We start from the raw sequence: 57671 nt of genomic DNA on the forward strand, positions 1-57671 counted from the left end.
AACGCTATCCGAACGGCTACACCTGCCATTTCCCGCGACCGAACTGGAAGCTGCCACGGCGCGAGGAAAGCCGCCGCATTTGAGAGATAGAACAGGCTTTTCTCACTATCTGCTGCACCGCTTTATTACTTTCAAGGTGTGTCAGTTCGTCTTGATTACCGTGCAGATATATTCTCATTATCTGCGAACCTGACCAATAGCCAGCATAGCCGCATCAGCCGGATCGGCCATACCGGGCCGGGCCGGCAGGACGTCAAACTGCAAGGAACGGCGCTGAATCAAACCGGCGCTCGGGGGCGATCTGTATCCATGGTCTCGAAGGTGGCCGGGAACTGTGTCTGTTCCGCATGCACTTCTGGGCGTAGGATGATGCCGACAAGGTCGTCGAGGCTGCGTCCAGCGTTCGATCACGGGAGGGCTGCCAAGGCCGGACCGATGAAGCGCACCTTCCTGATTATGGTAAGCGTCATTGCGGCGCTCACGATTACAGTCGGGGCCCTGGCTGAGCAGGCCGCCCACTCCGTTCCTCTGCAACTGGTGGCGAAGATTCCGCTCGGTGACGTGAAGGGCCGCATCGATCATATGGCGGTTGACGTCGCCGGGCGGCGACTTTTTGTAGCCGAACTCGGCAATGGCAGCATTGGAGTCGTCGATCTGAGTACCTTGCAGGTATCGGGGCGGATCCGCGGGCTCAACGAGCCGCAGGGCGTCGGCTATCTCCCTTCAACCGACACCGTTTACGTCGCCAGCGCCGGTGATGGATCGGTGCGGACGTACCGCGGGCGGGCCCTCGAGGAAGCCGCTCATATTCAGCTCGGCGAAGATGCGGACAACATCAGGGTCGACAGTGCGGGCAACCGGGTGTTCGTGGGATACGGGCAGGGCTGGCTGGCGGTCATCGACGCTGGGCAAGCGCGAAAGCTCTCGGACATTCCCTTGCATGGTCATCCTGAGGGCTTCCAGCTTGGAAACGACGGAGACCGGATCTTCGTGAACGTACCCGATGCGAATGTTGTTGAGGTCGTCGACCGTCAGGGCGGTGAGGTGGTCGCCCGGTGGAAGACGGGCCAAGCGGGCGAGAACTTTCCGATGGCTTTGGCCGAGGCCTACGGCAAGGTCCTTGTGGCATTCCGCGCTCCGGCGATGTTGAGCGCGTTTTCCATGGTTGACGGAGCGCGCGTCAAAGATGCGAGAACGTGCGGCGACGCCGATGACATGTTCGTCGATGCGAAGCGGCACCGGGTCTACGTAAGCTGCGGCGACGCCCATCTGGACGTCTTTGAACTGGAAGACGGCAGCTTCCGCCGAATGGCCAGTCTTCCGACTGCCCCCGGCGCACGCACATCGCTGTTCGTTCCCGAGCTTGACCGGCTGTTCCTCGCCGTGCGGGCGAGAGCTGGGGAACAAGCGGCGATCTGGGTCTATCGGCCCGCGCGATGAACCCATAAGAGGTGCACGCCGGAAGCTTGCTCCTGCTCGAGCTCTCACGGCCCAAGCGATGGCTGAGATCGCCAGCTTTGTCGCGGACGTGTTCTGAACTCTTGCCGTTACCAAATTGGAAATCCAGGTTTTGCCGGCGCTTCGTCGGGCAAGATGACGCAGCGTGAGTTTGCGGATTCGCAGCCGGCCGCCAGTATGCTAGGACTGCTTGAGATGGACTGAGAGGGATCGCCGGTGGCGGCACCACGCATGGGATGGAGGGTCTGGATCGCGCTCGTCGCGGCCGTGCTCCTGATCGCGCAAGGCTTCACGCCCGTATCGGCCAACGCTGCCGGGCCGACTGCAGTTGTTTTGGACGCATTCGGCAACCCCATTTGCCTTGCCGGCTATATCGCGGAAGGGCTCGATGATAGCCAACGCGGTGCCCCGCCGGATTGCTGCGCAATTCACTGCTGTGCGTCGACCTTCTCTGCGGGCGTGCTTCCGAAATCCGCGGAATTGATCGTCGGTCCATTCCTGGAGCTGCCGAAGCAAGATCTGCCGGTTTCGCCTTTCCTTCTCGCGGCCGACGGATATTTGCCTGGGAACCCGCGCGCACCGCCTTTCAGCGCCTAACATCTCTGTCGAGGATCTGCCTCGACCCTGACAGTCAACTTTTCTCCCACGCTTCCACGCGCGTCCGGAAAGGCGCGCTTCATGGAGAGATTCCATATGACTATGACGGCCTTCTATCGCACCCGTGCGTCTATCCGAACAATTCGACGTTCATTCCCCCGATTCAGCAGCATCGAGGAGCGTATTGGCATTCTTATCTTCACGCTGATGCTGATCCTCGCGCTTTCGCATCCGCTCTGGGCGCACGAGTTCGAGATCGGAAGCATCGAGATCGACCATCCGATCGCGAGCGCGCCGCCGGAGGGCGCCAAGGTCGCCGCCGGCTACATGACCCTCAAGAATAGCGGGGCGGCGACGGATCGCCTCGTCTCAATCTCATCGGAGATTGCCGGCCGCACCGAGTTGCACGACATGTCCGTGGACGCTCAGGGCGTGATGACCATGCGGCCCGTCACCGGCGGGCTGGAGATCCCTGCCGGCTCCGAAGTGGCGCTCAAGCGCGGTTCCTATCATGTGATGTTCATGGACCTGAAGCGGCCGATCAACGAAGGCGAAAGTTTCAACGGCACGCTTACCTTCGAGAAGGCCGGCACCGTCGACATTACCTTCAAGGTGGAAGGCAGGCCCGGCACCGAGCATCACGACCACGGCAGCTAAGCTGCCGGCCGGCAGACCAGACCAACGGCCTTCTGCTCTTGGGGAACGCGATCCGAATGCGCGTTCCCCGGCAAGGCCGTTGACAGCGGACAAGGCAACGAACTAGCCCCCTGAGGAACGGAAGCTCGCGCGACGCGAGCAGCGCTTCCAGAACGGGACCGAGCAAATGGCTGAGGCTTTCATCTGCGACTACGTCCGCACGCCGATCGGCCGCTTCGGCGGCCAGCTTTCCTCCGTACGGACTGACGATCTCGCCGCCATTCCCCTCAAGGCGCTGATGGAGCGCAATGCCGCGGTCGACTGGAACCTGGTCGACGACGTCATCCTGGGCTGCGCCAATCAGGCGGGCGAGGACAACCGCAACGTCGCGCGCATGGCTCTGCTGCTCGCCGGCTTTCCCACCGACGTGCCTGGCGCCACGGTCAATCGCCTTTGCGGATCCGGCATGGACGCGATCATCATGGCGGCCCGCGCGATCAAGGCGGGCGACGCCGAGCTGATGGTGGCGGGCGGCGTGGAATCCATGAGCCGGGCGCCCTTCGTGATGCCGAAGGCGGCGGAAGCCTTTTCACGAAACGCCGAGATCTACGACACCACGATCGGCTGGCGCTTCATCAACCCCCTCCTGAAGAAGCAGTATGGCGTCGAGTCCATGCCGGAGACGGGCGAGAACGTCGCGGAGGATTTTTCCGTGTCGCGCGCGGACCAGGATTCCTTCTCGGTGCGCAGCCAGGAAAGGGCTGTCGCCGCCCAGGCGAATGGCCGGCTCGCCAAGGAGATCGTTGCGGTCACAATTCCGCAGCGAAAGGAAGAGCCGCTTGTCGTCTCGAAGGACGAACACCCCCGTGCGGGTACGACGATCGAATCTTTGGCAAAGCTGCCGACGCCCTTTCGTCAGGGCGGGACGGTGACGGCCGGCAATGCCTCCGGCGTCAACGATGGTGCCGCGGCACTGATCATCGCCTCCGAGGCCGCTGCCGAGAAGCACGGGCTCAACCCGATCGCGCGCGTTGTCGCTGGTGCGGCGGCCGGCGTTCCGCCCCGGATCATGGGCATTGGACCAGTGCCGGCGACCAGGAAGCTCACGGCGCGCCTGGGCATCTCGCCCAGCAATTTCGATCTGGTGGAGCTCAACGAGGCCTTTGCATCGCAGGGTATTGCGGTGCTGCGCGAGCTTGGCATTCCAGAAGACGCTCCGCACGTGAACCCGAATGGCGGCGCCATCGCGCTCGGCCATCCGCTCGGCATGTCCGGCGCGCGCATCACCGGCACGGCAGCTCTGGAATTGCGGGAACGCGGTGCGCGGCTGGCGCTGGCAACGATGTGCATCGGCGTCGGCCAAGGCATCGCGATTGCGCTGGAGCGGGTGTAGCGCTCCCAGTGCGATCTGCATCCGCTTCGACCACTCGCAACTTCGTGGCTCGCGCTAAGGGTCGCTCCTCAGATCGAGCGATGTTGGTAATGCGACCCGCCGATATTCGCCTTGTCGAAGGTGACGGCTTTTACCACGGCGAAAACCTTTCTCCCCGGCGCCAGCCCGAGCAACTCGACCGAACGCCTCGTGACCCGCGACACCAGGCGGTCTCCGCCGCTATCGAGTGAGACAAGTGCCTCCGGCCCCGCGTTGGCCGATATGTCGACGACAGTCACCGAAAGCGTGTTCAGGGCGCTGATGCCGACCGGCCGCTCCAGCGCGAGCATCACATCGCGCGCCCTGACCCGCACCCGGAGCACGGTTCCGGCCGGTGCATCGATGCTGGGAAGGCGCCATTCCCCGCCGGCGGACCGCAGGACCGTCAGCCCGAAGCTCTCTTCGTGGCCTACCAGAGCCAGTTCGATCAGTGCCCCGACTTCTCCGCGCTCCTCCTCGGGCAGAAGCTCGAACCGCGAGAAGATGTCGCCCGTCGCCCCGCTCGCGACGACCTTTCCGTGATCGAGCACCACGACGTCGGTAGCGAGCCGGGCTACCTCGGCCACCGAATGGCTGACATAGACGATCGGAATCCTGCTCTCGTCCCGCAGTTTCTCCAGGTAGGGCATGATCTCGGCCTTGCGCGCCTCGTCGAGGGAGGCGAGCGGCTCGTCCATGAGGATGAGTTTGGGGCTGGCGATCAAGGCACGGCCGATGGCCACCCGCTGCTTCTCCCCGCCGGAAAGCGAGGCGGGCCGCCGATCCAGAAGATGCCCGATACCAAGCAGGTCCACTACGTCGGAAAAGTCGGCGTAGCGCTCCGCGGCCGGCGTGAAGAAGCGCCCGTAGGCAAGGTTCTGCCTGACCGTGAGATGCGGGAACAGGCGTGCGTCCTGGAACACATAGCCGATGCGCCGTTTGTGCATGGGGACGAAGGTGCGTGCGGCAGTGTCCACCAGCACCCGCCCGTCGGCGGTGACGCGGCCCTGCTGCGGTCGGATCAATCCCCCGATGATGTTGACCAGCGACGTCTTGCCCGACCCCGACGGACCGAAGAGCGCCGTCAGCCGCCCGCCGCTGTCGAAGCTGGCATCGAGCAGGAAATCGCCCTGATGGTGGCGTACATCGACGGACAGCGTCATTCCGGCTCGAACCGGCTGCTGATGCGCCGCGCCAGGATCTCGGAAGCAAGCAGCGCTAGCATGGAGATGGCGATCGAGATCAGGGTCAGCCGAATGGCTCCGGCGTCTCCCCCCGGCACCTGGGTATAGGTGTAGATCGCCGAGGGGAGCGTCTGCGTCTCGCCGGGGATGTTGGAGACGAAGGTGATGGTGGCGCCGAATTCGCCCATCGCCTTGGCGAAGGCGAGGATCATGCCGGCGATGATGCCGGGCAGGATCAGCGGCAGCGTGATGGTGACGAAGACCCAGGCCCGGTTGGCGCCGAGGGTGCCGGCTGCCGACTCCAGCCGCCGATCGACTGTCTCGATCGATAGCCGGATCGCGCGCACCATCAGCGGAAACGCCATCACCCCGCAGGCGAGGGCCGCTCCTGTCCAGCGGAACGAGAAAACAATCCCGAACGTCTCGGCCAGGAACGAGCCGACCGGCGCCCGCCGTCCGAAGGTGAGGAGCAGCAGATAGCCGGTGACGACCGGCGGCATGATGAGAGGAAGGTGGACAAGCCCATTTATGAGCGTCTTGCCCCAGAATTCCTTGCGGGCGAGCGTATAGGCAACCGCAATCCCGAATGGCAGGCTGACGACCATCGCCCAGGTCGAGACCTTTATCGACAGCCTGACCGCGTTCCATTCATCCGGACTGAGATCCAGCCACTGCATGTTCCGTTCCGGGACCTGTCGGTTGATTGGCGTCCTGGTAGGTCCCTGCCGGGAGCACAGACCGCCAAGTGGATCGCAGCACGCTAGCATGGCCATCGCTTCTCGGTCGAGGCGGAAGCGAGGCTTGCCGTTTCGGCTGTGCCGGGCAAGATGCTGGTTCCAAAGCCATTCTCAACGTCGGCACGGCAGCAGCATGAACGATCCATTGAAACAAACTCCCGGCGGCAAGCCCCGCGCCCGGTTCTATGGCATCCCTTTCCAGGGCGAGCCCGGCCCTTGTAACGCGATCACTGATGTGCCTGGCGTTTCCGTTGGCTATGTCACGCTGATTGCGGGAGACGGGCCGCTTGTCGTTGGCAAAGGTCCGGTACGTACCGGCGTCACCGCTATCTTGCCCCGCCCCCGGCCGGAACTGCCCACGCCTGTCTATGCCGGCGTTTTCAGCGGCAATGGAAATGGCGAGCTTACGGGATCGCATCTGATCGAGGAGATTGGCGCGTTCAATCTCCCCATCACCATCACCAACACGCATTCCTGCGGCGTCACCCGAGACGGCACCTTGCGATGGCTGGGCGACGTCCTCCCTGGCGCTCTCGACAGTTGGGGCCTGCCGGTCGCCGCCGAGACCTATGACGGCTTCTTGAACGACATCAACGGTCATCATGTCGGCTTCGACGACGTCGCACGTGCGCTGGAGACGGCTGCCGCCGGCCGGATCGAGGAGGGTAGTGTCGGCGGCGGAACGGGCATGATTGCCTTCGGCTTCAAGGCGGGCTCGGGTACCGCCTCCCGCCAGGTGGTTTGGCGGGACCGGCGCTACACGGTCGGCACCTTCGTCCAGGCGAATTTCGGCAAGCGAGCAAACCTGACGATCCGCGGCCGACTGGTGGGCCCGGATCTTGCCGAGCCAGCCTTGGTGGAAAACACACCGCGCGCCGAGAAGGGATCGATCATCGCCATCGTGGCGACTGATGCTCCCTTCCTACCGCATCAGCTCAAGAGGCTCGCGCGGCGCGTACCGCTCGGAATAGCCTTGACCGGAGGCTATGGGTATCACAGCTCCGGGGATATTTTTCTTGCCTTTTCCACGGCGAACGCCCAGGCGGCCGCCGCCGCTCCGGGATCGCTCGCGCGCGCGGAATTCATTCCCGATCCCGACATCGATCCCTTTTTCGACGCAGTGGTGCAGTCGACAGAGGAGGCCATCCTCAACAGCATGATCGCCAATGAGGACATGACCGGGCGCGACGGCAACTTCGTGCCTGCACTGCCGCGACCGTGGCTCTCCGCTGCATTCCCGCCAGCGTGAGAAGACCCAAAGGCTGGATCAGGATCGGTGGCCGATCAGCCAGCAGCGGTCTTGCGCCGTCCGCGCTTTGCCGCAGCCTCAGCCGCCTTTTCTCTGCGTCCAAGCCCCATGGTCTTGGCGAGTTCCGAGCGGCGCGCGGCGTAGTTCGGAGCGACCATGGGATAGTCGGAAGGGAGACCCCACTTCTTGCGATATTCGTCCGGCGACATCCCATGTACGCTGGAAAGGTGCCGCTTCAGCGACTTGAACTTCTTTCCGTCCTCAAGGCAGATGATGTAATCCGGATTGACCGACTTCTTGACCGGAACAGCCGGCGTCAGTGCCACTTCAACCGCCGGCACTTCGTTTGGTGAAAGTCTCTTCAGCGAGCCGTGCACGTCCCCTATCAGGTTGGGCAGTTGGGACAGCGGAACCGCGTTTCTGGACACGTAGGCCGAGACGATCTCGGCCGTCACAGCAACCATGTAGTCAGTCTCAAACTTCTCGTTCATTCAGAAAACCCTCAACTAGGCGTGCGCAGCCCCATTACGCGCACCTGAGTGCCGATAATGCGTTGCAAAGTCCTACGCAATACAATTTTCAGAAAAAGTTCAGATTGGTCGCAACCATCCCTTGCATTAGGAGGCCATGACAAGTGAGACTGCCTGGTGCGGGCCGGAAAACATGAGGCAAGGCCGAGCGTCAACGAAGGCGCTTAGTGAAGTTCGACTTCGAGTCCTCGCCTCAAAACCTACATCTCTTCAATCGTCTTGATTCAAAATCTTCTCAAATTCTTAACTGAGTTCGAATCGTGCCACTGAATAGGCGTGCAGTTCGATAGCGCCACCCCATTCGCGCATGGCCGACGTCACGAAGTCCGAATTGGTTACGATACGTTCAAATTGGTCAGCGGAGAGCATGGTGATTCGACCGTTGTACGGTCGGTCACTAGACAGGAACTCGATTGTCTTCGCCTGAGCTTGCAGATTGGCGACCCAAAGGATCACTCGGCCGTCTTTCCACACTGCAATCGATTTCACACCGTGGCAAGACCTGACTGCAAGCAGTTCGGCCCCGCTCGATGCGGCAAGGTCACTCATCACATGGTATGAAGGATAAACCAACGATCCGTTCTGTTCGTCATACCAGGGCTGTTCGAAATCGGCCATGCGGTATATGTGCCCGAACGGTCCAGTAGAGGCGCCGAGCGCCACCGCGTCTATGCCTTCCTCGGCACACGCGGCGATGTAGCCGATCGTCCACGCGGCGGTGAACAGTCCGCGCTGACGCGGATCGACACGGCTCAGACAGACGCGACCGTTGTGTTCATTCGGCGCAGTTGAGTTGCCGTAAGGATTCTCGCGACACCCCAACTGGCTCGGCCCAATGCGATAGCCTACCCCCTCGCCCATGAAAGCCCGCGCCGAGCGGATGAGATGCGGGACGCTCTCGAGCGTCTCCATGACGGAAATGTCATCTGCGGCATGCACATTCGGACAGGTCGTGAAGCTGACGTAATCCAGCCGATCGGCGGGCGGGCGCTTGCGATTTAGCTCGGTGAAATAGGCCGCCATGCCCCCGCCCAGCTTGACGCCCGGAAATGCTCTCCGGGCGGCCGCGTAGGTTTCCTCGAACGTGGGCATCTCCGGCCAGGGCGCATCCGGCTGCACCGACTTCATGTCCTGGGCCGGAAAAACCGCGACGGCTTGCGGCGCCAGCCCGACCTCCTGCACAGCATGCGCAAGTGGCTGCAGTTCGCCAAAGGGATCCATACTGCCCTTGGTGATGATCTCCAGCGTCACCTCGGCGCCGGTGAGGTCCGCCAGCTTGCGATATTTCTCAAGCTCGGAGCGGCCGTGACCGCGGCGCAGATCGATCTCACAGACCAACCAGCGCGGCACCAGGCGCTTTATCAGTTCCGGCCTTTCGAGCGCAGGTGCCGCCTCCTCCGCCGGAACGCCGATGCCGATCATCGGCATCTTGCCGATGACCTCGCCCAATTCGAGAACGACGGGCTCATTCCCCTGGTCCTTGCCGCCCTCGGGAATTGGGCCGTTGATCTCGAGCCGTACTGCCTGCGTGAATTTCACCCCCTTCGGCAAAGTATATGGCCACGGGCGTCGCAGCGGCCGAACATAGGTCTTGTAGGAGGCGTCGGACCAGTTGCGCTGATCCTCCATCTCGAAGGCATCGCCCTCCATGGTGCAGGTCGCCCATGTGCCCGGCGCGATCTCGTGAGAGAGGGCACGGATGTCGGTGAACGGGCAGCGCGGGTTGATCTTCTCCGGAAATTGCGAGACCTGCTCACGCCCGTCCTCGTGCAGAACCTTTACCGGCTGGCCCGCGACGCCCTCGATCGGATGGAGCACGATGAAGCCAGTGCGGTTGGTCAGCAGATCGGTCAACGGCTCGGCCTCTGCCACGAAGGACAGCGAACCGTCCGCCCTCCCCTCGATGCGCGCATCATAGACGATCCGGCGTGAGGCATCGCCGCAGGTCGCACGGTAAGTCACGGTGAACCCGTCAGCATCCTCCTGGAAACGAAGGTTCTCGACGTCCGGCGTGAACGTGCCCCAGTTCTCCTTGCGGACAAGAAAGGCGATGCCGCGCAGAACCTCGATCCCAGCAACTCTGACATAGCGAAGTGCGCCATTGTCGAACTCGACCGTAAGCGGTCCTGCACGAAGCGTTCGTAATGGCGGATCGACCTGTTCGGTGCCGTAGAGCCTGATTGCGCGAGAAGGCTCGGTTCCCATCATCTCCATTCCCATCAAAGTGCCCGCTGCGTTTGCGCATCGAAGATCGAGGCGCGGTTCATGTTGATGTCTATGGCAAGCCGCTCGCCTGGGCGGCTGACATCGTGGGCCTGCAACTCCGCCATGGCCGGAGCGCCGGCGAGCCGTAACGTGGCATAGCTGCGCGATCCAGTGGGCTGAATGAGATCGACCACGGCCTCCTGCCGGATGTGGCCAGGCACGGGCGCCGGTCCTTCCGCCCGGCTCAGATGTTCCGGTCTCAGCCCGAGAAGGATCAGTTGGCCATCCGCCGCAGCGATCGAGGCCCTTGCCGGCGGCAGAGGCATCAGGACGTCCCCCAAGCTGATGGCCGCCGCAGAGCCGTCGCGCAAAAATTTGCCGGGCAGGAAACTCATCTTGGGCGAGCCGAGGAAGCCGGCCACGAATGTCGTCGCCGGCCGCTCGAACAGGTCCAGCGGCGCGCCCTGCTGCTCGATCACACCGTCGCGCATCAGCACGATCCGGTCAGCGAGCGTCATCGCCTCGATCTGGTCGTGCGTGACGTAGATGATCGTGGTCGCGATCTCCTGGTGAAGCCGCTTGATCTCTCCGCGCATCTCGTCGCGCAACTGCGCATCGAGGTTGCTGAGCGGCTCGTCGAACAGGAAGACGCGCGGATTGCGCACGATGGCGCGCCCGATCGCCACGCGCTGGCGCTGTCCGCCCGAAAGCTGGCGCGGCAAGCGGTCGAGAAGCTGGGTGATGCCCAGCATGCGCGCAGCTTCCGTGACGCGCTTCTCCACTTCGGCCCTCGGCATTTTCCGCGCCTTAAGCCCGAAGCCGATATTGTTTGCGACCGTCATGTGCGGATAGAGCGCATAATCTTGGAAGACCATGGCCACGTCGCGGTCGCGCGGGCGATGATCATTGACAACTTGCCCGCCGATCTCAATCGTTCCGCCCGAGGCCTCCTCCAGCCCGGCTATGGTGCGCAGCAGCGTGCTCTTGCCGCAGCCTGATGGCCCGACAAGGACGGTGAACTCCCCGTCCGGAATGTGCAGGTCGATCCCTTTCACCGCATGGAACGCACCGTAGCGCTTGTGCAGGCCGGTGATCTTCACTTCCGCCATTTCTGCTGCTTCCCTATCCGCGCACGGCGCCGAGCGTCAGTCCGCGCACCAGGTGTTTCTGGGCGAGCACGCCGAGCACGATCGAGGGCCCGAGCGACACGATGGCCAGCGCCGCCGCTTCGCCATACTGGGCACCCTGGAACCCGATGAAGGCCCGGAAGACCGTGGGAAGCGTGAAGGCGTTGCGGCTTGTCAGCACCAGCGCGAAGAAGAACTCGGTCCAGCAGGCAATGAAGGCGAACACCGCTGCCGCCACGATCCCCGGCGCGGCCAGCGGGACGGCGACCCGCCAGAACGCCTGCCAGCGCGTCCAGCCGTCCACCAGCGCCGCTTCCTCCATCGATTTCGGCATCTGCCGGAAATAGGCGAACATCATCCACACAGAGACCGGCAGCGTGAACATGGTGTAGGCCAGGATCAGCCCGAAACGCGTGTCGTGGATCCCGAGGTTTCGGTAGATGAGAAAGAGCGGCAGCACGATCCCGACCGGGGGCAGGAAGCGCTGCGACAGCACCCAGAAGGACAGGTGCTGGCCGCCTGTATTGTAGCGCGCCAGGCTGTAGGCCATCAGCGTGCCGAGCAAGGCCGAAAGCACCGTCGCCGAGAGCGAGATGATCAGGCTGTTGATGAGCCCTTCCAGTCCGCGGTAAGCGAAGAGCGCCGCTTCATAGTGCACCAGCGTCGGAGCGTCCGGGAACCAGACGGGAGGAATCGCGAGATAGTCGTCGCTGGGCTTTATGGACGTGTTGAACATCCAGTAGATCGGCACCAGCACGAACAGCAGGAAGAAAGCCAGATACGCAAAGCGCAGGATCGGGGCGAGCCGCCAGCGCCTGGAGAAAGATTTCGGTCTGCTGGGCATCACACGGCCTCCGGCTTGAGCAGCCGCCGCACGAGCAGCGTCACCACGATCGCCGTGAAGATCAGGAACAGCCAGCTTCCGGCCGTCGCCTGCGACAGGTGAAACTGAGTGAAGCCGACCGTGTAGAGATAGTAGGAGGCGGTATAGCTCTGCGTGCCCGGTCCGCCTCCCGTCATGATGAAGATCGTGTCGAACATTCGGATCGCGTCGAGCAGCCGGAAGGTCAGCGCCAGCAGGATCATCGGCATGAGGTACGGAAGCGTGATCGCGCGGAACGCGAGCCAGGCGCTCACTCCATCGAGTTCGGCCGCCTCGTAGAGGTTCTGCGGTATCGAGGTCAGCCCGGCCAGCAGAATGACGAACATGAACGGCGTCCACTGCCAGACGTCCGCCGCGATCAGCGAGATATAGAGCCATGGCGCCTGCGTCAGCCAACTGATCGTCACCTCATGCCCGAGAAGCTGGCTGAGCACGTAGTTCGTCGGCCCGAACGGCCTCTGCAGCAGCAGCGTCCAGGCCTGGCCGACGATCACGGGACTGATGAAGAGCGGCACGATCAGGATCGACATGACGATGCTGCGGCCGCGGAAGGACTTCACCATCGCCAGTGCCGCAAGCAGGCCGAGAACGAACTCGATGATCACGCTTGTTCCGGAAAGGAAGGCGGTGAGCACGAGCGACCACCGCGCCACCGGATCGAAGACGACCAGTTTGAAATTGCGCAGCCCGACGAAGGCGTGTCCCGGCACCTGGAAGTCATAGTTGATGAAGGAGACGACCAGCGAGAACAGCAGCGGATATATCGAAAGGCCAAGGATCAGACCGACTGCGGGCGCCACCAGCACCCATTTGAAGTGCCGCTCCGTCCACGCGCCCAAACGGGAGAGTTTTGGCGGCGCGCCCGCAGTCTGCATTGGGATAATTGTGGCGACATCGGCCATGAGTCACGCCTTCAAGGGGATGCCGGCCACGACACGAACGCCGCGACCGGCTCACTCAACCCGCCGGTACCGAAGCGCCGGCGAGCCCCCACTCGATCAGTCGAGCTTTACAGCCATTCCGAGCTTCTCGACCGTGTTGTCGGCGGTAGCGCCCGGCAGCTTGAGGAACTCGGCGTAGAACGCCTTCTGGCTGTCGACGCCGAGGCGCTCCGTGGTGGCATTCATCTCTGCCGCAGCGGTCTTTAGCGCCGCATCGGGATCGCCCCCCGCCCACACCTCGGTGCACATGCGGTCGATCGAGAGGAAGTAGTCCTGGGCGCCTGGCATGATCGGGTCGAGCAGGCCGACATTCGCCGAGTTGTTGAGGTTGTAGAGATACTCCTTCGCGCTCGGGAACAGACCCGCATAGAGCTCCGACTTGAAATGCGAGAGCCGGTACGGGTCGCGCAATGCGTATGGAAGCATGACACGCGCCAGAGACACCGGCGGAGACGTCACCCACTGCATGTAGAGATAGGCGGCCTCGAGGTTCGACGAGCCTGCCGCAAGCGCCTTGTTGAAGCCCGTCGCATGCTCCGGATTGCCCGGGACGACGGCGTAGCCGACCTTTCCGGCGATCTGCGACTGCGGGATGAAGTTGATCGCCTTCGCGCTCTGCGAATAGTTGGCGGCCATGCGGCCAGTCGGCGGCCAGGAATAGATCATGGCGACCTTGCCGGTCAGGAAGGCAGCCCACAGCGACACCGCGTCCAGTTCGTTGTTGCCGGGAATGGAGGCCGCGTTGGACGCAATCATGCTCTGCAGAGTCTTCAGGCCGGCATCGGAGGCGATTCCCGCCTTCATGCTGTCGTCGAACAGCTTGCCGCCGCTCGCGCGGAACTGCTGCAGGAAATCGAACTGGTTGCCCGGGCTGCCAGCCTTGCGGAAATGACCGGCGCCGTAGACGTTCGGAGCGAGCTGGTCGGTGATGAATTGGGCGATCCGGTTGTATTCGTCCCAGGTTTTTGGCGGTGCGAGCTCCGCGTTGAACTTGGCCTGGTATGCCTCCTTCAGCTTTGGATCCTCGAAAATGTCCTTGCGGTAGTAGAGGGCAAACATGTCGCCGTCGTCGAAGAAGCCCCAGATCTTGCCCTTGTAGGTCGGCAGGGCCTTGTAGAGCGGGTGATAGTCGTCCAGGTCCGCCTTGTTCATGTACTTGGCGATGTAGTCGTCCAGCGGCGCGATGACGCCGCCGTCCGCCAGCGAAGGTGTCCAGGCCGGCGAGATGTCGAGCACGTCGTATGCGCCGGAATTGGCGATGTGCTCTGCAACCGGCTTCGAGTACATGTCGGGGTTGGACAGTTCCACGACCGCCGACTTGATGCCGGTCAGTTGCTCCCACATTGGACCGGAGAAGTTGCGTGGATCAAGCGCCTGCAGGCCGGCCTCATAGGTAAGGTTGAGGGTCACGCCCGAGAACTGCTTGGCCGCCTCGACGGCCCGAAACGCCGATCCGTCCTTGGGCCCCTCCTGAGAGGCCTTCAGCGCAAGAGCCTGCGCCTGGCCAAGCGGCGTCGACGGGTCTGCCAGTTCCGCCGCCTGCTGCGCCAGGGCCCAGTCGGTCACGGCGGTGAGGGCCGAACCCGAAACAGCGAGCAATCCGGTCATCTGGCCGAATCGGGTGATGAAGGTCCGGCGTGTGCTCTCGCTGCGCAGGAAAGCATCGACCTCCTGAGCGAGGCCGGCCTCAAAATCGCGTCTTTCACGATCGTTCATTGCAGTCACTCCTCCCAGATCGCGCCGCATTGCGGCGACGGCTTCCAACCACCTCCAAGTCGCGGGGCGCAGCGGCCCGGTATGTTCAAGACTTAGCCACGTAGGCTAGCGCCTCAGTTCTTGGGAGCCTCCTCAACTCCCGAAGCGGCTCGCATAATCCGCCAGCCGCCGCTTCCATGTGTCCGTCGCAAGCACCTCCCTGTTCACCACGCCCCGCGGCTCGCGCCCGTGCTGGACATCGAGCACCGCCTTGACGTCCGCCGCGCCGTTGCCGGCGAAGCACTGGTCCGTCCAGCAGAGCGCATGCGGCGCAAGGATGACATTGTCGAGCCTCAGGATCGGGTCGCCGGGGTCCGGTGGCTCCTGCTCGAGCACGTCGAGGCCGGCGCCGGCGATGCGGCGCTCCTGCAGGGCTTTGGTCAACGCCTTCTGGTCGACGATGGGCCCTCGCGCCGTGTTGATGAGATAGGCGGTGGGCTTCATCAGCGCGATCCGCTCGGCGTTGACGATATGCCGGGTCTCCTCGTTCAGGGGGCAACTGACCGAGAGCACATCCGCGCGGCTGAAGAGTTCCTCGATGCTTACCAACTCGATGCCGAGCTCCGCCGCCACTTTCCTGTCGGCGAAGGGATCGTGGGCAATGAACTTCACGTCGAACGGCTTCGCCATCCGGAACACCTCGGCGCCGATGTTGCCGATGCCGAGTGACCCCAGCGTGCGGCCGACGAGCCCCACGCCCATGTGCTCCGAGCGCTGGTTGAAGCCTTTTTGGCCCAACCGGGTGAGCCGGTCCTTCACCAACAGCTTCCCCGTGAGGGCGAGCATCAGGGTGATCACCGACACCGCGACGGGGCGGCGGACGCCGTCCGGCGTGATCACCAGGGCGATGCCGGCCTTGGTGCAGGCGGAAACGTCGACCGTGTCGTAACCCACGCCGAACCGGGCGACGACCGAGAGCCTGCCGCTCCTGGGAACGCTCTCGGAGGTGAAGCGATGGGTGAGCAGGATCAGCGCATCGAAATTTTCCAACTGCTCGGCCTGAAGCGGATTTCTGCTCTCCAGGAACTCGACCTCGACATCCGGCGCCGAGTAGAGCGGCGCGAGGTCGAAATCGGGATAGGTGGGCGAACCGTCCGGCTTGCGGAAGTCGCCCGACAGCGCCACCCTGAACTTGTCGCCGGCCATCCTCCCCTCCCTCCTACCTGCAAGCCTCGCGCAACTTGCCGATCGCCTCGGCGAGCGCGTTGTGCAGCACCCAGACGTCGCCCGAGTAACAGACGAAGTCGAAGCCCTGGCCGTAGATGTCGATGCCGGTCTGAACGTTCGGCACGAGCCGCCCGAGCGCCTTGTTGTGCTTCTTCGCCGCCGCGATGGTCTTGTCGATCGCCGCCTTGAAGGTCGGGTGATCGAACTCGCCGGGAATGCCTAGCGACACCGAGAGATCGAAATGGCCGACCCACAGGCAGTCGACCCCGTCGATCGCCGCGAGGGCCTCGGCATTCTCCACGCCCTCCGACGTCTCGATCTGGCAGAACAGCGTCGTTCGCTTATTGGCGGCGACGAACTTGTCGGCCACCGAACCACCCCGGTAATTGTCGTGCGCGACCTGAAGCGCCACCCCACGCTTGCCGAGCGGATGGTACTTCATCGAGTTCACGATGTGCCGGACTTCCTCGACATTGCCAACCATCGGCAGCATCAGCCCCTCCGCGCCCATGTCCATGGCGCGGGCGATGTGGTGGTATTCCCTGGAGGGCACGCGCACGATCGCCGGCAGCCGCGCCGCCTCGAAGTAGCGGATCGCGCTCTTGACCGTCTCGAAGCTGAATCCGGAATGCTCCAGATCGAACAGGACGAAGTCGCAACCCGCCGACTTCAGGATGTGCCCTATGCCAGGCGTGGCGAACTCCACGATGAAGTGCCCGAACTTGGCCGTCTTTGTGGCGGCCATTTCCTTCAGGCCCGGTTCCGACATTTGCTCCTCCCTGTCGCCCCGGCGGGGCTCATTCCGCTACGTACGGACCAACGCACCTCCCTCGAGCACAAGATTGCAGAGGGTCACGTGCTTCGCCTCGACCAGCGCCGCACTTTCCGCATCGAACGCCTGGAAGTGGGCGGTCCGCCGGTGCTTGAAAAAATCCGCCTCGCTGTCGTAGATCTCGTAGAGCACGATCCGATCGGGCTCGCCCCGCACCTCCGTCACGTCGAAGCGGCGGCACCCGGCCTCATTCCGGACCGATGCGATCGCATTGGCATCGATCAGCCGACGAAAGCGCTCGCGCGTGCCGGGCTTGAGCCGGAAATCCACCAGGACGACGAAGCCGCTCATTTTTTCGCCCTCGCCATCTCCAGGTAGCGCCGCGACACGTATTCGAGATGCCTGCGCATCGCGTCTTCCGCGGCATCCGGATTGCGCGCGGCAACCGCTTCGTAGATCTCTCGATGCGCCTCGTAGGCCTTCTGATCCTCGCCCTTGGCGAGCGTGGTGCGGCGCTGCTCCAGCAGCCACTCGGCGAGCGCGGCATGGATTGCCATGAAAATCGGGTTTCGGGTGATGACCGCCAGCACGTAGTGGAAATCCACGTCCGTCTTTTCGAAGCGCTTCAGGTCTCCGATCGACTGCCGATTGATCTCCAGCGCCTCCCTGAGGGCTGCAACATCCTCCTCGGTCGCGTTCTTGGCCGCATTGCGCGCCAGCCCGACCTCGAAGAACAGGCGCGCGCTCTGGAAATTCTGGACGCCGCCTGGCGCTGAGATCATGTGCCGCGCCGGTCCGGCCAGCGCATCGATGACGAACTGCGGCGTAGGACGGGTTACGCGAGCCCGCTCTCCCGACCTGACCTCGACCAAACCCATCTTGCTGAGATGCAGCAGCGCTTCGCGGATCGAAGGCCGCCCGACCCCGAACTGCCGCATCAGTTCGCGCTCAGAGGGAAGCCTCTCGGCCTCCGCCAGTTCGCCTTCGCGGATCATCCGCTCGAGGTGCTGTGCCACCTCGTCGGAGAGTTTCCGCTGCTTGATCTGAATCCCGAGCAATTGGCATACCTGTTATACCAGCACACCGACGCTACGCCTGCTGTGACGCAACGTCAATGCATCCATAAGTGAAGTCGGGGCGGTACGCGCGCCGCTCACCATTGAGCCGGAACTTCGGTTATGACTGCAGCCTCTTCGAGAGAACGCCAAGGGAGGATCCATGATCGTCGACACGCATCTGCACATCATCGACAAGGAGGCGCTGCGCTATCCCTGGCTGGAGGGAGTGCCGGCCCTCAACCGCACCTTCTCCTACGAGGAATACGCACGCGAGGCGCGGCGCGGCGGCATCTCCGACACGCTGCATATGGAGGTGGATGTCGATCCGGCCGATATCGAACCCGAGATCGCCTATGTCGAACGGAAATCGGCTGAGCCGGGAAGCCTGCTCCGGGGCAAGATCGCTGCATGCCGCCCGGAGGATTCCGACTTTCCGGCCTTCCTGGAGCGGCAGCGCGCGAACCCCTTCGTGAAAGGATTTCGCCGGGTGCTGCATGTCGTGCCCGACGACGTCTCCGAAGACGCGCTCTTCCGCGAGAACATCCGCCGCGTCAACGGCACCGGCCTCACCTTCGACCTTTGCGTCCTGCCGCGTCAGATCCCGAAGGCGATCGCGCTCGCGGACCTCGCACCCGGCGTGCAGTTCGTGCTCGACCATTGCGGCACGCCGGACATCAAGGGCAATGCGGAGCATCCCTGGCGCGAGCACTTGACCGAGATCGCCAAGCGGCCAAACGTTGCCGCAAAAATCTCCGGCGTGGTCGCTTATGCCGATCCGGACAGATGGACCGTGGACGCGCTGCGCCCCTACGTGGAGCATACGATCCGCTCATTCGGCTGGGATCGGGTGGTGTGGGGCAGCGACTGGCCGGTGTGCACGCTCGGCGGCGGGCTGTCGACCTGGATCGCCGCCACACACGCGCTGCTTTCCGGCACGAGTGTGGACGAGAAGGCGAAGCTGCTGTCGCTAAACGCCAAGCGTATGTGGTCTCTGTAGCCGCATGAATTTTCCTGGTGCGCGGACCATTTGCACTGCGCAGATCGGAAGCTTGCCGATACGGCCAAACAACAGAGGCGTCACTTTCCGGGTCGAACAAGTCGCGCGAACAGGGGTTCGCACGCTGCAAACCGTGCTATTCGGGCTGCGGAGGAAAGAACCATGACCCGACCGCAAGGCATCGTCGCACCCATCCTTACGCCATTCGAGGATGACGGCCGTATCGCGCGCGACCTGTGGGTCTCGCATGCAAGATGGGTGCTCGACCAGGGCGCGCACTATCTCTCGCCGTTCGGCACGACCGGGGAGGCGCTGTCGGTCTCGCTCAGCGAGCGCAGGCAGGCGCTCGAATGGCTAGTGGAGGCGGGCATCGCGTCGGAGCGCCTGATGCCGGGAACCGGCCTGACCGCCCTGCCCGAGACGGTGGAACTCTCGGCGCATGCCGTGGAACTCGGCTGCGCCGCAGTGATGGTGCTGCCCTCCTTCTTCTACACCGCGGTCGGGGATGCCGGGCAGGCGCGCTACTACAGCGAACTGATCGAGCGCGTCGCCGACCCGGCGCTGAAGGTCATCCTCTACAACATCCCGCAGAACTCCGGCGTGCCGGTGAGCCCTGCCCTCACGGCCCGCCTCAGCGAGGCGTTTCCAGGCACCGTCGTAGCCTACAAGGACAGCGCCGGCAGTTGGGACAATACTGCGGCGGTGATTGCCGCCGCACCGAAGGTCGCGGTGTTCCCCAGTTCCGAAGCCCAGCTTAGCCTCGGCCTCGCCAACGGCGCTGCCGGATGCATTTCCGCCAGCGTCAATCTCAATGCGGCCGCGATCCGCGCCCTCTATGACGCCATCCGCGCCGGACAAGACACCTCCGAACTCGAACCGGGCGTAAAAACCTTCCGCAAGGCGGTACAGGATGCCGGCCTGATCCCGTCGATGAAGGCGGCACTTGCGGTCCGCTCGGGCGACAGGCGCTGGCTCAACCTTCGCGCGCCACACGAGAACGCCGCCGAGGACGCCGGGCGAGCCCTGCTGGAAGCGCTCGGGCCGCTCGCTGGCCACCTACGCTTTCCGGCGTGACATGCCGCCCTCCCCGACCGTCATCCTGCACACCGACAAGCCGGCGCCCGCACTTGGCGTGTTACGCGAGACGCATCCGCAACTCGCCGTGCACACATGCGACACCTATGCCGACCTGCCCGGGACGATCGAGCGCACGGGTGCAGAGGTCGTCTATACGGTCCGCTTCGACGGAACGCCCCGCTTCCCGAGGCAGGCTCTCGTCGAGAGCGACAAGGTCAAATGGGTTTCGGTAGGCGGCTCCGGCACCGATCATTTGGGCTGCTGGGATCCGGCGCGGCTGACCGTGACCAATGCGGCCGGCGTCGCGGCAGACATGCTGGCTGAGTATGCGCTGGGAGCCATGCTCTCCTTCTCGCTCGACCTGCGCGGCTTCGAACGCCGGCAGCGGGCGCGCAGTTGGACGGCGGGCCGCATCGAGCCGATCGAGGGCAAGACCCTGCTGATCATCGGACTGGGCAAGACCGGAGAAGCGGTGGCGAGGCGCGCGCAGGCGATGGGCATGGTGACGCTCGGCATCCGCGCCCGTCCGAAACAGATGCAGTACATGGACGAGGTGCATGGGCCGGACGCCCTTTACGATCTCTTCGGGCTTGCGGACTACGTGGTCTGCTGCCTGCCGCTCCTGCCCTACACCCGCGGCATGCTGGACGCCTCGGCATTCGCGGCGATGAAGCCCTCCGCCGTTCTCGTCGACATCTCGCGCGGCGGCATCGTCGAGGAGAGCGCTCTCTTGTCAGCGCTGGACTCAGGCCGCCTGCGCGGCGCGGCGCTCGACGTCTTTGCCACCGAACCGCTGCCGGGCGATCACCCGCTTTGGGGATACGACAATGTGATCGTCACGCCGCATTGTGCGGCGGTCTACGACGGCTGGGACGTCAAGTCCGTCCGGATGTTCGCCTGCAACCTAACCCGCTACCTGAACGGCGAACCGCTCGAGAACGTGGTGGATCCCGCCCGCGGCTATTGAGGGACATGCGATAATGCATCGCGCAGGCCTACCAGGGTACATTCGCGCCTGGCGAGCGGGGGCACTTCACCGGTCGCGAGCGGACGCGGCTAAACGATACTGTCCGCCGCTAAACGGAATGCGTGGCGCGGATTGATCAGGGGGAACAGCCGGCGTCGCATGGGGGGCGGGGGGAGCGACACCGGCCGGCGGTCCCCCTTGCGAAGGCCCCGCGTCGAATCCTTTATCATGGGAATCGTAGGACCAAATCTCATGCATACGGATGAGGATGAAAAGCTCGTTGATCGTAGACCACGCACCTTAGTAAGACTTGAGGCTTAGGCCAGCGCAGGTGAGGATTTAATGGCACCACCCTACTCTCGGTGGTTGCGTGCCGCTCATCCCTTCGCGTTCCCAGGAAGTTTTTGCGAGCCAAGCTAGCTCAAGTCCGACACCTGGCACGACGCGAAGAGAGAGCGCCGGGAGCCCCTCGTCAGGCGGGCATGCTCGAAATGATCAAGCACGGCAACCACGCTCGTCCCGCTGGCAGGCAGTCCAAGCGAGACGTTCTTCACTCATCAAGGTACTAACGCAGTCTGGTCAGTGTGCTGCACCGAGCGACATGGTCGCGGTGGTTGAACGCTGCAGCGGCTGCGCAAGCAATGCGGCTTGCGTACGGTTGGCAGCGCCGAGCTTGCGCATGATCTGGCGCACGTGAACCTTGACGGTCGCCTCCTGCATGTTGAGTTCGCGCGCGATCTGCTTGTTCGATTTTCCAAAGCGAAGCCGATCGAGGACTTCGTGCTGGCGGGGCGTGAGGCCGCCATAGGACAGATCGGACCTCGCATCAGCGTTGGACGAATGAGATGCCGAATGGCCAGAGGCCAGGAGAGCTTCGCGCGGGAAATAGGTTCCGCCCCCCACGACGAAAGCAAGTGCCTGCCGGGCCAGATCTGGCTGCATGTCCGTCGTCAGAAACGCCTGCACGCCGAGGTCCGCGGCCGAAATCGCGTCTTCGGGCTCGCGCCTGTCCGAAAGAATGGCGCATGGAACGCCATGGAACATTTCCTTGACCCTGGCAAGCAGATCCTGCACGCGTTGATTATCGATCGGTGAACCACCAAGGTTTACAAGGATCAGGCGTATGTCGCCAGTACAGTCGATCGTCTCGAGGCCGTCCGGCGCCACTGCGATGGGCTCCAGCGAAAGCGATTTCGACCACATGGAAATAAGAGACTTTATACCCTCTCGCCTTAGCTCCAGGGAATCCAGCAGAAGTGCGTACCCCTGGCTGCACTGAGTGTCCATGACATCCCCTCTCACGCGGAGAAATTCACAACTGCCGACTCTACTTCGTCCTCGTAGACATGCTCTGTATTCGCGATACAAACTGAACTCGGATACATTGAGCAGTGATATATCAATTGCGACATTACCACCTGCGATGTATCTTCATTGGAAGCAAACCACATCTGTTCGATGGTTGCAAATACACAATATGGGTCTTCCGGCAAAAAAGTGACACAAATTCTAATTCTTCAACCTTCAACAAACTTCATATCGCAGGCACAATTTAATGTTGCTTGCCGGACGATATACAAACGCTGACATATGTCGTGAGTAACTGCCGGGACCAACTTGCAAAAAAATTGCAACCGATCGGCACGAGATAGTCGCTGCCGATTACACATGAGGCCGGATCGTTCCTCAACAATCAATACGAGATATTCAGTCGTTCTTATACTCACAACAATGAGAGCTACTGCAAAATTTCTTGACGCTACTCAGGCGCCCAATTGACACGAATTGAAGACGCGTTTCCTTTAGTTGGTCGATAGGATAGGCTCCCGCCGGATGTTCGACAAAACGCTATTCTTTGCCCCTTCGGACCACGCCCAAGGGCGAGCGCGTCTATTGAGTGATCGCTCACATCTACTTCAACGACCAACGGAGAGGCCCGGCACCGTCGTCGCGCTTGCGGCAGCACCAACCCCGCTTCGAGCGCCGATAGCACTCGAACACCGTCGAGATGCACCCCTGCCGGGCTTCCAAACGCGGATTTTCTGCTGCTGAGCTGCGCGAGAGAGTGCGGCCGTAACGCCCGTGCGCCAGAGCCAAGCCACTCCGGCGGGACGCATGCGCTCACACGCCGCTCGAGGAGGCTCCGAAGGGCCCTCGGCCGCCTCGCCAGCTCATTGCGAGGGGCAACTGTTGAAGAAGGTGACCACCGGCCAGCGGTTCTGCCGCAATGCGAACTTGCGCAGCCAGCCGGACTTTCCGTCGAAATCCGCGCGGCACCAGGCTCCGTCGCTCGCGTTCACGCAGAGGTCGGTTTGGATGCAGGTGTCTTTGGGCACCACCCCGATCGTCGGGGCGTCATCCCGGGCTTCGCCGCGGGCGTTGAGATTGACCAGCACGCTGATGCGCGGCCGCTCTTCCGCCGGTTTCTGCAACTCCGAATTGGGAGCGCACTTGTTGCTGAAACCGGCGTAGAAGCAGCCGGACTGCTTGCGGGCGGCCTCAAGCACCTCGGCAAGGCCGGGGACTCCATCCCGCTCGAGGATCAGCGGAGCGCCGGAAGCGGTGTTTCCGCTCATGCGGCGCTGGTTGCCGCCAAGCCTGGCGATCGCCGTGCCGGAGGAATCGTGCAGACTCATCTGTCCATCGGCAAGGCTCCAGGATGTGGCAAGCCCCGCCTCGGCAGCACAGCCGGACGACGTCACACCGAATCGGGTCTCCGATCGCTCGTTCGAAAGCGTGACGCGGCAACGTTCCGAGCCTGCCGCGTACCGGCTGTCGACGATATGCCAAGGCCCGGCAAACGCCTTCACGAAATCCGCTTCGGTCTGTGCAAAGGCGGATGACCCACCGCCGCACAACATGATTGTTGCTGCTCCAATCGCAGCGAGCCCAAGCCTCATTGGATGCTCCCCTTTCCCCACGCACCCGCCCCAGTGGGCTAGCGTCCTGCGGTGGCCGTGCTTTCGGCGACGACTACGCCCGCCTGCTTCAAAAGCACGGTGACGGCTATCGTATCGTCGGCACCGAAGTTCACGCCGGTCTGCGCTATGTTCTCCGTCGTGCCGGGCTCCAGCTTGAGCGCACGGCCCTGACGGGTCGACACCGTCCCGGACTTACCTTTCCGCTCGATCAGCATTTCCGCCTCGACTTCGATCGGCAGCAATGAAAAGGCTTTGCCGGCCACCGTAATTCCCGCTTCCGCCGGCTGGATGTCGATGACGGCGAATGCCGGCCCTACGTCCTCCGCGAGGGCAGTGCCGGTGGTGCAGACAGAGATAGCCGCCGCGGCCAAGATGAATGGCGCCCGTCGCTTGCCGAACATCGCGTGTCTTTCAGCGGAAACCGGTCTGCGTGATCGAGATGGTGCCGGGATTGGTCGAGAACACCTGGATCCCTGCGGTCCCCACAGGCTGGAGCCCATTGCCGTTCTGCGTGACCATTACGGTCGTATTTGAAGTGACGGTGAGAGGCTGGTTGTTCCTGTTCCCGTTCTGAACAATCTGCCCCTTGCCCCCGCCAAGCACCTCCAAATCGGCAAAATTGCCATTGCCATTTTGCGCGATCAGACCCTTGCCAAGAGGATCAACTTTGAGTTTTGCCGTGTTGCCGTCCCCCAACTGGAAGACTCCGCCCAGTGCGCCCGCAGCGAGTTCCGCGACCGCCGAATTTCCCTTCGAACCAACGGCCTCGCTGTTGTTCGGCAGCATGTTGTCCTGCAGCAATTGCAACTGACCGCCATTGCCCTCGATGACGACTTTGGCTGTGTTCTTCTCACCGTTCTGCAACGCCGACCAGCCGGGATCAAAGGTAGCGCGCTCCAGGTGGTCGATGGTCAGGGTTTTGCCGCTGAGAGCCTGTATCGTCGCGTCGCTGGGACCGATAAGGAGGCTTTCATTTGCCTCCGACTGATCGACCGAAAGCGAGTTGCCGGAGACGCTACCGCTTGGGCTCGTCTGGAGCACACGAAGAATGTTTCCCTGCCCGGCAAATGCCTCGGTGGAAAAGACCACGATGGACGCGGCCAAGATCGCGCCGATTTGCATCTTCATTCCAGTCCCCCGACCGTTCAGAAATCAAAACGACTTCTGCACGATGCTGACGCTATTGGCAAATCCGTTCTGTGAAAAGCTTGCGACATTGTTGTTGCCCGACTGAAGCACTGCCGCCTGATTTTGCTGTCCGGTGATGGAGGCCGTCAGTTGGTTACCCGAGCCGACCTGCGAAAACGCAAAAAGGTTGCCGGTTCCGGTAACGCCGACCCGCATGGCGTTGTTCGAACCTTGCTGAATGAGAGAGCCGGGCTGAAGTCCCACCGCCAGAGCAGGTCCGGTGAAAGAAGCTCCCAAAGGGCCGCCGTTCAACGATCCCTCGATGCGCACATCGATCAGATTGGACCCGAGCGCGCTCCGCTCCTGCAGGATGGTCAGCCGATTGCCGTCGCCAACCACCTCCACGCTCGTCTTATTGAAGGGATTCTCCGGCCCGAGCAGGACGAGTTCGTTCTTGGCGAGCGCCGTTCCCGATCCCATCGCCGCCGAAAGCACCAAAGCGGCTATGACGTTTTTCATGACAGACCCCCGTTTGACCGGGGGAGCATGCCGAGAACAAACTAAGGTTCCGGCCGGAAATTCAGTAGAAGTTTAAAGATCTCTTCCGCAGGCGGACGTGCCCGCGGCTCGGTGGACGATTCGGTCAAGGCGTTAGTATTGCCGCACCAAAAGTCCGTTGCCGGAGCCGTACTGCTGGGAAAGCGAGGTGTTTCCGATTCCGGTCTGTACGGCGACGAACTGGTTGTTGGATCCAGACATTGTCGAATCGATCCGGTGCGTGTCTCCAGTCTGGCTCACCCCGAAGAGATTGCGCGACCCGCCCACAACCAGGGAAACGCTATGAAGCGTTCCTTTTTGAACAATCGTGCCAGGCGAAAGCCCGGCCCCTGCCGCTCCGGTTAGACCATCACCTGAGAATCCTCCCGCGGACGCCGAATTCGTGTCGTAGCCGTCGATACGCAACATCGTCGTGTGGAACTGGCCGGTTTGCTGAACGTCAGCAAGATTCCTGCCCCCGACCTGAGTGACGGCGAGCACGTTGTCGCTTCCGATCGCCGAATGCGCGATGTAGTTGTCGTCTCCCTGCTGGAAGACGCCGACCTCGTTCCTATAGGCAGCCTGCCCCAAAGCCTCGCTGATGGCGGAAACAATTCCATTTCCGTCGCCGATCTGCGTAAAGCCGAACTTGCTCAAAGCTCCCTGCACGATCGTTAGCGCTAGGTCGTTGTCATCCCCCATCTGCAGGAACACGCCCTGCGCAACGCCGCTAAGACCAAGTGTGGCGGTGGCCAGGAATTCGCCTACTCCGCCTCGTCCGTCCCCGCCATTGTCCTCGCCCGTCATGGCGACGTCGATGCGGTTGCCGGTGCCGGTCTCCAAGATTTCGTTGTTCTGCAGCGCCTGCTGGATGACATTGCGCGAACCCGACTGGCGGATTTTCATGGAGTTCAGCGCGCCGAACTGCTCTGTGAACTCGACGAGATTGTCCTGGCCATTCCCCTGTTCCGAGTGGAGGAAGTTGCCCTCCCCTCTCTGGACGATCGCCTTCATCGCGTTCGACTGGTCAGTCTGCCAAATGTCCAGCGTGTTGCCTGTCCCGCTCTGCGAGACGGAGGCGATGGAATGGCTCAGCCCCACGCCCCCACCGGACTGCTCGATCGTCGCCTCGTTGGCGGCTCCGTTCTCCGAATCGTTTATCTGGCGAACACTGCCCAGGAAATGGCCCGCCCCCAAGGTCGCAGCGCCATCCTCGGACTGGCGGATTCTTGCGAGATTGGCCGGCGAGCCGCTGAGGCGGCTGCTTTGCTGATAAACGGCACCGATCTCGTTGGATCCGGACGGTTCGGTAGTGATCTGCTCCACGAGAATCTCGTTTCGGTCCCCCACCTGATTGATGCCCGATGGTCGGTCCTCACCGACCTCGGTGCGGCCGCCATGATTGTTCCACCCGAACTGATCGATGGATAGCACATTGAAGTCGCCGTCCTGGTTCATCAGAAAGCGAACATTGTCGGCGCCGGCCCGATTGCCCTCGCCTTCCTGGACAATGACGATCGTATTGGTGTTTCCGGTCTGACCTATCCAGACCTCATTGCCCGCATCCTGGGCCGAGGCCGGCGCGCCCGCGAAAACGAGCGGAAGCGCAGCGCTTCCCGCAATCAGCGATCTCATCAATCCCCCCGCCCTACCGCATCACCTTATTTGGCCGACCGCGGAACGCAAGCGGAAGGTTAAGAAAAGGTAAATCGGACGATGCAGCTAGCCGGATCGGAAATCCGGCCAGCGTTCGACACTAGAGTCTCGCGCTTACGACAGCGACCTGTTGCGGTTTATCCGATGCTTTCGAGGCCGGCGATCCGTCGCGCATAGGCTCGGCCGAGCCTATGGTTTCGCCGGGCTGCGCGGGCGGCGGAGCATTCGTACCGGGAGGGAGCGATCCGACCGTCTCGTCCTCCTCCGGGGCGGGCGGAGGCGGCGGCGGTGCCGGCTCGACGGGCACTGTTGCCGGCGCGGGCCGGCGGACCGTACGTGCCACGCGAGGCGCGAAGGGCTCGGTGGGAACGACGTTGGCGGCATTGCGCGTGTCTGGCGGCGGCGGCACTTGCGCCTCAAGAACAGGCGCGTCAGCGTATTTCTCGCGGCGATAGTCGGCGATGATCTGCTGCCCCAGGACGGGGTCCACGAAAGCCCAGACGCCCAACTCCGCGCCTTCGATGATCAGCGACACAACCGCCTTCTCGATCGCCTCCTGCACCGCGATCTGTTTGGGCTCGTTCTGGGTAATGCCTGCTTCCGCCTCAAGAATGCTGTCGAGCTCGACATATCGGAACGCGCCGCCCTGGATACCGTAAGACGCGATCGCCTTGTGGACCGTCACTGTCGAAAGCACCTCACCGGTACTGGTCGATACCGCGCGGAGGGTGACCGTGACAGTATCCTGCACCCATTTGGCATCGGCGCCGATGCCCAGATAACGAGCGCCAATGCCACCGGTCTTCGTATTGGTATCGTAGCCGGTGATGCCGCCCTGCATGATGATGCCGGCATAGCTCAGCGGCGGCAGGACACTCGCAGGAACCCGCTCCTCGTTGCGGTAGATGCGTCGCATCTCGGTAACGATCTGCCTCTCCTTGAGGATGTCGTCGAGACGCGCCCTGTCCAGGACGCTGAACCAGCGCCGTTCGCCGGCATCCTGCAGCGCCTTGATCAGCATCGGGGCGCCGCCCTGGGTAACCGCGCGCGAAAGTGTCTGGACGTTCTCGCGTTCCCGGTACTGACCGGTCAGGTCGGGAAAATCATAAACCGCGACCGGAACGCGCTCGCGCGGCGGCGGAAGCGTCCGCAGGCTAAAGCTCTGCTGTGTCACCGGCGTGACCACCGGCTGAAGCACGCTCTCCGGCGGCGTAGACTGACACCCGGCCAAGCCGAGGCCGGCAACCAGAACGGACAACGCGACATTGCCGCGCAGCCCCATGCGCATTCCCATTCCAAGCTCCCCCGTTACGCCCCGAGCCTGCTTATCGCTCAGTTCAGTCCCGAACCAAGATTGACGGTCAAGCCGCCGCCCGCATCGAGCCGGCTAGCGCCAAGCGAGCTTCCGCCAAGTGACCCGGTCTGCTGCGCCATCGGCTGCATCAGTGTTTGCGCATTGGTCGTGGTCACCAGCTGCGGCACCTCGATACGCGTCGTTCCCGTCGGATCCGTGATCGTCAGGATGATCGAATCCGCCGTGCGCTCGAACGAGACGGTGGTGTCACCGAAAACGATCGTTCCATTGTCCTGCGGATTTTCGCCGAAAATCGCTTCCGTCACCTGGCTGGCCAGCGCCGAGAGCAGCCGCCCCTGCAACTGCCGGATGAACAGGTCGACGTCCGTGTTTTCGCCACCGCCCGTGCCGGGGTCGGAGCCACCGCCGCCGCCCTTGTTGCGATCCCGCGCCGTGGCGGTCCGCTGCGCGTTGGCGAGGCCGAGAAGGTGAGAAGAATTGAGCGCATTGCCGCCGAAGGAGGGATTGATGGGCGAATAGACCACATCATCTGCCAGCGAAGGGGAGAGAGATCCGGCCAGAACAGCCGCGATCGCCAGTCCTTTTACAAGTGTCGAAACCTTCATAGCGACTTCCCCTGCCCCGAGTCGATCGATGATCGACGAGATCAAACCCCATTTTGCACCTAGCCGATCCCGCAGGACTTTGCACGCGGCAAGTGCACGAAGGATGAATGAATTCATCAGCCGTCGCTTACCGATTCTGCGACAGCCGAACTTCTTGCTGACTTTTCCCCGCAGGTAAAGGCAAGCGCACGAAAGCATCATTCCGATTCCTGGGCAGAATTGCAGCCGCACTGTGGCTTTGCGGCAACAAGAGGCCAGAGCACAAGACCTCATCGGACCAAGACCACCCCGACAGGGAAATGACAGACGCCCCGGCAGACCGCCCGCCTCGCATTAACCTTAATGACACCATGGATTAACAAATTTTTAACCACTTGCGACTTGGCGCACGGTGCCTGCGCCCCATGAATTCACGCCTCGTCTTAACTTTAACGGAAAATTAGCCTTTGCAAGAATGCGGAAGGTAAGTAAAACGTAAACGACAGGGCAACCTAAGGCTGTGCCCGAGAGGGGCCTTGGGAACGGGGGGCGGGCCGGCGGTTTTCCGCCGGCCATCCGTTTCGCCTGTAGCCGAGCGGCCCGTGAGAAAGGCCGACGGCAAGCGACGGAAGCGTGGGGGGTGTTTCCACTCCGGGGGCGGGGCGAAAGCTTTCTCCACACCGTCATCGACTGAAGCAGCAACTGGCGTCGGAGCCCCGGCGCCGGGACGATGATGCGCGGGCTGAGGCCCGCCGAGGAGAAAGTAACGATGAAGATCCGGCTTGCGCTAGCAACCGCAACCGCCATGGGCCTCCTGATGGGAGCAGCCGCAGCGGGGAGCAACAACAAGACCTACATCGACCAGAGTGGTGCGAACAACCAGGCCTCCATCACACAGTCGGGCAGCGATAACCGAGCCGGCGGGGCGGGTGGTCTTGACGGGCCTGCAATGAAACAAGCCCGGACCGGAGCAAGCGAATCTACGCAACTTAAGAACACGCTGTCCATCGAGCAGTCTGGCCACCGAAACAAGATTGGCCTGGAGGGAGCGGGGCTCTCCCAGAGGGTCACCTACGGTGCCACCGCTAACTGGTACAACACCAGCAACCATATCGAAATCAACCAGACCTCCAACGACAACACTGTTGGAAGCGTATCGCAAATCTCTGAAACTCATGTGGGGGCGAACAGCCTCACCATCAACCAGGGCGGTGAGAACGGTGGCGACGGCAACCGAGTTGGTAGTGTTTCCCAGTATCGAAGCCAGACCACCGGAAACAAAGCCGTGATCAATCAGACTGGAACCGGCAATACAATTGCGCGTGTTCAACAATATGTCTCAGCATACGGTGACAATATCGATACCAATATCATAGACGTCAACATTAGCGGCAGCAACAACGGCAAGGGTTTCTTCGTCATCGGCGGTGCGGCCGCTGCCACGGGCGCGCAGTCTTCGCAGATTGTTCAAGGAGCTTACGGTAACGGCGCTCGCCGCAACAAGATTGATTTGGCAATTAGTGGAGACGAGAACGAGTTCGGCATCAGCCAGTTCGGCGTCGGAAACGAGGTTGGCCTCCTAACAATCTCGGGCGACAAGAACCAGTTGGGCATCTATCAGGACGGGACCAACACCGTCTCGATGGGAGCCCTGGAAGGCGACTCCAACAACGTCGGCGTCAGGCAGATCGGCACCAACACCGCGACGGTGAACGTCTTCGGTGTCGACAGCGACGGCAACAAGGTTGGCGTATCCCAGGAGGGCACGAACACCGCAACGGCCAACGTCACCGGCAGCGCCAACGACGTCAGCCTTGTGCAGGGCTACAACGGGATCGGCGTGGGCGGCGTGAACATCGCTACTTTGAATGTCGACGGAAGCAGCAACAAGCTGAACGCCCAGCAGTTCGGTGGCGCGGTGGGTAACGCGAACAATCTCACCGTGAACATCTGGGGCAATAGCAACAACACAACAGGCTTCACCGGCGTTGCTGCTACTGCCGCCGCCGGGCTGAATCCGGGCGACCTGTTCCAGAAGGGTGCTGGGAACACGGCAACCATCAATGTCGGGACCTCGTCAGCCGATTCCAACAGTAACTTGTTCGCCTTCAACCAGACCGGAAACGGCAACACCCTGACCGGCACCGTCAACGGGTCGAACAACCAGTCCGCCGTCGTCCAGAACGGCAACGCCAACGTCGCCAGCTTCGTCCAGACCGGCGGCATGAACCAGTTGGGCGTCTCTCAGTAAGGACTCGACGGCCGGGCGGAGCGATCCGCCCGGCCCCTTTCGCATCCCGCTTGCGCAGGGCGGGATGCGTGAGGGGTGCCTCGAAACAATTGTTACATCATAGGGGATGGGAAAATGAAACTTGCACTTGCAACCGCGACGGCCATGGGGCTCCTGATGGGAGCCGCCTGGGCGGGCAGCAGCAATACGCTCTATTTGGAACAAAATGGCGCCAACAATACTGCCAGCGTACACCAGGCCACTGGCCCCGGCGGAAACGATATTGGCACCAGCGGCGACCCGGTTAGTCAGACCGGCGACAATAATGCCTTCGTCTTCTCCAACGCTGGCTGCTGCAACGAGGGCTTGCGGCAGGACAACGACGTTGCCAAGGCCGAGCAGGTCGGACATCGCAACTGGCTGAACATCCAGGTCTGGAACCTGTCTGACCACAATGACATCAACAACGTTCAGCAACAGGGCAACGACAACGCCTTGCAACTCGACCAGAATGGTTCTCGTTCATCGACCATCGGCACGGTCCTCCAGGAGGGCGATCGCAACACCTCGCTGATAAGGCAGAACGGGGCAAGGAACTCGGTCGTCTCGGCCACCATCGTCGGCAGCGACAACGGGACCGCGCGCTCAGGCGAACTCTCGTCCGGTCGCAGCGCCGGATCCCGCATCATCCAGAGCGGCAATGACAACGTCATCACTGAATCGCGCATTGAGGGATCGAACAACAAGCAGGCGACGAACACCTACGCCCCGCCGCATGATATCCAGCAGTACGGCAGTAACAACGGTCACAACGCATCGATTGCTCGTACGCTCGGTTCGAACGGCAACGGCATCAAGGTTACTCAGAGAGGCGACTGGAACAACTTCAGCATCCAGCAGGGTGTCGACGCGAACTCCGCTGGCAACTACGCCACGCTGACGCAGGATGGCAGCTTCAATGCCGCTTACGTCACTCAATCCGGCAGCAACAACCACATCATCGTCGACCAGGACCGCAACTCCAACACGGCGACTGCCAACTTCACCGGCAGCGGCAACGGCGTTGGCACGCTTACCGGAGTGGCCGGCGCCCTCGACACGCAACACGCCAGCTTGACGCAGGGCACGATCTTCCAGGATTCAGGCTTGGCCATGAGCGGAAACACGGTGACCTACAACGTCACCGGATCGAACAACCTGTTCGCCTTTGCCCAGCTTGGCGGAAGCAACACGATCAACGGTACGGTTGGCAGCTCGGGCGTTTCCAATGCCAACCAGGTCGCCGTCATCCAGACCGGGTCAAGCAACAACAGCACGTTCACGCAGAACGGCGGCTCCAACAACCTCGCCGTTTCGCAGTAACCAACCAGGGCCGGACGGGGCGATCCGCCCGGCCCTTCTTCTTCGCATGCCGTCGCGCATCGGCGCGCCGGAGAACCGGCCGGGACGCAGCGTCGTAAACGTTCGTCCTGACCAAGGGGAGAGCCGCTTCGTTCCGATACGAGGCGGCGAAATGGGGGTGGGCAAACCCTCTCAACAATAGGGAAGGTGCATAGCATGAAAGTGAAACTCGCACTCGCCACAGCCAGCGCGCTGGGCCTGGTCATGACGACGGCCGCGCTCGCAGACGGCAACAAGGCCTATGTCTCGCAGGGAGGCTCGAGCAATTCGGCTTCCGTCTCTCAGGCTGGCGGCACGAACAACCAGGCGGGCCGCAGCGGCGACGCCATGACCCAGACCGGGTCCAACAACGTCCTGACTATCATCCAGGACGGCACCGGCGGACAGATCGGCGTCGAGTCCAGAACGGACGCGTATTTCACTGGCGGTTCCACGCCCCAATTCACGATCACTTTCCAGGGCGTAGACCAGACGAGTTCCGGCTCGGGTAGCAACACGGCCACATTGACACAGCACGGAACAGGCTCCGTCATTGGCGATCTCCAGCAGAATGCGGCGAGCACGGCAGCAGGCAACAAGGCGACCGCCACACAGACGGGCGCCAATGTGATAAATCACATCTGGCAGACGCAGGATGCGGGCACCGCTAATACCAACGTGGTCACCGCGATACAGAGCGGCAGCGGCAACGTGATTGACCGTGTCGACCAAAGGGCGACGGGCAACGGCACTTCGCCCAATACGATCAATGTGGACATTTCCGGCAGCAACAACGGAAAGATCGTTCTGAGCAACCCGTCCTTTTATGGCACCCGGGCAGGACTTGCTGGCGCGACGCAAAGCGCGCTTATCCAGAACAAGTACGGTAGCCTCAACGGAGTTTCCGATCAGAATACCGTCTCCGGGAACGCGATCAATCTCACGATCACTGGCAGCGACAACCAGTACGGCATGACCCAGAAGGGATCGGACAATACGACCGGCATGGTCACAATCTCGGGCAGCAACAACAGCTTCGGCAGCTATCAGGCCGGCCAGGGCAATGTGATCGGCGCTGGCGAAATCGCCGGTTCCAACAACGATGTCGGTGTCTGGCAGATTGGGACCTCTAACAGCGCAACGGTGTCAGTGCTGGCTTTCGGCAACGACTACAACCAACTCAGCATAGCCCAGGGTGGCACCAGCAATATCGCAACGGCCAACATCGCCGGCAGCTTTAACGGCACCGGTAACTTCTCCGGCCCGGCGGCTGGGCTGGTTGGGAACAGCGGCGGCGCTTTGTCGAATGGGTCAATCGTTCAGGGGGGGCAAAACTGGACCAACTTCTCCGGCAATATTGCCACGCTCGACATCTTTGGCAGCAACAACAAGTTCGCGATCGCCTCGCTCGGCTCCAATAACGAAGTGACCGGAAAGATCGGCACCTCGAGCTTGGGAGGCGCTTCCAACGGCAACTCGGCGGCAGTCCTGCAGAACGGCAACAACAACGTTGCGGCGTTCAGCCAGACCGGCGCCGGCACGAACAGCGTCGCCATCAGCCAGTAATGGCCAGGGCCGGGCGGAGCAATCCGCCCGGCCTTTTCTTCGCGGGCTGGCATTGCCCGTCTGTTTTGTTTTCGGGGACCTAATCTATGCATATGAGAACAGCTCTTGCCGGAGCCACGGCAATCAGCCTTCTTTTCTCGCTGCCAGCGCTGGCCGGCGACAATTTTTCCAATGTCGTGCAGGACGGCAGCAACAATTCGGGCAGCGTTACGCAAGGCGGAAGCCACGACGAGGCGGGTGGCAATCCGCTGGTTCCGGGGAGCGCCATAACCCAATCCGGCAGCAACCAGACTTTCACCATCCTGCAGTCGGGCAGCTACAATCAGGTCGGCACCGGGGGCGCCGGGTTCGACCAGATGGGTGCCCGGAACCGGGCCAACATCACACAGTCGTCCGACAACAACATCGTTGGCGAGGTTCAGCAGAACCGGACCGGCTTAAATGCGTCCAACCCGGCGAATACGCTAAACATCCTGCAGCAGGGCGGAAATGCTAATCGCGTCTCCACGGTGATCCAGACGCGCTCGGGCGGCCTGCTCACAGGCACATCTGGAAACGACGCCGATATCACGCAGACCGGCACAGCCAATCTCGTCACCGAACTGTCGCAGTCCGGTCGCGCCAACGACGCCACCATCAGCCAGAAGGGTGACGGGAACAAGGTCAACTTCCTGACCCAGGATGGCGTGGGCAACGACGCAGTGATCGACGTCGTCGGCAACCTCAATACCGTTGATATCGACCAGGAGAGCGTAGTTTCCGGCAACGGTGCCGACGTGCACATTCTTACGGGTGACAGCAATGGCATCCGTATCGATCAGTCCGCCTTCGGTGCGGGCAACGACGCGAAAGTTGCGATTACTGATGGCGATTCCAATCACGTCGATATCTTTCAGGCGAGCCTGGTGCGCGGAAACGACGCTCTCGTAAAGATCGAGGACGGCGAAAAGAACAACGTCAACATCGACCAGGACGGCGCCAATGCGGCCACGGTTGAAATTGTCGGGGACCGGAACGCCGCCAACCTCAGGCAAATCGGCACCAACGGCGCCGATCTGCTGGTGCGCGGCGGCGACAACTCGATCCTTGGCAACCAGTCAACGGGGATCCTGGGCAGCAACGCTTTGACCGTCACTATCAATACCGGCGACAACAATGGTGTGAGCGTCAACCAGACGGTCGGGCTGGTCGCCAGCGGCAAGAACATCGCCGATTTGACGATCAACGGCGATAACAACCTGCTGGACATCGACCAGACCAAGAGTGGGTTCGGCGGCTCCAACAGCCTGACGGTCAGCATCTGGGGCGACAACAACAACAGCGGGCCGACGTTTCTCGGCAGCGCTGCTGCCTCTGTTGGCCTTACCCCGGGCCATCTCGTCCAGAGCGGCAGCGGCAACAGCCTCATGCTCACCGTCGGAACGACGCTCCAGTCGGACTCCAATCAGTTCGCAATGTCGCAACTCGGTGATGGGAACAAGATCACGGGCACGATCAACGGCGACTTCAACCAGGCCGCGATCCTGCAGACCGGGAACAACAACCTGACCTCGTTCACCCAGACCGGCAATTTCAACGTCATCGGGGTAAGCCAGTAAGAGGCTGTCTGAGAGCAGCGAGCCCATCCATCTCGCTGCACGCTACTCTCTTCAGGAGGTCGGATCGAGGTTTCAGCCTCAATCCGGCCTCTTCTTATTTTGATTTCGGATCGGCGCCGGCCGGTTTCGACGTGCGCCTTGCGGCTTGTAAGATGCCCATTCAGCGATCCGCTCGATGACTGCAAACAGGGCCGGGATGATGAACAGGCCGATCGTCGATGCCGCGATCATGCCGCCAACGACGGTGACGCCCACGGCCTGACGGGCTGCCGCGCCGGCGCCCGTGGCTATGGCCAGCGGCAGGACGCCGAAGATGAACGCCAGCGCCGTCATCATCACGGCGCGGAAGCGCTGTTCGGCACCCATCCGGGCTGCTTCGGCGATCGAGTGGCCGGCTTCGCGCTGCTCCTTTGCGAACTCCACGATCAGGATCGCGTTCTTGGAGGCGAGCCCGATCAGGAGCACAATGGCGATCTGCGCATAAACGCTGTTCTGCAGGCCTGTGAGCGTCAGCGCGACACTGGCGCCCAAGAGTGCGGCTCCCAGTGACAGCACAATGGAGATCGGCAGAACCCAGCTCTCGTACTGGGCGACCAGGAAGAGATAGGCGAACAGCAGCGCCAGCCCGAAGACGATTGGCTCCTGTCCGCCGCTCTGGCGCTCCTGGAACGACAGCCCCGACCACTCCAGGCCGTAGCCGGGCGGGAGGCTTTCGGCGGCGACGCGCTCGACCGCAGCCATGGCCGATCCCGAACTGCCGCCGGGCGCGGCCGCGCCATTGATCGTCGCCGCGACGTACGTGTTGTAGCGGGTGATCACATATGGGCCGAGCACGGTCGATATCGAAAGGAGCGTACGCAGCGGCACCATCTGCCCGTTGCGACTGCGGACATAAAGCGAGAAGAGGTCGTCGGGGTTCGTGCGAAAGTTCGCGGCGGCCTGGAGATTGACCTGGAACACCCGGCCCTGAAGCGTGAAGTCGTTTACGTAGCGCGGGCCAAAATTCGATCCGATCGTGTTGAATATGTCCGCCACGCTGACACCGAGCGCCTCGGCCCGGGTGCGGTCGATATTGACGAAGATTTGCGGCACGTCGGCGCTGAACGTAGTCGAGACGCCGCCGATCTCCGGCGCCTGGTTCACTTCGCCGATGAAGGCGCGCGCCACTTGGCCGATCTCTTCGGGAGGCTGGCCGAGCAGCGCCTGGAGGCGCAGATCGAGGCCCCCGACGATGCCGATGCCGGGAATGGCGGGTGGGGAAAAGACGGCGATATTTGCGCCCGGGATCGCGGCGAAGCGCGCCCTGAGCTTCGCCAGGATGGCGCCGATCTGGAGTTGCGGGTCCCTACGCTCCGCCCAAGGCTTCAATGCGGCCACAGCCAGCCCGCCGCTCGGCGTCTGGGTGCTCTGCAGGATGCTGAAGCCGGCGACCGAGATGACGCGCTCCACGCCGTCGGTTTCGGACAGGATGCCTTGCACCTCATCGATAATCTCCCGTGTCCGGTCGAGAGAGGCAGCATCCGGCAGTTGCACGTCGATGAGCAGGGCGCCCTGGTCCTCCTCCGGCAGGAAGGTGGAGGGAAGAGCGGTGAAGAGCAGCAGCCCACCGGCAAAGGCGGCGGCCAGCGCCGCGACCGGTATGATCCAAAAACGTACGAGGAAGGCGACGATGCGGCCGTACAGGTCCCGCGTCGCGTCGACGAGGCGCGCGAACCAGCCGAGCGGGCCTCGTCGGTACCCGGACTTGGCGTGCCTCAGCAGCGTTGCGCTGAGCGCCGGGCTGAGCGTCAGCGCGACGATGGCCGAGACCACGAGGGCCGCCGAGATGGTCACCGCGAATTGCCGATAGAGCTGCCCGTTTATGCCGGGCAGGAAAGACGTCGGCGTGACCACCGCGAGCAGCACGAAGGTCGTCGCGATGATCGGACCGGTGATCTGCGCCATTGCCCTGTGCGCGGCACCGGCGGTGGTGATCTCCGGATTGTCTTCCATGACATGCTGGACGTTCTCCACCACGAGGATGGCGTCGTCCACGACGAGCCCAATCGCAAGCACCAGGGCGAGCAGCGTGATCGTATTCGCCGAATAGCCAAGCGCCAGCAATACGGCCATCGCGCCAAGCAGCGAGACCGGGATGGCGACGGCCGCCACCACTGTCGAGCGCCAATCTTGCAGGAACAGGTAGGTGATGAGGACCACGATGATGAACGCCTCCGTCAGCACCTGCAGGATGGAGGCGATGCTGGCCCTCACGAACTCCGTCGCATCGTAGACGACCTCGTATTGCGTGCCCTTGGGAAAGGTCGGCTCGAGTTCCTTGAGCCGTGTCAGCACGGCGTTGGCCGTGTTGATCGCGTTGGCGCCGGGCGCCTGGCTGATCTGCAGCATGGCGGCAGGCTGCCCGCCGAGTCTGGCGTTCGACTGGTAGGATTCCGCGCCCAGTTCGACGCGAGCGATGTCGTGCAACCGAACGATGGCGGCGCCATTGCCACCGGTACGCACGATGATGTCGCCGAACTGCCTGGGGTCTACCAAGCGGCCTTGCGCGATGAGCGTATACTGGACCTGGGTACCCGGCTCGGATGGCTGGCCGCCGACCTGGCCGAGAGAGGCCTGCACATTCTGGGATTGAATCGCCGCGGCCACATCGTCGGGGCTGATATTGAGGGCGCTCATGCGCACCGGATCAGTCCAGATGCGCATGGAGTATCTCGACGCGCCCACCACGGTCGCTTCGCCGACACCGGAAACCCGCGCCACCGCATCAACGATCTGGGTCGAGGCGAAGTTGGTGACCTGCAGGATGTCGGTGGAGGGATCGTCCGAAGTGAAGCCGATCGCCAGAAGGAAGTCTGGAGAGCGGGTCCGGACGGAAACGCCTTGCTGCTGGACGGCCTGCGGCAGTTTCGAGATCGCGAGTTGCGCCCGGTTCTGCACATTGACCTGAGCGATATTGGGATCGGTCCCGATCTCGAAGGTGATGGAAAGCGAATATTGCCCGGCATTGGAACTGGTCGAGGACATGTAGCTCATGTCCTCGACGCCGTTGATCGCGCTTTCGAGCGGGCCGCCGACGACATCGGCCACAACCGATGCGCTGGCGCCCGGATAGAACGCCGAGACGCTGACGGTGGGAGGCGTGATCTCCGGATACTGCTGCACCGGAAGCCCGAAGATCGAGAGCGCGCCAGCGATGGAGATGACGATGGACACAACCATCGCAAAGCGGGTGCGGGAAATGAAGACGTCGGAAATCACTGCCCGACCGCCTGCTGCTGGCTGGGCTGCACCTTCATTCCGTCCGCGAGCCGCTGGACGCCCTGCACCACGACCTGTTCGCCGCCGGACAAGCCTTTCGTCACGGCCCACCCGGCCCCCACCCGGGCGCCAGTCTCGATGCGGCGCTGCGAGACCGTGTCGTCGTCATTGAGCAGATAGACGTAGCGTCCCTCGCGGTCCTGCAGCACCGCCGACTGCGGGACGACCGGCAGCCGTGGCGCGTTCTTCTCACGCACATTGAGCGTTACGAACTGGCCCGGCATGAGGATGCGATTCGGGTTCGGAAAAGTGAGCCGCGTTGTCACCGTTCCAGTCTGCGGGTCGACCTCGTTCTCTACGTAATCGAGCCTGCCCGGCTGCACGTAGTCGGTGCCGTTGGCGAGACGAAGCGAGAAGTCGAGTTCACTCGGGTCTAGCTCAATCTGCTGAGCGGCCTTCTGGCGCAGCGTCACGAGGAAGCCTTCGGTAATGGAGAAGGCGACACGGATTGGGTCGAGGCTGACGATGCGCGCCAGAACGCCGGACTCCGGACCGACCAGGTTGCCCTGTGTGAACGCGGGCTTGCCGATGCGGCCGCTGATCGGAGCGGTAATGCGGGTGTAGGAGAGGTTGAGCATGGCCGTTCGAAGCGCGGCCTGTGCGACCTGCACATCGGCGACAGCAATCTCGAATGCGGCCTGAGCCTGATCGAGCGCGGATTGCGAAACCGTCTTTTGGGCGAACAACTCCCTGTTGCGGGTAAGCGTTCTCTCTGCCGAACCGCGGCTCGCCTCGGCACGGGCCACCTGCGCCTGGGCCGAGGCAACGGCCGCCTGGAACTCGTCCGGCTCGATCTCGAAGAGCGTGTCGCCCTGCTTGACCGACTGCCCGTCGGTGAAGTCCACGGCCCGAAGGAATCCCTGAACACGGGCGCGGATGTCCACTGTCTCGATGGCCTCGACTCGGCCGTTGAATTGCTCGGGGTTTGCGACTTCCTCGACCGGGATCGGCTGGACGACCACGGCCGGCGGCGGTCTTTCCCCGTCCTGCTGCGCCTGCGCCGAGGCGGACGAGGTCGCCAGAAGCAGCACCAGCAATGTAGCCGCCAAGTATCGTACGGGATTGGCCACGCCAATGCTCCGCTGACAGGATAAGGCCAAAACCGGCCCACCCACCCATTGTTCCGGAACCGTGGTTAATCGCGCAAGGATGCTGCAGGCTCAGGCCGCGGCGGGCTCATCTGGTATCACATATTCCACCGAGTACGGCGAAGGTCGGCGCAGACCGTCGAGGTGCTAAATATCCATCACGCCTCTCATCGGGCGTGTCGAACCGACTGATCTTATGACGACGCTCAAATCGGTTGCGGCGCAGACGCCCGGCGGAAGGCGGGGATCAGTCGACAAGGACGGTGCCGCTGTTGGTGCCTCCAGCGAGGGACTCACCCCCGTCCGCGACCAGGGCGTGACCTGTCATGTAGGACGACCGGTCGGACACCATGAACAGGATGACTTCGGCAATCTCTTCCGCCGTGGCGAAGCGGCCCATCGGCACGACATTGGAGATGGCGTGCTCCAGCGCCTTTCGTCCGCCGAGTTGCTCCGTATAGGGGTCGTTGAACGGCGTATCGACCCAGCCCGGGCACAATGCGTTGATGCGGATGCCGAAGCGCGCGACATCGAGTGCGATCTGGCGAGTCATGGTGATCGATGCCGCCTTGCTGGTGATGTAAGCCGTCATCGCCCGGTCGAGGAAGACGCCGGAGTTCGACGAGGTGTTGAGAATCACCCCTCCCCCCTGCTTCTTCATGAACGGGATCACCGCCTGGCACGCCACGAATTGGGCGTGGACGTTGATCGCCCAGGAGCGATCGAAGCCCGCGGAGTCCACTTCCTCGACGCTGCCGGCAACTTGCACACCGGCATGATTGTGCAGGATGTCGATGTGGCCGCGCTGCCCGGCAACCTTGTCGACGAGAGAGACGATCGCACGGTCGTCGCTGACGTCCACCCGGTGCGCTTCCGCTCGCCCGCCCGCACCGGCGATCCTGTCGACGGTCTCGCGCGCCGCGGAGAGGTCGCGGTCGGTCACGATCACGAACGCGCCCTCGCGCGCCATGGCTTCCGATCCCGCTCGCCCGATGCCGGACCCCGCCGCGGTGACGATTGCCGTTCTCCCCTCGAGGATCATCCCCATTCCTTTCAAATTCAGTAGCGACGGCGGAAGAGATTGCGGCGGCCGTAGACGGCGACCGCCTCTTCGATCAGCGCGGCGATGGCATGGGCGCCATAGTCGCGGCGCAGCATCTCCGCGCGCTCGGAAAGCAGGCTTGGATCGGTCAGACGCCCCGGCCGCATCATCTCGTAGGTTTCGAGGATGATGTCCTGCGGGACGTCGACCAGTTCGGCAGCTCGTTCGAGGTTGAGCGCCAGCCGGTCGCGGCCGGCGGCACGGGCGATATTGGCCTGCAGCCGCAGCACCTCGGCCGAGATGCGGATTTCAGCCGGGCCGACCTGGCCGGAGACGACGGCGTCGAGCGTCAGGCGTTCGAGCGGCATGCCGGATGCCGAAACGGCCGCTTCCGGCGCCTTCTCCGCGATCGGATAGAGATCGAGCGGGCTGTTCATGCCGATGTCCCCCCCTGGCCGATGCTCATGGCAAGGCCGAGCGGCGGCGCGTCGGCGATCACGAGGCCCGTCTCGATCGCATAGAGCATGGCGATACGAACGTGGTGGCGCGCGCCCAGCGCCTGGCCGTCCACCGGCACGATGATCGGCTCCGGGGTCTGGCCGCGCGCGTAGAGCGCCGCATTACGGCCCATGGCCCGGTAGTGCTCGAGCGTCGTCACCGGCGCGTTGGAGAAAAGCTCGATGTTCATGTGCGGCAGCCGGTCGGCGCGATGGATCACCGCCGTCCCCTTGCCCTGGATACCGATGCCGTAACCGGACCCCGACAGGCGTGCAGCCGTCAGCCCGAGGAACGACGTGTCCGCGGTATGGCGGATGCGCACCAGTCGGGGTACGCCGCCGCCTTCCCGAATCCCTTCCGTCAGCGCCAGGACGACGTCAATGAGGTCGTGCCCGGCCGTGGTCTGGGTCAGCTCGTTACCGAAGGCAGGGCTGAGCCCGACGACCACTTCGTGCGGATCGGAGCCCTTCTGCGCCTCGCCCTTCGGGACCAGCCATGGCGCGGCTGTCGGGTCGACGCGCCGTTCGCGCTCCAGCACGCCAGCGCGCGTCTGCAGGTCGCGCACGCTGCGCACCGCCTGCCAGCGCGCATCGGACATGCGGTAGCCGCTGCCTGGGCCGCGATAGTCGTTGGGATCGTTCAGCGCACTGATCACCTTGCCGTCGCGCAGGATGGCCGATGTCTGCAGATAGTCTCCCGAAATCCGCTGCCGCAGCATCATGAGCAGGTTCTCGGCCTCCTTCGCAAAACCGCGTCGCTCAAGCGCGCGCACCACGTCCAGCGCCGTCAATCCGCGGTCGCGAATGGCTCCGCTGATGCGCGCCACCTCGCCGGGCGAAAAACTCTCGGTCTCCTGTGAGCCCGAGGCTGCCGCCACCGAGAGCATCCAGGCTTCGGGAACCTTGGCCAGCCCGAGTTCGTCGAAGACGGCCGCGATCGCGCGGATCGCATGCATGCGCAGTTCGCGCATGTCGCCTTCCTGGATGGGCGTCAGGCCTCCGTCCGCCTCGAAATCGCGCTGCAGCGCCAGGAAATCCTCGATGTCCTCACCGTTGAACAGCGAGGGATTGAAGGTGTTGTCGTATTTGCGGATCGAGCCGAAACCGGAGCAGATCAGGTCGGAGCCGGCCAGCAGGTAGGGCGTGATCTTGGCCCCGACCCTGATCTCCGACTCGCTGATGCGCGTGTCGTTGCCCGACGCGCATTCCAGGCCAAGCCAGACCGCTATGAGGTTCTCCGCCATAAGCTCGCGCATCCCTCCCGCCATGGAGACGGTCAGAGGAGCGCCGTCGATGCCGCCGTTCTGGGTGCCCTGCACGCCCATGGCGCGCTGCAGGCACAGGCATCGCGCTTCGAGGTAGAGCACCGACTGGCGCTCGTGGAAGCCCATCAGCAATTCCGCCGAAGCACCCGAGGTGCAGCGGGCCTTGATCCCGCGCGACGCATAGGCGGCCGTCAGAAACGCCTTCGACCAGGGCGTGTCGTCGCCATCCACGAAGGCCGGCTCGGTGCCGTAGACGGAGACCGTTTCGGCATAGGACGTGAAGCCGGCCATGCCGATCCTGAGTTCTTCCGCCTCCTCAATCGAACACTGGAAGAGCACGCCGCCCCGGCCGACCGCGGCGCCTACTGCGCAGGCCATCGCATTGGCCCACGAGTTGGACGCCACCCGCATCGTCGTCTCGACTTCATCGAACCCCAGCGCGACGGCGACCGCCGCATCCGCCGCAAGCTGGAGCGGGTCGTCCTTGGCATTGGTGACGTGGGCCTGATTGCCGGGCGTGCGGCGCTGCCGCATCTTCGAATAGGCGAAGGTGATCTCCAGGGACGACATCATGGAAACCACGGAGACAAGCTTGGCCGGCGTCATGCCCCGCGCCAGCCGTTCGAGCCGCTCGCGCGGCACGTTTATGTCGACCAGCATCCGCGCCACCTCGGCCGGATCCATGGCCATGGCCTCGTCGATCACATCGAGATCGAGGTGGTGCGCGGCGATGAAGGCGTCGAGTATGTCGAACTCGGCTTCCAGCTTGCCGTCGATTTCCACGACGCGGCCGTTCTCGACCTGGGCCGACGGCGCCGGATCCCACGGGCTATGGAAGGTCGCGAAGCCGGCCTCCGAATCCTCCACGGCGAACTGGTCCCGACGCAGCGGCCGCGAGTCCCACTCGTCGAAACGACGCCAACGTGGTGCCGAAGTCATCGTTCTCCTCCCTTGCACGAGTCTCGTCGCTACGCCTGTACGCGCCTGAGGCGGGCAATCAGAACCATCGCAACCAGACGAGTTGGATGACGATCAGTACGATTACGTCCCAGAAGATGATTTCGCCGACCGTGAACCATTTGCGTCTCCGGTTAACCTGCCAGAGGCCGATCCACACGATCGCGGCCAGCAGCAGCGGAACGAAGCTTGCGACCGTCATCGCAGCCTCTCCCCGGAGCGGGCATCGAAATAGTGCAGCGCTTCCTTCGGGAAGCGCAGGCCGACCGGCTGTCCGGGCTCGATCGCGTCACAATTGCTCTGGGTCCGCAGGGTGACCGAATTCCCGCGGTTCTGGAATATGAGCAGCGTGTCCGGCTCGATCGCTTCCTTGACGTCGACCGTAAGCGTCACCGAAGAGGTCGTCGCATGGTCGGCCAATTCGATCTGCTCCGGCCTGATTCCCAGCATCAGGGGACCATCGGCGCAGTCCACGGCGCACGCGATGTCGCCGGCGCGGAACACTCCGCCTTCCACCATCCCGTCGATCGTGTTCATCGCCGGGCGGCCCATGAACTCCGCCACGAAGCGGTTCGCCGGTCGCCGGTAGATTGTGCGGGGCTCATCGAACTGCACCAGCTTTCCATCCCGCAGCACGGCGATGCGCGTGGCGAGCGTCATCGCCTCCTCCTGGTCGTGGGTGACGAACACGAAGGTCTTGTCGAGTTTCCTGTGCAGCCGGTTGAGCTCCGTGCGCATGTGCAGGCGCAGAAGGGCGTCGAGGTTCGAAAGCGGCTCGTCCATCAGACAGATGGCCGGCTCCCACACGAGCGCGCGCGCGACTGCGACGCGCTGGGCCTGACCGCCGGAGAGTTGCGCCGGTTTGCGATGCAGGTAGTCTCCGATGCGCAGCAGGTCGGCGACCTCCTTAACCAGGCGCTCGATCTCGGGTGCGGCGACTTTGCGGATGCGCAGCGGGTAGGCGATGTTCTCGAACACGCTCTTGTGGCTGTAGAGCGCATAGTTCTGGAACACCATGCCGATGTCGCGGAAACGCGGCGGCAGGTCGGTGATGTCCTTTCCACCGATCTCGATACGGCCGCCGGACGGCGCCTCCAATCCGGCAAGCAGCCGGCACGCGGTTGTCTTGCCGGAGCCGGAAGGGCCGAGCAGAACGATGAACTCGCCGAGGTCGAACTCGAGGTCGAGCCGGTCGAGCGCCGTCGTTCCGTCGGGGAACCGCTTCGTCACTTCCTTGAAAGAGACAGCCATCGAGAAACTCCGTCAGTGTAGCCGTCTCAGCCCTTGACCGCGCCGAATGTCAGGCCGCGAACGAGGTGCTTCTGGACCAGAAAGGTGAAGACGAGGATGGGCAATGTGGCGACGACCGCGACGGCAGCGACCTGCCCCCACAAGGTTCCATGCGGGGTGATCAGGCCAGGGATACCGACGGTCAGCGGCCTTCCCTCGAACGCGACCAGTATGAAAGCGTAGAGGAACTCGTTCCACGACAGGATGAAGCAAAGCACGGCCGTCGCGGCGAGACCGGGTGCGGCCAGAGGAACGATGACACGCACGAAGGCGCCGAGCCTTGAGCGGCCGTCCATCATTGCCGCCTCGTCGATCTCCTTCGGGATCTCGGCGAAGAAGCCTCGCATCATCCATACCACGAGCGACAGGTTGAAGCTCGTATGTGCGATGACCACGGCATAGACCGTGTCGGTCAGCCCGAGCGTCGTGAAGAACAGGAAGAGCGGCACCGCTATCGAGATCGGCGGAGCCATCCGTGTCGTCAGGAAGAAGAAGAAAAGATCTTCCTTGCCGGCGAAATCAGAGCGGGCGAACACGTATGCCGCCGGCGCCCCGATGACGACCGACAGCACCGTCGATCCCAGCGAGATGATCAGCGAATTGAAGACGAGAGGCAGATAGTCCTTGTCGATGAAGACGGCGGGATAGTTGCTCAGCGTCGGGGTGAAGAGCCAGCGCGGCTCCGGCGACAGGATGTCCAGCCGTCCCTTGAAGGATGTCAGGAGCATCCAGACATAAGGCGTCAGCGCAATGATCAGCACGCAGGCCAGGACACCGATGGCGAGGATCTTGTAGGATCTGTTCATCTCGCGCCTACTGCCTTTCCGCCGACGACTTCCAGTACACGGCCTTGTAGAAGATCGAGCACAGGATCAGCACGACGAGGTAGACCATGAACGAGACCGCGGCCCCGTAGCCGAGGTTCCAGTTCTTGAAGTTGACCCGGTAGGCGTAGATGGAGAGCAACTCGGACACGGTACCGGGCCCGCCTCCGGTCATGATGAAGACCTTGTCGAATTCTTTGAACGCGTCGATGCCGCGCAGCAGCAGGACCAGCGCGATGATCGGGCGCAGCAGCGGAAGCATTATGTCGACGAACTGACGCCACGGCCCCGCGCCGTCCATGGTCGCGGCCTCGAACGGCGTTTTAGGCAGGCTCATCAGGCCGGCCAGGATGATCAGCGTCACGAAGGGCGTCCATTGCCACACGTCGATGGCGATGATCGTCGGCATGACCAGCCCCGGCGAAGAGAACACGGCGCTCGCCTGCGAAAGAATGCCGAGCTTACGCAAGTAGTACGTGACCATGCCGAAATCGCCCTGCAGCAGCAGGCGCCAGATGAGCCCAACCGCGACGGGCGCCAGCATCATCGGCACGAGCAGCAGGGTGGTCAGAAGCCGCTGCCGCTCGATGAACCGCCAGATCAGCCAGGCGAGCGCAAAACCGAGCACGAACTCGATCGTGACGCTGACGACGACGAAACGGATCGTCAGCCAGAAGGAACTCCAGAAGATCTGGTCGTCCCGCATCAACTTCCGGAAATTATCCAGTCCGACGAACGCGCCCTTCTGGTCCGGATTGGCGAAGCTCAGGTCGGTCATCGCCGTGTAGGCCATGTAGTAGAAGGGACCCACCAGGAAGACGACGACGAGCAGCGTCGCCGGCAGCATCAGCGGCAGGGATGCGCCGCGATCCAGCAGGAATCGCCCGCGCGACTGTTGGTTCATAGTTTTCATGGCGGCCACGGCTGGTTCCCGTGAGATGCCTTCGGGCTCTCACGGGAAGAGGGTATCAGGCTCGGCAGTTCGAGCTCACTGGACGGGATATTTCATCGGCGCGCACGAGCCGAGCAGTTCGGAGATCTCCTTCGCCGACTGGTCGAGCGCCTCCTTCGCGGATTTCTCGTCAGCCAGATAGGAAGACAGTTCGCGCACGAGGATGTCGGTCATCTCGCTCGACTGCGGCAGCGTCGGCTTCGGCTTGGCGACCTCGTTGGAGTCCATCGACGCCTTCGCATAGGGCAGCTTCTGCACATCGGCGGAGGCATAGACGTCAGGACGCGCGGTCGCGCCACCGTTGAGGTGCTGGTGGAGTTGCTGGTCGTAGTCCATCATCCACTGGATGAAGAGGTACGCCGCTTCCTTGTTCTTCGAAGATGTCGGGATGAGGTAGGTCCAGCCTTCGACCTGGGCCACCTTGCCACCCTCGCCTTGCGGCACGATGTCGAAACCCATCTTGCCGACCACGGTCGAAGCCGCCTCATCGACCGCGACCGCATAGGTGGCGTCGTTCCACATGATCAACTCGGCAACGGTGCCTTGCTGCATCAGGGCCATCACGTCGTCCCAGAAATAGTTCAGCGTATCCGGCGGCGAGAACGCCATCAGGCTCTTGTAGTATTCGGTAGCCGCGATGGCCTGCGGGCTGTTGACGATCACCGGGCCGCATTCGGAGCCGGCTTTCACCTCCAGCATGTCGCCGCCGTGGGAGTACAAGAAGTTGAGCCACTCGTACCATAGGGCTTCGTGGCGCTTGCCCTGCAGCGCGGTCCCGTAAAGCCGCTCGTCCGGACGCGTGAACCACTCCGCGATGTCGCGGTACTGCTTCCAATCCTTGGCCGGCGCTAGGTCATAGCCATACTTGGCTTTGAAACCTTCCTGTTCCTTCGGGTCCGAAAGCAGGTCCGAGCGGTACCACATGTACATGGTCAGCGCGGTGAACGGAAAACCGTAGGGCTTGCCGTCATACCAGGAGATCTCCTTCCACAGGCCCTGGTAGAGCTGTTCCTCGGGCTTGAACTTGGGGTCCCGCAGCTCTGCCGATCCCATGAAGGCTTCGACCGGCTCGACATGGCCGTTGGTGACGAACTTGCCGAGCTCTCGATGCGGCTGGATGATGAAATCGTAGCGGCCGCGCTTCGAATTGAGGTCGAGCATCACCTTGCTGACGGCCTCGGAGTGTTCGTACATCTCGATCTCGACGGTGATGCCGGTTCGCTTCTCGAACTCGGGCGCGAGCTTCTTCATCGCTTCCAGCGGCGGCAGGGCCTCGCCGATGGTCCTGATTGTCGCTCCCTTGTAGGGGGCGGCCGCTTCCTCGAGCGACCAGGCACTCGCCTCCACCACCGCTCCAAACGCAAGGACGCCGCCCAAAGCCACCGTCGCTGCTGTCTTCCGTATCGACCAATTGTATCGAAGCATCGGATTCCCCTATCGTTGGTTGTTCTTACGTTCTGCGGATCGAGGTCTGGCTCACAGCTTCCCACCAAAATCCAACATCCGCGGCAGCGCACGCGCGCAAAGAGCGCGATGATGCGAAGCCTGCACGCAGAAAGCAGCCGGCTCTCGGGCTTCGCGGGCGCAATTCAAGAGCGAAATACAGGCAAAGTCACGGCCCGTGAACAACTCGTCTCCTCCCTGCGCGAAGGCGGGTTCTCCTCCCCTGCTCTTCCTGGCGCATGTCGATCGGACCACCCATAAAGGTCGCCTTCGATCATATGAGCGGGAATTACCTTCATATGCACTTGACGAACGCGTCAGCTTCGACAACGCAATGCGGAGGCATATTCCACAAACTCACCTAATCTTATAAGTGTGCCCATGATTGTGGGATATTTCCTAATCAGGATAATCTAAAAGGCATATCCCTTTTGTTATAGGAAAGGTCCGAGGTGACGGAGGAAAACGCCGAGGCCGCATCCGGCAAACGACTGCTTTCACAGCCTGAGTGGTATTCCGCTCTCGGAGAAACGCTGTCGCGCGCGGGAAGCCCGACCTTTGCCGAAACGCTCGCGGCCACGCTTAGCCGCCTCGCTCCGTTCGATTACACGGTGACGTTCGGCTACAGCGGATCGGGCATCCCGGTATGCCTCCACCACACATTCGCGCCCCGGCAGTTCGACATCCACGTGCGGGAATATGAGATCGGGCCGTATCTTCTCGATCCCTTCTACAAGGCATCAGCCAATGGCATCCGATCGGGTCTGCACCGGCTGGCCGACCTTGCGCCGGATCAGTTCTACAAGAGCGAATACTACAAATCCTACTATGTGCAGACGGGGCCGGTCGATGAGATCGCCTTCTTCATTCCGGGCAACGAGCACTGGACCATCGTCACTTCGCTGATGCGTGCGCCAAGCCGACCGGCCTTCTCCGCGCATGACTTGCGAACGCTTCGGTGCGTCGAGCCGTTGATCAGGCGCATCGCGAAGGCACATTGGCGCACGGACGAGCGCCTGAGGGGCGCCAGCCCCGTGCAGGACGAGAAGGAAGTGTTGCGCAGGACAGTCCAGGAAGCCTTGCAACTTCGCGGGATGCCCGCCTTGACCCCGCGCGAACTCGAGGTCGTCGGTCTGGTTCTCGAAGGTCATTCCTCCGAGTCGATCTCCAGCCTACTGGGCATTTCCGCAGGCACGGTGCGCATCCATCGCAAGAACATCTACGCGAAGATGCGGATCTCCTCGCAAAGAGAACTGTTCGCGATCTTCATCAGGTCACCGGCGAGAAGCGTCTAGCGCTCGATCATGCCGCGCCGTGGGCGACGCAATGTCGCCCTGCTGTCAGGTTTGACATTCCTGGCCGCCTGTCCATGATGCCGGACGTGATCAAGATTTCACTCCACGGACTTTCCTTCAGGAAGCGACCGCAAATCGGCCGCTAGCCCTGGTTCGACGGAACCGAGTTCCGCCGGGCCAGGGGATGCTTTCCTAGCAACAGAACGTTCCCGAGCATGTCGACCGGGCTGCGCCTGCAGCCGCGGATACGCTCGGGCTCAGCCAGAAGGAATGAAAAATGGCCAAAAGAAAGGGCAATCGGGAAGCCCGCAAGCCGAAGCAAATCAAGGAAAAGAAGGTAGAGGCCAGTTCAGTGTCGGAACTCGGCGCAAGGGCCGCTTCGGCAGGTAAACGGCGGTAAGGTATCCGCTTCGCGGCAACGCGGCCCTTCAAGGGGCGTCGTTGCCGCTCTCTTCTCCGGCGCCCAGGTGTCTCGCTCGGCGCACGACGGAGTGTGGAGGAACCCTCGTGCTGCCCTCCGCGCGTTCGCGGTAGAGAGCAGCGCGGGCCAGCAGCATGAGCGTGACCGGCGTGGTGACCGTTATGAATACGCCGATCAGGACCTCATGCACGACTGGTCGGGATTCAAGCACGGAGAAAAAGATTATCGAAGCCAGCGCGATGGATCCCGTCCCCCAACTTGTCCCGAGAGTGGGCGCGTGCACGCGTTCGAAGAAAGTTCCAAAACGCAGAGTGCCGATCGCGCCGATCAGCGTAAGGGCCGCACCGATCAGCACAAGCACCGCGGTCGCAAGCGCCGCCCAGGTGGGCAAGGCCTCGACGTGCGTCATTCGATCACCTCTCCGCGCATGAGGAACTTCGAAAGTGCGACGCTCGAGACAAAACCGATGACTGCAATCACCAGGGCACCCTCGAAGTAGAGAGAGCTGCCAGTGCGGATGCCGAATGTGAGCACCAGCAACATGGCGCTCACATACAAGGCATCAACGCAAAGGACACGATCCTGCGCGCGCGGTCCGCGGATGAGCCGATACGTATTGCACGCCATAGCGATCACCAGCATGGCCTGCGCGATGCCGACGGACCAGACGAGAATGGCCTCGGTCATTCGAATATCTCCATAAGCAGCGTCTCGTAGCGGTTCTTGATCAGGGCGATCCATTCCTCCTCGGAAACGAGGTCGAGCACATGGATCAACAGGATGTTGGAATCGGAATCGTACTCGATCCATGCGGTGCCTGGCGTGCTGGTGACGATGCAGGCCAGCACGGCCAGTCCGGTCTTGTCGCGTAGCTCCAGCGGAATGGCGACGAAGCCGGACACCCGATCGCACCGGCGGGGATTGAGGATGACGCTCGCAACGGCGATATTGGATCGCAGGATATCCAGCGTCACCACCGCGGTAAGGCGCGGGATGAGTTGCCAACGCCTCAGTCTTGGCTTGGATGGCTCGAGAGCCGCCATGACGCGGGACGCGGCAACTGCGATGATCGTTCCCAGAAGGAGGTGACCGAGCGAGAACGAGTTGAGCAGCAGCCACATCAGGATGAGGCCGGCCGTCAGCAGCGGATAGGGCAGCACGCGGCTCATCTCGGCACTGCCTCGGAGTTGCCCGGCGGCGCAACCGATTCCAGCACGCCTCCGATGTAGCTGGCGGGAATGTGCAGGGAGCGGGCGGCCGCGTCGGTGTAGTTAAGCACCCCTCCGCCCGCGAGAGTCAGGAAAAAGCAGAGCGCTATCAGCATGATGATGGGCGCCACCTCGACCACGAGGACGCGCGGAACGATAAGCTCGAGCGGCGCCCAGAAGGTACGGATGCCGGTGCGCATCATCGCTATCAGCGTAGCCAGGCCGGACAGGATCACCAGCGCTACGAGTACCCACGTCCGGGCGGGGACCTCCATCGGACTTCCCAGCCCGTCCAGATTGATCATGGACGTCAGCATCGCGAACTTGCTTACGAAGCCCGATAGCGGAGGCAGCCCCGCCAGCAACAGCACGACGCACCCGTAGCAGATGCCGAGGACGGCCAGCGCGCCGGGCATGATCACACCCACCTCCGCGGGCTCGTCCTCCTCAAGATCGATCTCATCGCCATAAGCTTCCATGGTGACCGTGAGCAGGTCGGCTCCGGGCTCGCGGGCGCGCTCAACGAGTTCGATCAACATGAACAGAGCGGCGGTGCTCAGCGTCGAACTGACCAGATAGAACAGAGCTCCCGAGACAACCGAGGTGTCGCCCATGCCGACGGCTGCCAGCAGGGTTCCCGACGATACCAGGACGCTGTAACCGGCCAGCCGCCCCATCGCCTGCGAGGCGAGCACGCCGAATGACGCAAAAGCAACGGTCGCCATGCCGCCCGTGAGCAGAACCATGCCGCCGAAGCCCGTCAGTTCCCCTGCCTCGCTGCCGAAGAGGAGCAGCGACAGCCGGAGAAGCACGTAGAAGCCGATTTTGGTGAGCAGCACGAAAACCGCTGCGACCGGGGCCGCGGCTGCCATGTACGCGGACGGCAGCCAGAAGCACAGTGGCCACACGCCGGCCTTGACCAGGAAGGCCACACCCAGGATCGCGGTTCCCGACGCCAGCAGCATCCGGTTATCGGGGGGTACGGTCGGCAGGCGCACCGCGAGATCGGCCATGTTGAGCGTGCCGGTCACCCCGTAGATCATGCTCACGCCGATGAGAAAGAGCAGAGAGGCAGCGAGATTGATCGCGATGTAGTGGAGGCCGGACCGGACCCGAAACATGCCGGATCCATGCAGCAGCAGCCCGTAGGATGCCGCCAGCGTGACTTCGAAGAAAACGAAGAGGTTGAACAGGTCTCCCGTCAGGAAGGCTCCTCCGAGCCCCATCAGGAGAAACTGAAAAAGCGTGTGGAAATGCGGTCCCGCCTTGTGCCAGCGCGCCAGCGAAAAACCGAGCGAGGCAATCGCCAGCACGGAGGTGAGCACCAGCATCAGCGCCGCCAGGCGATCGAGCACCAGGACGATCGCGAATGGCGCCGGCCAACTTCCGATCGCATAGGACCAGGAGAGCGCGTCGTTCCCGACCGGCGTGCCATCTGCGATGCGCATTAGCGCCAGGGTGGCGGCGAAAAGCAGCAGGGTCGACGTCATGCTGATCAGCGCCTTCAGCCCATGGCGCACTTCGTCGATCAGCAGGAGCGCCGCTCCAGTCACGAGCGGCAGCAGGATTGGAACGATGATGAGGTGCCGAGCCCAATCCATCATCGCGACTCCCGTCCGTCGACGTGGTCGCTGCCGGTCAGCCCGCGCGCGGCGAGCAGAACCACCAGGAAAAGCGCGGTCGTCGCGAAGCCGATCACGATGGCGGTCAGGACGAGCGCCTGCGGAACCGGGTCTGTATAACCAGCCTCGAGCGCGCCTTCCGCCCCCAGCACGGGCGCGGCGCCGACGCGAAGGCGGCCCATGCTGAAGATGAACAGGTTGACCGCATAGGAAAGCAGCGAGAGCCCGATGATCACCTGGTAGGTGCGCGGACGCAGGAGCAGCCAGACGCCAGACCCGGTAAGAACGCCGATGGCAATGGAGAGGGTAAGTTCCATCACTGGCGCTCCTCGATGCGGGCGGCGCGCGGCCTGCGGATCGATTGGTGAGCGATAGCGATCAGCATGAGCACCGTGGCGCCGACCACGAGCGTGAACACGCCGAGATCGAACATGGCCGCGCTCGCCAGCGGCACCTTCCCCACGAAAGGCAGGTCCGCGTAGCGGAAGTAGGACGTCAGGAACGCATCCCCGAGCAGCAGTGAGGCGAGGCCCGTGAGGGCTGCCAACAGAAGGCCGCCGCCAATCCAGACGACCGGAAGGATCCGCAGCCTGCTCTCGATCCAGATGGTCCCCGCCGCCATGTACTGGAGGATGAAGCCCGCGGCCATTGCCACACCGGCGGCAAATCCTCCGCCCGGCGCATCGTGGCCGCGCAGCAGGAGATAAGCGGCGAGGACGATGGTCACCGGAAACATCCATTGCATGATCACCGACGGCACGAAAAGATAGTCCGCCTCGGTCGCTCCGGGCTTCCGGTCTGGCTCAGCTTCGTCGAAGGAGCGCTGGATCAGTTGCTGCTCCGGCAACTCGATGCTGTCCGGAGCCGGGCGGAACCGACGCAGCAGGGCAAAGACCGTCACGGCCACGATGCCGAGCACGGTAATCTCACCCAGCGTATCGAAGCCGCGGAAGTCGACGAGGATCACGTTGACCACATTGCGTCCGCCACCTTCGCTGTATGCCTTCTCGACGAAGAAGTCGGCGATGGACTCGGGCGGCGTGCGCGTCATGATTGCATAGGCCACTGCCGACATGCCCAATCCTGCGACGACGGAGAGCGAGAGGTCGCGCCAGCGGCGAAGCCGTGCAAGCATCCCGCTCGGCTCGGCCAAGTCTTGAGAGCGCTTGGGCAGCCACCGCAGTCCGAGCAGGATGAGCACCGTGGTCACGATCTCGACGACGAGTTGGGTCGCCGCGAGATCCGGAGCCGATAGCCAGACGAAAGTCACGCAGGTCACAAGACCCGTACCGCCCAACAGAACCAGCGCCGCGAGACGATGGAACTTCGCCTGATGGGCCGCCGCGACCGCGCAGGCCATGCCGACGGCCCACAGCCCCGCAAAGGCGAAATCCGTTGTCCCAGCCGCGATCTGTCCGAAGCCTAGGCCCGAAAGGAACAAGGGGACTGCGGCCGCGGCGATCGCCGCCGCCACAAGCAGACGCAGTTGAGGCTGCAGGCGTCGCGTGCCGGCTATTTCCTCGATAAGGCGCGCCCCTCGCCATGAAATCGCGACCATCACTCGCTCGAAGATGCGATAGCCGTCGATCCGCCCGATCAGCCACGGTCTGTCGGCGTGCTCGAGGTAGTTCCCCGCGACCAGATAGAGCAAAGCGCCGCCAATCAGCGCGACGAAGCTCATAGCAAGCGGAACCGTGAAGCCGTGCCAGAGAGCCAGGCTGTATTCGGGTGTTTCGGCGCCGAGCACCGACGACACAGCAACATGCAGGAAGGGGCCAATGGTCAGACCCGGGACGATCCCGACCACCAGGCAGGCGATCACGAGGAACATGACCGGGAAGCGCATCCAGAAGGGCGGCTCATGCGGCTCGCGGGGAAAGCTTTCGGGCGGCGCACCGAGGAAGATCGAATGGATAAGCCGCATGGAATAGGTGACGGCTAGCGCGCTGCCGAGCACCGCCGCATAGGGAGCCACCCTGTCCACCCACGAGTCGGCATGCGTCGCCACGGCCTCCGCAAAGAACATCTCCTTCGACAGGAAGCCGTTGAGAAGCGGAACGCCCGCCATGGCCGCGCTGGCCACCGTCGCCAGCGTCCCGGTTATCGGCATGTAGCGAAAGAGGCCGCTGAGCCGCCGCAAATCCCGCGTTCCTGTCTCATGGTCTATGATACCCGCCGCCATGAACAGCGATGCTTTGAAGGTGGCGTGGTTGAGCATGTGGAATATGGCCGCGACCAGGCCGAGCGGACTGCCGAGGCTGAGCAGCAGCGTGATCAATCCGAGATGGCTGATCGTGGAATAGGCGAGCAGGCCCTTGAGGTCCTGCTGGAACATGGCGAGGTAGGCGCCGAGCACCAGCGACGCCATGCCCGCAAGCCCGACGATGGTGAACCACTCAGGCGTACCGGAAAGCACTGGCCATAGCCGGGCCATCAGGAACACGCCGACCTTCACCATGGTCGCCGAATGTAGATATGCCGAGACCGGCGTCGGCGCAGCCATCGCGTTGGGCAGCCAGAAGTGGAACGGGAACTGCGCGCTTTTGGTGAAGGCGCCGAGCAGGATCAGCAGAAGCGTCGGTACATACAGTTCATGGGCTCGTATGGCCTCGCCTGACCGGAGCACGACGTCGAGGTCATAGCTGCCGACGATATGCCCGATGAGGAGCACGCCTCCAAGCAGCGCGAGACCGCCCATGGCCGTTACGGTAAGTGCCATTCTGGCGCCGTCGCGCGCGGCGGGGTTCTGATGCCAATAGCCGATCAGCAGGAAGGAAAAGATGCTGGTCAGTTCCCAGAACACAACCAGGAGGATCAGGTTGCCCGAGAGGACGACTCCGAGCATCGATCCCATGAACGCCAGGAAGAAGAGATAGAAGCGGCGGACCGGATCTTCGGGCGAGATGTAGTAGCGGGTGTAGATGACGACCAGGAACCCGATGCCGCTGACCAGAAGGGCAAAGATCCAGGCGAAACCGTCCATCCTCAGGGTGAAGTCGAGGCCGAGAGAAGGAATCCATTCGATCCGGTGCCGGACGCTTCCCCCGTCCCTTACCGAGGGATAGAGGATGATGGTCAAGACCAGGCAGGCAAGCGTCGTGCTCCCTGCGAGCCAGGTGGCGACGGTGCGCGAATCGGATCGAAGCATGACAGCCACGAGGCCTGCCATGAACGGGAGTGCGAGGATCAAGAGTAGCGGTGAAAGCCCCATCATTCTCCTTGCATCTGCGATTCGCCCATACCGTTCCTTAAGCTGCCGTATCGATTCCGCCAGACGGGGGAAACAAAAAATGCCTGTCAATACGTTGGTTGACGCGAGAATCTCGCGCGACGCAACGCCCCACCCCCTCGACCTTTGCTCTGCGCTCGACGGCGAGAACTGACCGGTATTAGCCCGGAAACTCGTCTGCTGCGCCGGCTGACACGCTGGAACGCACGCGTCGCACAGCGAGTTGGAACGGTGCCAAGGCGGAGATGCCTGGCCGGAGGAGACGCGCAGCCGGAGAGAGCCGGCCACTGCCGAACGTGGTGGCGCCGATCACATCCAGCGGTCTGTTCCTGCTGGAATGTGTCGACGATCACCCTGGCAATGCAGTGCGCCGAGGAGACAGCAGCCTCGGCACCAGTCTCATCGCAAATGTGGAACTACGACCCCAGTTCCGACTAGACGATCTCCAGGTAGGCAGCGAACTCGTAGTCGGTGACCTGCTCGGTAAAGCCGGCGATCTCCTGCCTCTTGCAGGCGACCATCATCTCGATCAACTGCCGGTCAAAGATCTGATCCGTGCTGGTACCTCTAGCGAATGCATCGACCGCCTGGCCCCACTCCGCAGGTATGCGGGACAGAGTCAGGTTGCTGTAGGCATCCCCGCTCACCGGATCCGGGGGCGTCCACTCGCCGCGTATACCGAGCAGCGCGCCGCCCAATATGGCCGCCAGAACGAGATAGGGATTGGCGTCCGCGCCGGCGACCCGGTGTTCGATGCGCCGCGCTGCCGGGCTGCCGCCGGGAATGCGAATGGCCGCGGTCCGGTTCTCGTAACCCCAGGCAACCGACACCGGAGCGTGGGTGCGCGGCCGCAGCCGCCTGTAGGAATTGTAGTGCGGCGCGAACACCAAGGTCATCTCGGCCATGCTGCGCAGCAGCCCTGCCACGGCGTTTCGCATCACCGGCGATCCCTGATCGCTGCCGTCGTCGAAGACGTTGCGACCTTCCTTGTCGACGAGGCTGAAATGGACATGCATGCCGCTGCCGGAACGCGTGCCGTACGGCTTGGACATGAAGGTTGCGGCAAGGTTGTGCCTGCGCGCCACTCCCTTGACGATACGCTTGAGAAATATCGCGTCATCGGCGGCGGCGAGCGCATCGTCACGATGCAATAGATTGATTTCGAACTGGCCGATCCCGTTTTCCGCCACAGCAGCGTCGGCAGGCACGCCCTGGCGTTCGCATTCCGTGTAGATGTCGGAGAAGAAGTCGCCGAAATCGTTGAGTTCATCGATCGACAGGATGGCGTCCGAATCGAGACGCTTCATGGTGTAGGGAGAGATCGGCGGCAGCGCGCTGTCGGATTCCGGGTCCACCAGGTAGAATTCGAGCTCGGTGGCGACGACCGGCTTGAGACCGAGCTTTTCGTACTCCCTCACGACAGCCGCCAGCGCCTGCCGGGGATCCGCCAGGAATGGCGTGCCGTCCTCATGAAACATCCAGAGCGGCACCAGGGTGCTCGGCCTCGACGTCCAGTTGATCGGGATCGGGCCTCTACCGGTGACGTTGCAGATC

Annotated in this window: 52 protein-coding genes and 1 pseudogene (1 of these 53 running past the window's edge); 16 read left to right on the plus strand and 37 right to left on the minus strand. The window is 62.8% G+C overall.

Annotated features, from left to right (window positions below; all coding sequences use genetic code 11):
* From HUI96_RS29130 to pcaF, 5 genes are all read left to right on the plus strand, one after another.
* The coding region (locus HUI96_RS29130) for a hypothetical protein (protein ID WP_210320288.1) at positions 1-193 on the plus strand (193 nt) is incomplete at its 5' end.
* Positions 194-435: 242 nt separating this feature from the next.
* Positions 436-1440, plus strand: a complete 1005-nt coding sequence (locus HUI96_RS22870; RefSeq protein ID WP_237684309.1) for a YncE family protein — start codon at positions 436-438, stop codon at positions 1438-1440.
* A 249-nt stretch (positions 1441-1689) separates the two neighbouring features.
* Positions 1690-2055 carry a DUF2946 family protein gene (locus HUI96_RS22875; protein ID WP_337918598.1) on the plus strand — a complete coding sequence of 122 codons (366 nt, stop codon included), beginning with the start codon at positions 1690-1692 and terminating at the stop codon, positions 2053-2055.
* 96 nt (positions 2056-2151) lie between these two features.
* Entirely contained in the window at positions 2152-2712 is a 561-nt protein-coding gene (locus HUI96_RS22880) for a copper chaperone PCu(A)C (RefSeq protein ID WP_237684310.1), read from the plus strand.
* Positions 2713-2878: 166 nt separating this feature from the next.
* A complete protein-coding gene (pcaF, locus tag HUI96_RS22885) occupies positions 2879-4084 on the plus strand; it encodes a 3-oxoadipyl-CoA thiolase (RefSeq protein WP_188257028.1) in 1206 nt (401 codons plus the stop codon).
* Positions 4085-4152: 68 nt separating this feature from the next.
* On the opposite strand, the gene modC is transcribed toward pcaF, so the two are convergent.
* Together modC and modB are read right to left on the minus strand one after the other, a co-directional pair.
* Positions 4153-5265 (minus strand): molybdenum ABC transporter ATP-binding protein, encoded by a 1113-nt coding sequence (gene modC, locus HUI96_RS22890; RefSeq protein ID WP_188257029.1) that lies wholly within the window; start codon positions 5263-5265, stop codon positions 4153-4155.
* On the minus strand, positions 5262-5963 hold the full coding sequence (gene modB, locus HUI96_RS22895) for a molybdate ABC transporter permease subunit (protein ID WP_188257030.1): 702 nt from the start codon (positions 5961-5963) through the stop codon (positions 5262-5264). Before modB ends, modC begins: the two co-directional genes overlap by 4 nt.
* Before the next feature lie 193 nt (positions 5964-6156).
* Between modB and HUI96_RS22900 the strand changes: the two genes are divergently transcribed.
* Positions 6157-7272, plus strand: a complete 1116-nt coding sequence (locus HUI96_RS22900; RefSeq protein WP_188257031.1) for a P1 family peptidase — start codon at positions 6157-6159, stop codon at positions 7270-7272.
* A gap of 35 nt (positions 7273-7307) precedes the next feature.
* Here the strand turns inward: HUI96_RS22900 and HUI96_RS22905 are convergent, their stop codons facing one another.
* The 10 genes from HUI96_RS22905 to nanR form a co-directional block, all read right to left on the minus strand.
* The gene (locus HUI96_RS22905) at positions 7308-7763 is read right to left on the minus strand and encodes a MucR family transcriptional regulator (RefSeq protein WP_188257032.1); all 456 of its coding nucleotides are present in this window, start codon (positions 7761-7763) and stop codon (positions 7308-7310) included.
* A 282-nt stretch (positions 7764-8045) separates the two neighbouring features.
* Positions 8046-10010, minus strand: a complete 1965-nt coding sequence (locus tag HUI96_RS22910) for a hypothetical protein (protein ID WP_237684311.1) — start codon at positions 10008-10010, stop codon at positions 8046-8048.
* 11 nt (positions 10011-10021) lie between these two features.
* Entirely contained in the window at positions 10022-11116 is a 1095-nt protein-coding gene (locus HUI96_RS22915) for an ABC transporter ATP-binding protein (RefSeq protein ID WP_188257033.1), read from the minus strand.
* A gap of 13 nt (positions 11117-11129) precedes the next feature.
* A complete protein-coding gene (locus tag HUI96_RS22920; protein ID WP_188257034.1) occupies positions 11130-11978 on the minus strand; it encodes a carbohydrate ABC transporter permease in 849 nt (282 codons plus the stop codon).
* Entirely contained in the window at positions 11978-12919 is a 942-nt protein-coding gene (locus tag HUI96_RS22925) for a carbohydrate ABC transporter permease (RefSeq protein ID WP_188257035.1), read from the minus strand. Before HUI96_RS22925 ends, HUI96_RS22920 begins: the two co-directional genes overlap by 1 nt.
* A gap of 96 nt (positions 12920-13015) precedes the next feature.
* Positions 13016-14674, minus strand: a complete 1659-nt coding sequence (locus HUI96_RS22930) for an extracellular solute-binding protein (RefSeq protein WP_188257036.1) — start codon at positions 14672-14674, stop codon at positions 13016-13018.
* Between the two features lie 132 nt (positions 14675-14806).
* The gene (locus tag HUI96_RS22935) at positions 14807-15859 is read right to left on the minus strand and encodes an NAD(P)-dependent oxidoreductase (protein WP_188257037.1); all 1053 of its coding nucleotides are present in this window, start codon (positions 15857-15859) and stop codon (positions 14807-14809) included.
* A gap of 13 nt (positions 15860-15872) precedes the next feature.
* Positions 15873-16649 (minus strand): HpcH/HpaI aldolase family protein, encoded by a 777-nt coding sequence (locus HUI96_RS22940; RefSeq protein ID WP_188257038.1) that lies wholly within the window; start codon positions 16647-16649, stop codon positions 15873-15875.
* A gap of 36 nt (positions 16650-16685) precedes the next feature.
* Entirely contained in the window at positions 16686-17003 is a 318-nt protein-coding gene (locus HUI96_RS22945; protein WP_188257039.1) for a putative quinol monooxygenase, read from the minus strand.
* Positions 17000-17710, minus strand: a complete 711-nt coding sequence (gene nanR, locus HUI96_RS22950) for a transcriptional regulator NanR (RefSeq protein WP_188257040.1) — start codon at positions 17708-17710, stop codon at positions 17000-17002. Before nanR ends, HUI96_RS22945 begins: the two co-directional genes overlap by 4 nt.
* A gap of 160 nt (positions 17711-17870) precedes the next feature.
* On the opposite strand from nanR, the gene HUI96_RS22955 reads away from it, so the two are divergent.
* From HUI96_RS22955 to HUI96_RS22965, 3 genes are all read left to right on the plus strand, one after another.
* The gene (locus tag HUI96_RS22955) at positions 17871-18707 is read left to right on the plus strand and encodes an amidohydrolase family protein (protein WP_188257041.1); all 837 of its coding nucleotides are present in this window, start codon (positions 17871-17873) and stop codon (positions 18705-18707) included.
* A gap of 162 nt (positions 18708-18869) precedes the next feature.
* Complete coding sequence (locus HUI96_RS22960; RefSeq protein ID WP_188257042.1) at positions 18870-19781, plus strand: dihydrodipicolinate synthase family protein; 912 nt, start codon at positions 18870-18872, stop codon at positions 19779-19781.
* A 1-nt stretch (position 19782) separates the two neighbouring features.
* Positions 19783-20751 carry a D-2-hydroxyacid dehydrogenase gene (locus HUI96_RS22965; protein ID WP_188257043.1) on the plus strand — a complete coding sequence of 323 codons (969 nt, stop codon included), beginning with the start codon at positions 19783-19785 and terminating at the stop codon, positions 20749-20751.
* A 579-nt stretch (positions 20752-21330) separates the two neighbouring features.
* Here HUI96_RS22965 and HUI96_RS22970 read toward each other — a convergent pair.
* The 8 genes from HUI96_RS22970 to HUI96_RS23005 all read right to left on the minus strand — a co-directional run bounded on the left by HUI96_RS22970 (position 21331) and on the right by HUI96_RS23005 (position 28913).
* On the minus strand, positions 21331-22038 hold the full coding sequence (locus HUI96_RS22970; RefSeq protein ID WP_188257044.1) for a LuxR C-terminal-related transcriptional regulator: 708 nt from the start codon (positions 22036-22038) through the stop codon (positions 21331-21333).
* Positions 22039-22922: 884 nt separating this feature from the next.
* A complete protein-coding gene (locus HUI96_RS22975; protein ID WP_188257045.1) occupies positions 22923-23651 on the minus strand; it encodes an AprI/Inh family metalloprotease inhibitor in 729 nt (242 codons plus the stop codon).
* A 38-nt stretch (positions 23652-23689) separates the two neighbouring features.
* Complete coding sequence (gene csgH / locus HUI96_RS22980; RefSeq protein ID WP_188257046.1) at positions 23690-24073, minus strand: curli-like amyloid fiber formation chaperone CsgH; 384 nt, start codon at positions 24071-24073, stop codon at positions 23690-23692.
* Positions 24074-24083: 10 nt separating this feature from the next.
* Positions 24084-24800, minus strand: coding sequence for a hypothetical protein (locus HUI96_RS22985; RefSeq protein WP_188257047.1), 717 nt, complete (start codon positions 24798-24800; stop codon positions 24084-24086).
* Positions 24801-24824: 24 nt separating this feature from the next.
* Positions 24825-25319, minus strand: a complete 495-nt coding sequence (locus HUI96_RS22990) for a hypothetical protein (protein ID WP_188257048.1) — start codon at positions 25317-25319, stop codon at positions 24825-24827.
* Between the two features lie 132 nt (positions 25320-25451).
* Positions 25452-26972, minus strand: coding sequence for a hypothetical protein (locus tag HUI96_RS22995; RefSeq protein ID WP_188257049.1), 1521 nt, complete (start codon positions 26970-26972; stop codon positions 25452-25454).
* A 121-nt stretch (positions 26973-27093) separates the two neighbouring features.
* Positions 27094-28287, minus strand: a complete 1194-nt coding sequence (locus HUI96_RS23000) for a CsgG/HfaB family protein (protein ID WP_210320289.1) — start codon at positions 28285-28287, stop codon at positions 27094-27096.
* A 38-nt stretch (positions 28288-28325) separates the two neighbouring features.
* Positions 28326-28913, minus strand: a complete 588-nt coding sequence (locus HUI96_RS23005) for a curli assembly protein CsgF (protein ID WP_188257050.1) — start codon at positions 28911-28913, stop codon at positions 28326-28328.
* 748 nt (positions 28914-29661) lie between these two features.
* Here HUI96_RS23005 and HUI96_RS23010 point away from each other — a divergent pair.
* The 5 genes and pseudogenes from HUI96_RS23010 (at position 29662) to HUI96_RS23025 (ending at position 35666) form a co-directional block, all read left to right on the plus strand.
* On the plus strand, positions 29662-31143 hold the full coding sequence (locus HUI96_RS23010) for a hypothetical protein (protein WP_188257051.1): 1482 nt from the start codon (positions 29662-29664) through the stop codon (positions 31141-31143).
* Between the two features lie 114 nt (positions 31144-31257).
* A complete protein-coding gene (locus HUI96_RS23015) occupies positions 31258-32484 on the plus strand; it encodes a curlin repeat-containing protein (RefSeq protein ID WP_188257052.1) in 1227 nt (408 codons plus the stop codon).
* 243 nt (positions 32485-32727) lie between these two features.
* Positions 32728-32808 (plus strand): annotated as a pseudogene (locus HUI96_RS30310) (hypothetical protein); the annotation flags it as partial.
* A gap of 42 nt (positions 32809-32850) precedes the next feature.
* Positions 32851-34068: a beta strand repeat-containing protein gene (locus HUI96_RS23020; RefSeq protein ID WP_237684312.1), complete on the plus strand. Its 1218-nt coding sequence runs from the start codon at positions 32851-32853 to the stop codon at positions 34066-34068.
* Between the two features lie 86 nt (positions 34069-34154).
* Entirely contained in the window at positions 34155-35666 is a 1512-nt protein-coding gene (locus tag HUI96_RS23025) for a beta strand repeat-containing protein (protein WP_188257054.1), read from the plus strand.
* Between the two features lie 78 nt (positions 35667-35744).
* Here the strand turns inward: HUI96_RS23025 and HUI96_RS23030 are convergent, their stop codons facing one another.
* The 10 genes from HUI96_RS23030 to HUI96_RS23075 all read right to left on the minus strand — a co-directional run bounded on the left by HUI96_RS23030 (position 35745) and on the right by HUI96_RS23075 (position 48324).
* Positions 35745-38924 (minus strand): efflux RND transporter permease subunit, encoded by a 3180-nt coding sequence (locus HUI96_RS23030; protein ID WP_188257055.1) that lies wholly within the window; start codon positions 38922-38924, stop codon positions 35745-35747.
* Positions 38921-40054: an efflux RND transporter periplasmic adaptor subunit gene (locus tag HUI96_RS23035; RefSeq protein WP_337918599.1), complete on the minus strand. Its 1134-nt coding sequence runs from the start codon at positions 40052-40054 to the stop codon at positions 38921-38923. Before HUI96_RS23035 ends, HUI96_RS23030 begins: the two co-directional genes overlap by 4 nt.
* A gap of 265 nt (positions 40055-40319) precedes the next feature.
* Positions 40320-41114, minus strand: a complete 795-nt coding sequence (locus HUI96_RS23040; protein WP_188257057.1) for an SDR family NAD(P)-dependent oxidoreductase — start codon at positions 41112-41114, stop codon at positions 40320-40322.
* A gap of 17 nt (positions 41115-41131) precedes the next feature.
* The gene (locus HUI96_RS23045; RefSeq protein WP_188257058.1) at positions 41132-41551 is read right to left on the minus strand and encodes a diol dehydratase small subunit; all 420 of its coding nucleotides are present in this window, start codon (positions 41549-41551) and stop codon (positions 41132-41134) included.
* Positions 41548-43815, minus strand: a complete 2268-nt coding sequence (locus HUI96_RS23050) for a propanediol/glycerol family dehydratase large subunit (protein ID WP_188257059.1) — start codon at positions 43813-43815, stop codon at positions 41548-41550. The genes HUI96_RS23045 and HUI96_RS23050 overlap by 4 nt, the downstream gene beginning before the upstream one ends.
* A gap of 58 nt (positions 43816-43873) precedes the next feature.
* On the minus strand, positions 43874-44035 hold the full coding sequence (locus HUI96_RS23055; RefSeq protein ID WP_188257060.1) for a hypothetical protein: 162 nt from the start codon (positions 44033-44035) through the stop codon (positions 43874-43876).
* Entirely contained in the window at positions 44032-45084 is a 1053-nt protein-coding gene (locus HUI96_RS23060) for an ABC transporter ATP-binding protein (protein WP_188257061.1), read from the minus strand. The genes HUI96_RS23055 and HUI96_RS23060 overlap by 4 nt, the downstream gene beginning before the upstream one ends.
* A gap of 26 nt (positions 45085-45110) precedes the next feature.
* A complete protein-coding gene (locus HUI96_RS23065; RefSeq protein WP_188257062.1) occupies positions 45111-45929 on the minus strand; it encodes a carbohydrate ABC transporter permease in 819 nt (272 codons plus the stop codon).
* A gap of 7 nt (positions 45930-45936) precedes the next feature.
* Positions 45937-46860, minus strand: a complete 924-nt coding sequence (locus HUI96_RS23070) for a carbohydrate ABC transporter permease (RefSeq protein ID WP_237684320.1) — start codon at positions 46858-46860, stop codon at positions 45937-45939.
* Between the two features lie 75 nt (positions 46861-46935).
* Positions 46936-48324, minus strand: coding sequence for an ABC transporter substrate-binding protein (locus HUI96_RS23075; RefSeq protein ID WP_188257064.1), 1389 nt, complete (start codon positions 48322-48324; stop codon positions 46936-46938).
* A gap of 470 nt (positions 48325-48794) precedes the next feature.
* Between HUI96_RS23075 and HUI96_RS30105 the strand changes: the two genes are divergently transcribed.
* Together HUI96_RS30105 and HUI96_RS29940 are read left to right on the plus strand one after the other, a co-directional pair.
* Positions 48795-49637, plus strand: a complete 843-nt coding sequence (locus HUI96_RS30105) for a LuxR C-terminal-related transcriptional regulator (protein WP_188257065.1) — start codon at positions 48795-48797, stop codon at positions 49635-49637.
* A 277-nt stretch (positions 49638-49914) separates the two neighbouring features.
* A complete protein-coding gene (locus HUI96_RS29940) occupies positions 49915-50037 on the plus strand; it encodes a hypothetical protein (protein WP_273033209.1) in 123 nt (40 codons plus the stop codon).
* A gap of 28 nt (positions 50038-50065) precedes the next feature.
* Here the strand turns inward: HUI96_RS29940 and mnhG are convergent, their stop codons facing one another.
* From mnhG to HUI96_RS23115, 7 genes are all read right to left on the minus strand, one after another.
* Positions 50066-50467, minus strand: a complete 402-nt coding sequence (mnhG, locus tag HUI96_RS23085) for a monovalent cation/H(+) antiporter subunit G (RefSeq protein ID WP_188257066.1) — start codon at positions 50465-50467, stop codon at positions 50066-50068.
* Complete coding sequence (locus HUI96_RS23090) at positions 50464-50745, minus strand: K+/H+ antiporter subunit F (RefSeq protein ID WP_188257067.1); 282 nt, start codon at positions 50743-50745, stop codon at positions 50464-50466. The genes mnhG and HUI96_RS23090 overlap by 4 nt, the downstream gene beginning before the upstream one ends.
* On the minus strand, positions 50742-51227 hold the full coding sequence (locus HUI96_RS23095; protein WP_188257068.1) for a Na+/H+ antiporter subunit E: 486 nt from the start codon (positions 51225-51227) through the stop codon (positions 50742-50744). Before HUI96_RS23095 ends, HUI96_RS23090 begins: the two co-directional genes overlap by 4 nt.
* Positions 51224-52870, minus strand: coding sequence for a monovalent cation/H+ antiporter subunit D (locus tag HUI96_RS23100; protein WP_188257069.1), 1647 nt, complete (start codon positions 52868-52870; stop codon positions 51224-51226). The genes HUI96_RS23095 and HUI96_RS23100 overlap by 4 nt, the downstream gene beginning before the upstream one ends.
* Entirely contained in the window at positions 52867-53205 is a 339-nt protein-coding gene (locus HUI96_RS23105; RefSeq protein ID WP_188257070.1) for a Na+/H+ antiporter subunit C, read from the minus strand. The genes HUI96_RS23100 and HUI96_RS23105 overlap by 4 nt, the downstream gene beginning before the upstream one ends.
* Complete coding sequence (locus HUI96_RS23110) at positions 53205-56099, minus strand: monovalent cation/H+ antiporter subunit A (protein WP_337918601.1); 2895 nt, start codon at positions 56097-56099, stop codon at positions 53205-53207. Before HUI96_RS23110 ends, HUI96_RS23105 begins: the two co-directional genes overlap by 1 nt.
* 452 nt (positions 56100-56551) lie before the next feature.
* Positions 56552-57671, minus strand: partial view of a glutamine synthetase family protein gene (locus tag HUI96_RS23115; protein ID WP_188257167.1) — the 3' portion only. 239 nt of this gene lie beyond the right edge of the window; the window shows 1120 of its 1359 coding nt (coding positions 240-1359); its start codon lies off the right edge, out of view — the gene reads right to left on this strand; its stop codon occupies positions 56552-56554.

Source organism: Pseudaminobacter soli (ex Zhang et al. 2022) (assembly GCF_014595955.1).
In the GTDB taxonomy this organism is placed as follows: Bacteria; Pseudomonadota; Alphaproteobacteria; order Rhizobiales; family Rhizobiaceae; genus Kumtagia; species Kumtagia pseudosoli.

Bases quoted from the DNA above. Each gene is read 5' to 3' on its own strand.
- pcaF (WP_188257028.1), top strand. From the start codon at position 2,879: ATGGCTGAGGCTTTCATCTGCGACTACGTCCGCACGCCGATCGGCCGC.
- HUI96_RS22875 (WP_337918598.1), top strand. From the start codon at position 1,690: ATGGGATGGAGGGTCTGGATCGCGCTCGTCGCGGCCGTGCTCCTGATC.
- HUI96_RS22975 (WP_188257045.1), bottom strand. From the start codon at position 23,651: ATGAGGCTTGGGCTCGCTGCGATTGGAGCAGCAACAATCATGTTGTGC.
- HUI96_RS23075 (WP_188257064.1), bottom strand. From the start codon at position 48,324: ATGCTTCGATACAATTGGTCGATACGGAAGACAGCAGCGACGGTGGCT.
- modB (WP_188257030.1), bottom strand. From the start codon at position 5,963: ATGCAGTGGCTGGATCTCAGTCCGGATGAATGGAACGCGGTCAGGCTG.
- HUI96_RS22960 (WP_188257042.1), top strand. From the start codon at position 18,870: ATGACCCGACCGCAAGGCATCGTCGCACCCATCCTTACGCCATTCGAG.
- HUI96_RS22910 (WP_237684311.1), bottom strand. From the start codon at position 10,010: ATGATGGGAACCGAGCCTTCTCGCGCAATCAGGCTCTACGGCACCGAA.
- HUI96_RS22935 (WP_188257037.1), bottom strand. From the start codon at position 15,859: ATGGCCGGCGACAAGTTCAGGGTGGCGCTGTCGGGCGACTTCCGCAAG.
- HUI96_RS22955 (WP_188257041.1), top strand. From the start codon at position 17,871: ATGATCGTCGACACGCATCTGCACATCATCGACAAGGAGGCGCTGCGC.
- HUI96_RS22995 (WP_188257049.1), bottom strand. From the start codon at position 26,972: ATGAGATCGCTGATTGCGGGAAGCGCTGCGCTTCCGCTCGTTTTCGCG.
- HUI96_RS23055 (WP_188257060.1), bottom strand. From the start codon at position 44,035: ATGACGGTCGCAAGCTTCGTTCCGCTGCTGCTGGCCGCGATCGTGTGG.
- HUI96_RS22870 (WP_237684309.1), top strand. From the start codon at position 436: ATGAAGCGCACCTTCCTGATTATGGTAAGCGTCATTGCGGCGCTCACG.
- HUI96_RS22965 (WP_188257043.1), top strand. From the start codon at position 19,783: ATGCCGCCCTCCCCGACCGTCATCCTGCACACCGACAAGCCGGCGCCC.
- HUI96_RS22925 (WP_188257035.1), bottom strand. From the start codon at position 12,919: ATGGCCGATGTCGCCACAATTATCCCAATGCAGACTGCGGGCGCGCCG.
- HUI96_RS23095 (WP_188257068.1), bottom strand. From the start codon at position 51,227: ATGAGCCGCGTGCTGCCCTATCCGCTGCTGACGGCCGGCCTCATCCTG.
- HUI96_RS22905 (WP_188257032.1), bottom strand. From the start codon at position 7,763: ATGAACGAGAAGTTTGAGACTGACTACATGGTTGCTGTGACGGCCGAG.
- HUI96_RS23040 (WP_188257057.1), bottom strand. From the start codon at position 41,114: ATGATCCTCGAGGGGAGAACGGCAATCGTCACCGCGGCGGGGTCCGGC.
- HUI96_RS22985 (WP_188257047.1), bottom strand. From the start codon at position 24,800: ATGAAGATGCAAATCGGCGCGATCTTGGCCGCGTCCATCGTGGTCTTT.
- mnhG (WP_188257066.1), bottom strand. From the start codon at position 50,467: ATGACGCACGTCGAGGCCTTGCCCACCTGGGCGGCGCTTGCGACCGCG.
- csgH (WP_188257046.1), bottom strand. From the start codon at position 24,073: ATGTTCGGCAAGCGACGGGCGCCATTCATCTTGGCCGCGGCGGCTATC.
- HUI96_RS23015 (WP_188257052.1), top strand. From the start codon at position 31,258: ATGAAACTTGCACTTGCAACCGCGACGGCCATGGGGCTCCTGATGGGA.
- HUI96_RS22945 (WP_188257039.1), bottom strand. From the start codon at position 17,003: ATGAGCGGCTTCGTCGTCCTGGTGGATTTCCGGCTCAAGCCCGGCACG.
- HUI96_RS29940 (WP_273033209.1), top strand. From the start codon at position 49,915: ATGGCCAAAAGAAAGGGCAATCGGGAAGCCCGCAAGCCGAAGCAAATC.
- HUI96_RS22900 (WP_188257031.1), top strand. From the start codon at position 6,157: ATGAACGATCCATTGAAACAAACTCCCGGCGGCAAGCCCCGCGCCCGG.
- HUI96_RS22930 (WP_188257036.1), bottom strand. From the start codon at position 14,674: ATGAACGATCGTGAAAGACGCGATTTTGAGGCCGGCCTCGCTCAGGAG.
- HUI96_RS22915 (WP_188257033.1), bottom strand. From the start codon at position 11,116: ATGGCGGAAGTGAAGATCACCGGCCTGCACAAGCGCTACGGTGCGTTC.
- HUI96_RS23070 (WP_237684320.1), bottom strand. From the start codon at position 46,860: ATGAAAACTATGAACCAACAGTCGCGCGGGCGATTCCTGCTGGATCGC.
- HUI96_RS23090 (WP_188257067.1), bottom strand. From the start codon at position 50,745: ATGACCGAGGCCATTCTCGTCTGGTCCGTCGGCATCGCGCAGGCCATG.
- HUI96_RS23020 (WP_237684312.1), top strand. From the start codon at position 32,851: ATGACCCAGACCGGGTCCAACAACGTCCTGACTATCATCCAGGACGGC.
- HUI96_RS23110 (WP_337918601.1), bottom strand. From the start codon at position 56,099: ATGGGGCTTTCACCGCTACTCTTGATCCTCGCACTCCCGTTCATGGCA.
- modC (WP_188257029.1), bottom strand. From the start codon at position 5,265: ATGACGCTGTCCGTCGATGTACGCCACCATCAGGGCGATTTCCTGCTC.
- HUI96_RS22970 (WP_188257044.1), bottom strand. From the start codon at position 22,038: ATGGACACTCAGTGCAGCCAGGGGTACGCACTTCTGCTGGATTCCCTG.
- HUI96_RS23025 (WP_188257054.1), top strand. From the start codon at position 34,155: ATGCATATGAGAACAGCTCTTGCCGGAGCCACGGCAATCAGCCTTCTT.
- HUI96_RS23045 (WP_188257058.1), bottom strand. From the start codon at position 41,551: ATGAACAGCCCGCTCGATCTCTATCCGATCGCGGAGAAGGCGCCGGAA.
- HUI96_RS23005 (WP_188257050.1), bottom strand. From the start codon at position 28,913: ATGAAGGTTTCGACACTTGTAAAAGGACTGGCGATCGCGGCTGTTCTG.
- HUI96_RS23100 (WP_188257069.1), bottom strand. From the start codon at position 52,870: ATGATGGATTGGGCTCGGCACCTCATCATCGTTCCAATCCTGCTGCCG.
- HUI96_RS22990 (WP_188257048.1), bottom strand. From the start codon at position 25,319: ATGAAAAACGTCATAGCCGCTTTGGTGCTTTCGGCGGCGATGGGATCG.
- HUI96_RS23000 (WP_210320289.1), bottom strand. From the start codon at position 28,287: ATGGGAATGCGCATGGGGCTGCGCGGCAATGTCGCGTTGTCCGTTCTG.
- HUI96_RS23065 (WP_188257062.1), bottom strand. From the start codon at position 45,929: ATGAACAGATCCTACAAGATCCTCGCCATCGGTGTCCTGGCCTGCGTG.
- HUI96_RS22940 (WP_188257038.1), bottom strand. From the start codon at position 16,649: ATGTCGGAACCGGGCCTGAAGGAAATGGCCGCCACAAAGACGGCCAAG.
- HUI96_RS23105 (WP_188257070.1), bottom strand. From the start codon at position 53,205: ATGGAACTTACCCTCTCCATTGCCATCGGCGTTCTTACCGGGTCTGGC.
- HUI96_RS22880 (WP_237684310.1), top strand. From the start codon at position 2,152: ATGACTATGACGGCCTTCTATCGCACCCGTGCGTCTATCCGAACAATT.
- HUI96_RS23050 (WP_188257059.1), bottom strand. From the start codon at position 43,815: ATGACTTCGGCACCACGTTGGCGTCGTTTCGACGAGTGGGACTCGCGG.
- HUI96_RS23010 (WP_188257051.1), top strand. From the start codon at position 29,662: ATGAAGATCCGGCTTGCGCTAGCAACCGCAACCGCCATGGGCCTCCTG.
- HUI96_RS22920 (WP_188257034.1), bottom strand. From the start codon at position 11,978: ATGCCCAGCAGACCGAAATCTTTCTCCAGGCGCTGGCGGCTCGCCCCG.
- HUI96_RS23060 (WP_188257061.1), bottom strand. From the start codon at position 45,084: ATGGCTGTCTCTTTCAAGGAAGTGACGAAGCGGTTCCCCGACGGAACG.